Source organism: Caballeronia sp. J97 (genome assembly GCF_905220305.1).
Lineage (GTDB): Bacteria > Pseudomonadota > Gammaproteobacteria > Burkholderiales > Burkholderiaceae > Caballeronia.
The window spans coordinates 56,543-114,213 of sequence record NZ_CAJMZL010000019.1; the positions used below are offsets into that span (position 1 = coordinate 56,543).

At 62.6% G+C, this 57,671-nt stretch carries 47 protein-coding genes and 1 pseudogene (2 of these 48 running past the window's edge); 27 read left to right on the forward strand and 21 right to left on the reverse strand.

What is annotated here, in order from left to right; all coding sequences use genetic code 11:
- From U4Y90_RS22675 to U4Y90_RS22685, 3 genes are all read left to right on the forward strand, one after another.
- A protein-coding gene (locus U4Y90_RS22675; protein ID WP_321797904.1) for a hypothetical protein crosses the window boundary here: on the forward strand, positions 1-767 show its 3' portion. Its footprint begins 55 nt before the window's first position; only the last 767 of its 822 coding nucleotides appear in the window; the start codon falls outside the window, past its left edge; the stop codon is at positions 765-767.
- A gap of 216 nt (positions 768-983) precedes the next feature.
- A complete protein-coding gene (locus U4Y90_RS22680; protein ID WP_415749404.1) occupies positions 984-2,507 on the forward strand; it encodes a diguanylate cyclase in 1,524 nt (507 codons plus the stop codon).
- Between the two features lie 105 nt (positions 2,508-2,612).
- Entirely contained in the window at positions 2,613-3,257 is a 645-nt protein-coding gene (locus U4Y90_RS22685; RefSeq protein WP_321797906.1) for a LysE family translocator, read from the forward strand.
- Positions 3,258-3,399: 142 nt separating this feature from the next.
- On the opposite strand, the gene U4Y90_RS22690 is transcribed toward U4Y90_RS22685, so the two are convergent.
- Complete coding sequence (locus U4Y90_RS22690; protein WP_321797907.1) at positions 3,400-3,594, reverse strand: hypothetical protein; 195 nt, start codon at positions 3,592-3,594, stop codon at positions 3,400-3,402.
- 351 nt (positions 3,595-3,945) lie between these two features.
- Between U4Y90_RS22690 and U4Y90_RS22695 the strand changes: the two genes are divergently transcribed.
- From U4Y90_RS22695 to U4Y90_RS22725, 7 genes are all read left to right on the forward strand, one after another.
- Entirely contained in the window at positions 3,946-5,889 is a 1,944-nt protein-coding gene (locus tag U4Y90_RS22695; protein ID WP_321797987.1) for a sigma-54-dependent Fis family transcriptional regulator, read from the forward strand.
- A 209-nt stretch (positions 5,890-6,098) separates the two neighbouring features.
- Positions 6,099-6,173, forward strand: a complete 75-nt coding sequence (gene pqqA, locus U4Y90_RS22700) for a pyrroloquinoline quinone precursor peptide PqqA (protein ID WP_008347847.1) — start codon at positions 6,099-6,101, stop codon at positions 6,171-6,173.
- Between the two features lie 66 nt (positions 6,174-6,239).
- The gene (gene pqqD / locus U4Y90_RS22705; RefSeq protein WP_321797909.1) at positions 6,240-6,521 is read left to right on the forward strand and encodes a pyrroloquinoline quinone biosynthesis peptide chaperone PqqD; all 282 of its coding nucleotides are present in this window, start codon (positions 6,240-6,242) and stop codon (positions 6,519-6,521) included.
- Positions 6,522-6,761: 240 nt separating this feature from the next.
- Positions 6,762-8,501 (forward strand): methanol/ethanol family PQQ-dependent dehydrogenase, encoded by a 1,740-nt coding sequence (locus U4Y90_RS22710; protein ID WP_321797911.1) that lies wholly within the window; start codon positions 6,762-6,764, stop codon positions 8,499-8,501.
- Between the two features lie 74 nt (positions 8,502-8,575).
- Positions 8,576-9,793 carry a c-type cytochrome gene (locus U4Y90_RS22715; RefSeq protein ID WP_321797912.1) on the forward strand — a complete coding sequence of 406 codons (1,218 nt, stop codon included), beginning with the start codon at positions 8,576-8,578 and terminating at the stop codon, positions 9,791-9,793.
- 145 nt (positions 9,794-9,938) lie between these two features.
- Positions 9,939-10,124, forward strand: coding sequence for a hypothetical protein (locus tag U4Y90_RS22720; RefSeq protein WP_321797991.1), 186 nt, complete (start codon positions 9,939-9,941; stop codon positions 10,122-10,124).
- Between the two features lie 210 nt (positions 10,125-10,334).
- On the forward strand, positions 10,335-11,384 hold the full coding sequence (locus U4Y90_RS22725) for an FUSC family protein (protein WP_321797914.1): 1,050 nt from the start codon (positions 10,335-10,337) through the stop codon (positions 11,382-11,384).
- On the opposite strand, the gene U4Y90_RS22730 is transcribed toward U4Y90_RS22725, so the two are convergent.
- From U4Y90_RS22730 to U4Y90_RS22760, 7 genes are all read right to left on the reverse strand, one after another.
- Positions 11,381-12,529, reverse strand: a complete 1,149-nt coding sequence (locus U4Y90_RS22730) for a DSD1 family PLP-dependent enzyme (RefSeq protein WP_321797916.1) — start codon at positions 12,527-12,529, stop codon at positions 11,381-11,383. The genes U4Y90_RS22725 and U4Y90_RS22730 overlap by 4 nt on opposite strands.
- Before the next feature lie 93 nt (positions 12,530-12,622).
- Positions 12,623-13,861 (reverse strand): CoA transferase, encoded by a 1,239-nt coding sequence (locus U4Y90_RS22735; protein ID WP_321797917.1) that lies wholly within the window; start codon positions 13,859-13,861, stop codon positions 12,623-12,625.
- A gap of 1 nt (position 13,862) precedes the next feature.
- Positions 13,863-14,645, reverse strand: coding sequence for an enoyl-CoA hydratase/isomerase family protein (locus U4Y90_RS22740; protein ID WP_321797918.1), 783 nt, complete (start codon positions 14,643-14,645; stop codon positions 13,863-13,865).
- A gap of 85 nt (positions 14,646-14,730) precedes the next feature.
- The gene (locus U4Y90_RS22745; RefSeq protein ID WP_321797919.1) at positions 14,731-16,020 is read right to left on the reverse strand and encodes an MFS transporter; all 1,290 of its coding nucleotides are present in this window, start codon (positions 16,018-16,020) and stop codon (positions 14,731-14,733) included.
- A gap of 253 nt (positions 16,021-16,273) precedes the next feature.
- On the reverse strand, positions 16,274-19,312 hold the full coding sequence (locus U4Y90_RS22750) for an FAD-binding and (Fe-S)-binding domain-containing protein (protein ID WP_321797921.1): 3,039 nt from the start codon (positions 19,310-19,312) through the stop codon (positions 16,274-16,276).
- A gap of 54 nt (positions 19,313-19,366) precedes the next feature.
- Complete coding sequence (locus tag U4Y90_RS22755) at positions 19,367-20,131, reverse strand: 2-keto-4-pentenoate hydratase (RefSeq protein WP_321797923.1); 765 nt, start codon at positions 20,129-20,131, stop codon at positions 19,367-19,369.
- Positions 20,128-21,348 (reverse strand): pyridoxal-phosphate-dependent aminotransferase family protein, encoded by a 1,221-nt coding sequence (locus U4Y90_RS22760; RefSeq protein ID WP_321797925.1) that lies wholly within the window; start codon positions 21,346-21,348, stop codon positions 20,128-20,130. Before U4Y90_RS22760 ends, U4Y90_RS22755 begins: the two co-directional genes overlap by 4 nt.
- Before the next feature lie 164 nt (positions 21,349-21,512).
- Here U4Y90_RS22760 and U4Y90_RS22765 point away from each other — a divergent pair, with 164 nt between their 5' ends.
- Together U4Y90_RS22765 and U4Y90_RS22770 are read left to right on the forward strand one after the other, a co-directional pair.
- A complete protein-coding gene (locus tag U4Y90_RS22765) occupies positions 21,513-22,268 on the forward strand; it encodes a GntR family transcriptional regulator (RefSeq protein ID WP_321797926.1) in 756 nt (251 codons plus the stop codon).
- 83 nt (positions 22,269-22,351) lie between these two features.
- Positions 22,352-22,714 carry a hypothetical protein gene (locus U4Y90_RS22770; protein ID WP_321797928.1) on the forward strand — a complete coding sequence of 121 codons (363 nt, stop codon included), beginning with the start codon at positions 22,352-22,354 and terminating at the stop codon, positions 22,712-22,714.
- A gap of 16 nt (positions 22,715-22,730) precedes the next feature.
- Here U4Y90_RS22770 and U4Y90_RS22775 read toward each other — a convergent pair whose 3' ends face one another.
- Positions 22,731-22,898: a hypothetical protein gene (locus U4Y90_RS22775; protein WP_321797929.1), complete on the reverse strand. Its 168-nt coding sequence runs from the start codon at positions 22,896-22,898 to the stop codon at positions 22,731-22,733.
- A 162-nt stretch (positions 22,899-23,060) separates the two neighbouring features.
- On the opposite strand from U4Y90_RS22775, the gene U4Y90_RS22780 reads away from it, so the two are divergent.
- Together U4Y90_RS22780 and U4Y90_RS22785 are read left to right on the forward strand one after the other, a co-directional pair.
- Complete coding sequence (locus U4Y90_RS22780; protein WP_321797993.1) at positions 23,061-23,984, forward strand: DNA-3-methyladenine glycosylase family protein; 924 nt, start codon at positions 23,061-23,063, stop codon at positions 23,982-23,984.
- 226 nt (positions 23,985-24,210) lie between these two features.
- The gene (locus U4Y90_RS22785) at positions 24,211-26,220 is read left to right on the forward strand and encodes an MFS transporter (protein WP_321797930.1); all 2,010 of its coding nucleotides are present in this window, start codon (positions 24,211-24,213) and stop codon (positions 26,218-26,220) included.
- Between the two features lie 8 nt (positions 26,221-26,228).
- On the opposite strand, the gene U4Y90_RS22790 is transcribed toward U4Y90_RS22785, so the two are convergent.
- Positions 26,229-27,338 (reverse strand): peptidyl-alpha-hydroxyglycine alpha-amidating lyase family protein, encoded by a 1,110-nt coding sequence (locus tag U4Y90_RS22790; protein WP_415749405.1) that lies wholly within the window; start codon positions 27,336-27,338, stop codon positions 26,229-26,231.
- A 180-nt stretch (positions 27,339-27,518) separates the two neighbouring features.
- On the opposite strand from U4Y90_RS22790, the gene U4Y90_RS22795 reads away from it, so the two are divergent.
- From U4Y90_RS22795 to U4Y90_RS22815, 5 genes are all read left to right on the forward strand, one after another.
- On the forward strand, positions 27,519-27,941 hold the full coding sequence (locus tag U4Y90_RS22795) for a hypothetical protein (protein WP_321797932.1): 423 nt from the start codon (positions 27,519-27,521) through the stop codon (positions 27,939-27,941).
- 65 nt (positions 27,942-28,006) lie between these two features.
- Positions 28,007-28,561 (forward strand): TetR/AcrR family transcriptional regulator, encoded by a 555-nt coding sequence (locus U4Y90_RS22800; protein WP_321797933.1) that lies wholly within the window; start codon positions 28,007-28,009, stop codon positions 28,559-28,561.
- A gap of 286 nt (positions 28,562-28,847) precedes the next feature.
- A complete protein-coding gene (locus tag U4Y90_RS22805; protein ID WP_415749402.1) occupies positions 28,848-29,975 on the forward strand; it encodes a hypothetical protein in 1,128 nt (375 codons plus the stop codon).
- A gap of 159 nt (positions 29,976-30,134) precedes the next feature.
- A complete protein-coding gene (locus tag U4Y90_RS22810; RefSeq protein ID WP_321797934.1) occupies positions 30,135-31,490 on the forward strand; it encodes a TAXI family TRAP transporter solute-binding subunit in 1,356 nt (451 codons plus the stop codon).
- 28 nt (positions 31,491-31,518) lie between these two features.
- Positions 31,519-33,075, forward strand: a complete 1,557-nt coding sequence (locus tag U4Y90_RS22815; protein WP_321797935.1) for a phospholipase D family protein — start codon at positions 31,519-31,521, stop codon at positions 33,073-33,075.
- 6 nt (positions 33,076-33,081) lie between these two features.
- Here U4Y90_RS22815 and U4Y90_RS22820 read toward each other — a convergent pair whose 3' ends face one another.
- The 5 genes from U4Y90_RS22820 to U4Y90_RS22840 form a co-directional block, all read right to left on the reverse strand.
- Positions 33,082-34,059, reverse strand: coding sequence for an aldo/keto reductase (locus tag U4Y90_RS22820; protein WP_321797936.1), 978 nt, complete (start codon positions 34,057-34,059; stop codon positions 33,082-33,084).
- A gap of 118 nt (positions 34,060-34,177) precedes the next feature.
- On the reverse strand, positions 34,178-35,086 hold the full coding sequence (locus U4Y90_RS22825) for a hypothetical protein (protein WP_321797937.1): 909 nt from the start codon (positions 35,084-35,086) through the stop codon (positions 34,178-34,180).
- A 105-nt stretch (positions 35,087-35,191) separates the two neighbouring features.
- Positions 35,192-36,088 (reverse strand): transglutaminase family protein, encoded by an 897-nt coding sequence (locus tag U4Y90_RS22830; protein ID WP_321797938.1) that lies wholly within the window; start codon positions 36,086-36,088, stop codon positions 35,192-35,194.
- Positions 36,085-38,709: a circularly permuted type 2 ATP-grasp protein gene (locus tag U4Y90_RS22835; protein WP_321797939.1), complete on the reverse strand. Its 2,625-nt coding sequence runs from the start codon at positions 38,707-38,709 to the stop codon at positions 36,085-36,087. The genes U4Y90_RS22830 and U4Y90_RS22835 overlap by 4 nt, the downstream gene beginning before the upstream one ends.
- A 37-nt stretch (positions 38,710-38,746) precedes the next feature.
- Positions 38,747-42,211, reverse strand: coding sequence for a transglutaminase family protein (locus tag U4Y90_RS22840; RefSeq protein WP_321797940.1), 3,465 nt, complete (start codon positions 42,209-42,211; stop codon positions 38,747-38,749).
- 164 nt (positions 42,212-42,375) lie between these two features.
- Between U4Y90_RS22840 and U4Y90_RS22845 the strand changes: the two genes are divergently transcribed.
- A complete protein-coding gene (locus U4Y90_RS22845) occupies positions 42,376-43,446 on the forward strand; it encodes a putative zinc-binding metallopeptidase (protein ID WP_321797941.1) in 1,071 nt (356 codons plus the stop codon).
- 10 nt (positions 43,447-43,456) lie between these two features.
- Here U4Y90_RS22845 and U4Y90_RS22850 read toward each other — a convergent pair whose 3' ends face one another.
- Complete coding sequence (locus U4Y90_RS22850; protein ID WP_321797942.1) at positions 43,457-44,458, reverse strand: alpha-E domain-containing protein; 1,002 nt, start codon at positions 44,456-44,458, stop codon at positions 43,457-43,459.
- 61 nt (positions 44,459-44,519) lie between these two features.
- A complete protein-coding gene (locus U4Y90_RS22855; RefSeq protein WP_321797943.1) occupies positions 44,520-45,992 on the reverse strand; it encodes a circularly permuted type 2 ATP-grasp protein in 1,473 nt (490 codons plus the stop codon).
- Between the two features lie 433 nt (positions 45,993-46,425).
- Between U4Y90_RS22855 and U4Y90_RS22860 the strand changes: the two genes are divergently transcribed.
- The 6 genes and pseudogenes from U4Y90_RS22860 (at position 46,426) to U4Y90_RS22885 (ending at position 52,376) form a co-directional block, all read left to right on the forward strand.
- Positions 46,426-47,133 carry a YceH family protein gene (locus tag U4Y90_RS22860; RefSeq protein ID WP_321797944.1) on the forward strand — a complete coding sequence of 236 codons (708 nt, stop codon included), beginning with the start codon at positions 46,426-46,428 and terminating at the stop codon, positions 47,131-47,133.
- A gap of 3 nt (positions 47,134-47,136) precedes the next feature.
- Positions 47,137-47,853: pseudogene (gene mnmD, locus U4Y90_RS22865) on the forward strand (tRNA (5-methylaminomethyl-2-thiouridine)(34)-methyltransferase MnmD); the annotation flags it as partial.
- Between the two features lie 282 nt (positions 47,854-48,135).
- Positions 48,136-48,336, forward strand: a complete 201-nt coding sequence (locus U4Y90_RS22870; protein WP_321797945.1) for a DUF3311 domain-containing protein — start codon at positions 48,136-48,138, stop codon at positions 48,334-48,336.
- Positions 48,333-49,814, forward strand: a complete 1,482-nt coding sequence (gene mctP / locus U4Y90_RS22875) for a monocarboxylate uptake permease MctP (RefSeq protein ID WP_321797946.1) — start codon at positions 48,333-48,335, stop codon at positions 49,812-49,814. Before U4Y90_RS22870 ends, mctP begins: the two co-directional genes overlap by 4 nt.
- A 103-nt stretch (positions 49,815-49,917) precedes the next feature.
- On the forward strand, positions 49,918-50,877 hold the full coding sequence (locus U4Y90_RS22880) for an LLM class oxidoreductase (RefSeq protein ID WP_321797947.1): 960 nt from the start codon (positions 49,918-49,920) through the stop codon (positions 50,875-50,877).
- 26 nt (positions 50,878-50,903) lie between these two features.
- Positions 50,904-52,376 carry an amidase gene (locus U4Y90_RS22885; RefSeq protein WP_321797948.1) on the forward strand — a complete coding sequence of 491 codons (1,473 nt, stop codon included), beginning with the start codon at positions 50,904-50,906 and terminating at the stop codon, positions 52,374-52,376.
- Between the two features lie 20 nt (positions 52,377-52,396).
- Here U4Y90_RS22885 and U4Y90_RS22890 read toward each other — a convergent pair whose 3' ends face one another.
- Positions 52,397-52,882, reverse strand: a complete 486-nt coding sequence (locus U4Y90_RS22890) for an H-NS histone family protein (RefSeq protein WP_321797949.1) — start codon at positions 52,880-52,882, stop codon at positions 52,397-52,399.
- Between the two features lie 357 nt (positions 52,883-53,239).
- A complete protein-coding gene (locus U4Y90_RS22895) occupies positions 53,240-53,662 on the reverse strand; it encodes a DUF3331 domain-containing protein (RefSeq protein WP_321797950.1) in 423 nt (140 codons plus the stop codon).
- 455 nt (positions 53,663-54,117) lie between these two features.
- On the opposite strand from U4Y90_RS22895, the gene U4Y90_RS22900 reads away from it, so the two are divergent.
- Positions 54,118-54,387: a DUF1488 family protein gene (locus tag U4Y90_RS22900; protein ID WP_321797951.1), complete on the forward strand. Its 270-nt coding sequence runs from the start codon at positions 54,118-54,120 to the stop codon at positions 54,385-54,387.
- A gap of 31 nt (positions 54,388-54,418) precedes the next feature.
- Here U4Y90_RS22900 and U4Y90_RS22905 read toward each other — a convergent pair whose 3' ends face one another.
- Positions 54,419-55,687: a cytochrome c gene (locus tag U4Y90_RS22905; RefSeq protein ID WP_321797952.1), complete on the reverse strand. Its 1,269-nt coding sequence runs from the start codon at positions 55,685-55,687 to the stop codon at positions 54,419-54,421.
- Between the two features lie 10 nt (positions 55,688-55,697).
- Positions 55,698-57,671, reverse strand: partial view of a xanthine dehydrogenase family protein molybdopterin-binding subunit gene (locus U4Y90_RS22910; RefSeq protein WP_321797953.1) — the 3' portion only. Its footprint extends 261 nt past the window's final position; only the last 1,974 of its 2,235 coding nucleotides appear in the window; its start codon lies beyond the right edge, outside the window — the gene reads right to left on this strand; its stop codon occupies positions 55,698-55,700.

Here is a 57,671-nt window from a genome sequence, read left to right on the forward strand (position 1 = left end):
CGTGGGGATCGACGCCCGCTTTCGCGGCCGCACCGCAGCGTGATCATGCGGCGAGCGCTGTCGAAGTCGCGAGCGGCGCGACCGCGCAAGGCATCATGTCCGTGACTGCGCTTCCGCCGAACTTCACCGGCGACGATCCGGAACATGTCCGCGACGCGCTCGCGGGTCATCCCGCACCGGGACAACCCGCATCGATCACGAGCCGCGTGCGGGCGTTTCTTTCACGTCCGTTCGACAAGGCGCCGCGCGGCGCGAGCCAGCCGCTTGCGCAAACGGATCGTACGTTCACGTTCGTCATTCCGGTTTCGTATGGCGTGCGTTATCTGTCGAAGAAGAAGGTACTGACGGTGAATGTCTCGCTGGCGGCGCCTGGCAATCCCGACGCCATTCTGCTCAGGGAGACGGTGAAGGGACAAAGCGGCCGCAAGCTCGTCGTCGCGCCCGAAGCCAAGGAAAAGGGTTTTGTTCAGACCTTCGATATCATCCAGTTGAAGCCGCGAGACGGCATCAGGACCACCGTAACCGGACGCACGATGCTCCCGGGTTTCGGTCACGAGCATGGCAACGGCGATTTCGCGATCGTGCTCATCTGCACGCTCGCGCCGCCCTATCTGTCCGACGACATCGAACACAGCGCGCCGACCGACGAAGAACCCACGGACATCACGCGCCGAACATCGACGCTCAATGGAAATGTCGACGCCGCGTGGCTCGTCGATCGCAAGGAAGGCACGATCATCACGAAGCGGCTGCGCCTCGTGAAATAACTGGTGTTGCGGATTCGTTCGATCGATACCCGATGTCCATCAGATGCGCGCCAGATGCAAATCAACTCTTAAAATACGGAGTTTTCGACGCAAAGCGGGGTTGCGCCGCACATGTTTGTTTGCCGATCGTGCGGACATGGCGCCACGCGGAGAACCTGAATGCCCGCCAGATTGAAGGCCGTTCGCAAAACCGGACGCATGGTCAGCCGCCGGCTGATGCGACGCAACAACACCGCCGCGATGCGTTTCGCCGAAGCGTTTTCGCGGTTTCCGGCGCTCGCCGGACTCATCGGCACTGTCATTGCCCTGTCCATGGCCGTGCTGTCGTTTGCCGCGCTGTGGCAAGGGCGCGCGCAGGCCTTGCAGAACGCCCATCAGGCGGCGGCCAATCTCGTCGCCACCTTGAGCGCCGATATCGCGCGCAACGTCGAATCGAGTGACCTGTCGCTGCGCACCATCGCCAGTGGCGTCGAAAACCCCGCCGTGATGGCGCTGCCTCCCGATCTGCGCAAGCTCGTTCTCTTCGATGGCGCCACCGGCATGAACGCGGTCGGCGGCGCGTTCGTGATGAATCGCGAAGGACGCATCGTCGTGGAACGCGATCCTTCCGCGCACGTCGACCTGCTCTTCGACGATCGCGACTACTTCAGGATTCACGCCGAGCACCCCGACGCCGGCCTCTATATTTCCGGCCCCTACCTGTCGCGCTTGCGCAAGGGCTCGGCCTCGCTCGCGATGAGCCGGCGCATCAATGCACCGGATGGCTCGTTTGCAGGCGTCGCCGTGATCGCGTTGAACGTCTCCTACTTCAAGAACCTGCTTTCGCGCGTAAATGTCGGCCACTCGGGCTCGGTATTCATAGTGCAGCAGGACGGCGTGATGATCGCGCGCAAGCCCGCGCTGCCATCGGATGAAGCGGGATACGTCGCGAAGTCACCCACGTTCGCCGCGATGACAAACGCGCCCTCGGGCTCCTATATCTCACGGTCTCCGCTCGATGGCGTCCGGCGGCTCTATACCTTCCAGCACGTGCCGGGCACGCAACTGATCGCAGCGGTCGCGCCCGCCGAGGATGACGTGCTCGCTGCCTGGCGCGAGCGCAGCATCGTCATCGGCGGGCTCACGATGATGTTCGGCGCGGGCTTTGTCGTGATCTCGTGGCTACTGGCGATGTCGCTTCGATCGCGGGCGATCGCGCAGGAGAAGTTGCAGCGGCTCGCCGGCACCGATTCCCTCACCGGCCTGTGCAACCGTCGCGCACTGGACCGCCGGCTCGACGAAGAATGGCGACGCGCCCGACGCACCGATCAGCCGCTGTCGGCACTCTTCGTCGATGTCGATTACTTCAAGCTCTATAACGATACCTACGGTCATGCGATGGGCGACGATGCGCTCATCGCCGTGGCCGACTGCATACAGAATTCCGCGAAGCGGCCCGGCGATATCGTCGCGCGTTACGGCGGTGAGGAATTCGTGGTGGTGCTGCCGGGCGCCGCGGCAAGCGGCGCGCTCATGTTCGCGGAGCGTCTGCGTATGATTGTGGAACAACTCGCCATCCCCAACAGCGCAGCGCCCAGGGGCGTTCTTACGATCAGCATCGGCATCGCTACCGCCTCGCCGCGCCAAAGCGACGACGCGCTCAAGCTCCTCCACAGCGCAGACGGCGCGCTGTATCTCGCCAAACGCACGGGCCGCAATCGCGCGATACACGAAGACAGGGCCGCCGCCGGCGGCATCTGAAGCGACGCGTGCGAGGCCGGGCGTATCATGCATTGTGAATACAATCGTGCGCTTTGAATGACGCATCCGAAATGCGGATACTGCCGATACAACGGAGAAAAACCGATGACCGCCTCGACCGCCGTATTCGCGATTCTGTTCTCGCTGCTGCTGGGTGCGATGATTCCCGGTCCGAGCTTCGTGATCGTGGCTCGCAACTCGATCGGCATTTCCCGCGCCGATGGTCTCGCGACCGCCCTTGGCATGGGCGTCGGTGGCATCTTTTTCGGCGGCATCGCGCTCGCCGGGCTCTATACGCTGCTCGTCGCGGTGGAGTGGCTGTACGTCGCGCTGAAGGTCGCGGGTGGTCTGTATCTCATCTATGTCGCGTCGAAGATCTGGCGCGGCGCCGCACAGCCGATGCAGGTGCCCACCCGGACCGATGCCCCCGCGCCCGCCGCTAGCGCGCGCAAGTCCTTCTGGCTCGGCCTCTCGACGCAGCTGAGCAATCCGAAAACCGCCATCTGGTACGGCAGCATCTTCGCCGCGCTCCTGCCGCAACATCCCCCGCTGTGGTGCTACGTCGTGTTGCCGCCGATGGTCTTCGCAATCGAGACGGGCTGGTACACCATCGTCGCGCTGGGCTTTTCGAGCAGACGCCCCCGCGAGATGTATCTGCGCGCGAGGAAGTGGATCGACCGCGTCGCGGCAAGCGTGATCGCGGTGCTCGGCCTGCGACTCGTGCTCACGGCGGGCCGAACCGGCCTGTAATTCCGCATTCAAAACGCGTAACGCTAAGCGCCATCTGACATTTCGAATGCAGAAGGCAAAGGGCCGGGCGCGCAGCCCGGCGCGTCCGGCCCTTCCTGGCGGCTACACTCTACAGGCTACAGGCGGCAGCGACGCATGCGCATCAAAGCGGATGCAGATTGCCGTCGAGGTCCATCGTCCACTTCGAGCCGTCCTTGAACGTCAGAACGCCGCTCTGAGCGTCGATGTGAATGGGCCTACCGGCCGGCTCGTTATTATCGCCCCCGACGATGCGGGACATCTCGGAAGAGGACAGCTCTTGGGCATGTTGCAGATCATCGACCTTCAGGTTCGTCATGGCGCTTCTCCTTGCGATACGTGAGCGAGAGTTCGCTTGATTCGAATCGAGCGTCTGTCGGCGCTCACCCGGTCTTTTGCATTGGGTATGCCAATGCGCCGCGCGTAATGCCTCGATGCCCGCAGCGGCTTATGCCGCGGGCGTGCCGCGCGAAAACGCACGCGCTCAATCGGTATCGCGAGTCAGACGAGGCCCAACACGACATTCGCGGCCTGTCGCCGTCACGACGACACATCGCATCCTTTCGTTTCGCCAACACACGAAATCGATCGCGCCAATTGGCGCAGGACTTGCTTTTATCCGCACTCAGACATCCGGCGAGACGACCGGCACTTGCACAAGGAGGAGATGATGCAAGACGATATCCGCGAGATCGCGGCGACCCACGATGACCGAGAGTGCGGCTGGCGCATTCCGGCGATCCGCAAGGCGCACGAACGGTCGGAGACGTTCGGACTGAACGCGTCGACGCGACCCGACTACGACGTACTCACCGAAGGCGAGTTGCTGCTCAAGCTCGAGCAGAACCGCGTGCTGTGCGCGCACGCGACGCCGGTGATGGAAACGTTGCGCGAGCAGATCGTCAACACACAAAGCATGATCGTGCTGACCGATGCGCAAGGGCTCATTCTCCATTCCACGGGCGATGACGACTTCCTCGCACGCGCCGAAAAAGTGGCGCTCAGGGCCGGCGCGAACTGGGCCGAGGAACGGCAAGGGACCAATGCCATCGGCACGGCGATCGCGGAACGCTCGCCGACTGTCGTGCACGGTGATCAGCACTACCTCGCCGCGAACCGCTTTCTCACCTGCTCGAGCGTGCCGATTCTCGATCCCTATGGCGATCTGATCGGCGTGCTCGACGTCACGGGCGATCATCGCAGCTACCATCGCCATACGATGGCGCTCGCGCGCATGTCCGTGCAGATGATCGAAAACCACCTGTTTTCCAGCACTTTTCAGGGCATGCTACAGATTGCATTTCATAGCCGCCCCGAATTTCTCGGCACCTTGATGGAAGGCATCATGGCCTTCACGTGCGATGGACGCTTTCTTTCGGCCAATCGCAGTGCACAGTTTCAGTTCGGCCTGCCGCTGTCGGCGCTGCGCGCGCATACGCTGTCGTCGCTGTTCGGCCTGACGAGCGCGCAATTGATCGATCGTTCGCATGCGAGCCGCGCGCCACACATTCCGCTCGATCTGAACAACGGCGCCGTCGTGTGCGCCCGCGTGCGGCTGAACCGCGCCCCGTTCGCCGAGGTGACGTCCGCATCCGTCGCGAGCAAGCCAGCGCCGCGCGCATCCGGCGCGATGAATGCATCGTCGAAGCTCGCATCGCTCGACACAGGCGACCCGAGAGTAGCCGCGGTCATAGGCAAGGTGCGCAAGGTCATCGGCAAGGACATTCCGATACTCATCACGGGAGAGACAGGCACCGGCAAAGAGCTGCTTGCGCAAGCCATTCACAGCGATTCGCCGCGCCGCGCCGGGCCGTTCGTCGCGGTGAACTGCGCATCCATTCCCGAGAACCTGATCGAGTCGGAACTCTTCGGTTATGAGGAAGGCGCGTTCACGGGCGCGCGACGCAAAGGCGCCGCGGGCAAGCTGCTGCAGGCCAATGGCGGCACGCTCTTTCTCGATGAAATCGGCGACATGCCCTATCCGCTGCAAGTGCGCCTGCTGCGCGTCTTGCAGGAGCGCGTCGTCGATCCGCTCGGTTCCAGCAAATCGATACCCGTCGACGTGGCCATCATTTGCGCGACGCATCGAAACCTGCGCGAGATGATCGAGCAGAACCGCTTTCGCGAGGATCTGTACTATCGATTGAACGGACTCGTCGTCAAGCTGCCGCCATTGCGGGAGCGCACCGACCTCGCCACCGTGATCACGAAGATGCTGCACGCGGTGAGCGCCGACGAAGCATGCGGCATGCGCTTGTCCATCGACGACGACGTGATGGCGCTGTTCGAGCGCTACGCGTGGCCGGGCAACTTCCGGCAACTCTGCAACCTGTTGCGCACTGCCGCCGCCATGGTTGACGACGACGGCTGCATTCGCCGTGAGCATCTGCCGGAAGACTTCTTCGAGGAACCTCGCGTCCGCGCGCAAGCCATGTCTGATGCATGCGCTCCATCGGCGCTCGCTGCGGGACGCTTGCAGGAAGTCACGGCATCCGTGATCGCGGCAACGCTCGCGCGGCATCGTGGCAATGTATCCGCCGCCGCACGCGCGCTCGGGGTTTCGCGCAACACGATCTATCGCAAGATGCCCGCTTGTTCATCGATGGAGCAATGAGGTGTTCAATGCGGTGTTCCACTTCGATACACCCTTGTCTCGAAGCGCAACAGCGAAGTCACGATATCCGCATAGCATCGAAATAAAACTGAAAGGCCAAAAGCGTGCACATGCACAGTCTTTCATCGAAGGCACGGAGTTTGCATTTTCGACGTCCGATTGCGAAACGGTTCGCGATCCGACTTCGAACATCACCCAAGGAGATGAACATGCAATGGACGACGCCCGCCTTCACCGATCTGCGCTTCGGCTTCGAGATCACGATGTATATCGCGACACGCTGATGCTCCGATGATGGCAAGCCCGGGTCGAGCGAGACCCGGGCCTGCACCCTTCCCTTTCCATTCCACATGAACCCGACGACCGCGCAAGCGGGCGCATCCACGCGTCCGCGCCTGCGTGCGCCATTGAAGCTGCATTGGCATGCGGACATGAGCACATGCGAGCTCGTGCAGCCGCGCGGCAGCATCGAACTGAACCGGAGCGCGGGCGAAATACTCTCGCGCTGCGATGGCACGCGCGAACTCGACGACATCATCGGCGAACTCGAAATGCGCTTCGGCACGGCGGGTCTCGCTGCGGACGTGTATCGCTTCATCGATGAAGCACGCCGTCTCGGCTGGCTCGACTGAACTCGCGTTGTCACATCGGGCAACACGTCGAACGTCCCACTGCTCCACGATGCAACACCCCTGCATGAACAGCGCGCGCCGCTCGCATGCGTGGCTACGTGCATGAGATCCGCATGCAGCAAGGCACGCGCGTACATCGATCATCAATGGCACATGACTTGCCTTGATGACGCCGCAACTGCTTCGCAACGCTATCGAGATTCAAAAAGACGTTGCATCGATAACACTCAGGAGACGACGATGAAGATTCGCTTCAGTCCGGCCATGCGCACCGCGGCCCTTGCAGCAGGCGCCGTTGCTGCATTCAACATAGGGCAGCATCTGGCCATCGCGGCCGACGCAACGCCCGCGCAGTATCCGGACGTCAGCTATGAGCGTCTCACGAGCGCGCAAGACGATCCGGGCTGGCTCACCTACTACCGCACGTATAACGGTCACGGTCATTCGCCGCTCAAGCAGGTCGACACGAGCAACGTGAAGAATCTGAAGCAGGTATGGAGCTACAAGTTTCCCAAGGACTTGCAGCAAGGCTTCGAAGCCACGCCCATCGTCAACGGACGCTTTCTCTTCGTGACGACGCCCAAGGACAACGTCTATGCGTTCGATGCCGCAACGGGCAAGCAACTGTGGAAGTACGAGCCGAATCTCGATGCGAGATCGTTCAAGACCGCGTGTTGCGATGTGGTCAATCGCGGCGTCGCGTTATACGGCAAGAATGTCTATGTCGCGATGCTGAACGGCGAAGTCGCCGCGCTCGACGCGCAAACGGGCGCGCTCGTGTGGAAGAAGGCGATGTTCGATCCGGGCGTCGGCTACGCGTTCTCGCTCGCACCGCTCGCGCTCGATGGCGCGCTCGTCGTCGGCAGCTCGGGCGGCGAATACGGCGCGCGCGGCTTTATCGCAGCGCTCGATCCCAACGACGGCAAGGTGCTGTGGAAACGCTATACCGTGCCGGGCGCGAAGGAACCCGGCGGCAACACATGGCCCGACGGCATGCAGGAACACGGCGGTGCGCCCGCATGGCTCACCGGCACCTACGACGCAGCGAGCAAGACGCTTTATTGGGGCGTCGGCAATCCGGGACCGTGGCTCGCCGATCTCCGTCCCGGCGACAATCTCTATTCCGACTCGCTGCTCGCGCTCGATCCGAAGACCGGCGATCTCAAGTGGCACTATCAATACACGACGCATGACACGTGGGACTACGACGGCGTGAATACGCCCGTTCTCGCGAACATCAAGTATCAGGGCAAGGACTACGACGCGATCATTCACGCGGACCGCAATGGCTTTTTCCATGCTATCGACCGCAGCAACGGCAAGCTGATCTATGCGCGCCCCTTTGTGACCGCGACATCGGTCACGGGCTACTCGGACGATGGCAAGCCGATTCAGGATGCGGCCAAGTATCCGAAGACGGGCACGACCATCGAAACATGTCCGAGCTTCCTCGGCGGCAAGAACTGGTGGTCCGTGTCATACGATCCGCAGACGCATCTCGCGATCGTCCCGGCCTTGCATGCATGCATGTCCTTGTCCGGCAAGTCGGTGAACTACATGGAAGGTCTGCCCTATCTCGGCGAAGGTTTCGAGATCAAGCCCGAGCCGAACAGCAAGGGCTATGGCGAACTGCAGGCCATCGATGTCGATACCGGCAAGAAGGTCTGGAGTCACTGGAGCAAGCTGCCGTGGAACGGCGGTGTCGCGACGACAGCGGGCGGCCTCGCATTTAGCGGCTCGCTCGACGGCCATCTCTATGCGTTCGACGAAAAGACCGGCAAGGTCCTGTGGCAAAGCCCCAAGCTCGCGAGCGGCATCATCGCGCAGCCTTCGGTGTATGAGATCGACGGCAAGGAATACGTCGCCATTCTCGCGGGCTACGGCGGCGCGAACCCGATCTGGGGTGGCCCCATGGCGAAGGCCGCGGACAAGGTGCCCCGCGGCGGCACGCTCTATGTGTTCGCGCTCAATCGCGCCTGACCCATTCTGATCGAACCGCGAGCGCGCATCGTCGCACGCTCGCGGTGTTCATCGACATCACCGGACGCTTCGACATGAATCATTCCTTCGACTCCATTCGCGCGGCTGGCATGCTGGCCGCATGCATCGCGTTCGCGCCATCGGCCTCCGATGCTGCCGTGAAGATCTGCACGTTTCCCGGTAGCCCCTCGGCGGCGCTGGATCGCAGCGTCGCGCAAGCGGTATTCGCGCGCGCCAACATCGCGGCGACGTTCGTATCGCACGGCATCGGCGAAGGCGACGACGACGGCGTGTCGCTCCACGAGCTCGACAAGACGCTCGCCCGCGATTGCGATGTCATCGCGGGCTTTCCGCGCTCCACTGTCGCCGATGCATCGGGCGGCAAGATGCAATTTTCGCGTGGCTATCTTCGGGCGGGCTATGTCAGCATCGAAGCCCCCGGCGCCGAACTGAAGGATGCCGCGAAACGCACGGTCGCCGCGACCTACGCGAGTCCCGCGCAACTGATCGCCGTGCAGCAGCACGACGTGACACTCGATCTGGAAAATACATCGGCATCGACGGTCGAGGCAGTGGCGAACGGACGCGCGCAACGCGCGATCGTGTGGTATCCCGCTGTCGTCGCGTATCGCATCGCGCATCCCGAACATCGCTTCACGGTCGCAACCGCGGATTCGCCCTACGCGGAATGGCATCTGGCATTCGCGTTCGGCGATAGAACCGCGGCGTTGCGCACACGCATCGACGATGCGCTCATATCGATGACCAACGACGGTCGCCTGCAAGCACTCACGAAGCAATGGACGCTGCCCGCGCAGACCGCTTCGGTGTCGCGCTATCTCGACACGCCTTCGACGACACCGTCGACGCACCCCGGCATCATGCTAGCGGATGCGAACGCCGCGCGCGCCGGCCGCTTCATCAAGGTGGCGAATGAAGGAAGCATCGAACCGCCAACGTTCGAGCAGGCGCAAACGACGCATGGGAAGACGCTCTATTCGAGCTCCTGCGCGAAGTGTCACGGCGCACAGCTTCAAGGGGTAACGGCGCCCGCGCTGCAAGGCCCTTCGTTTGCGCCAGCGGCGAACTCGCATCTCACCGTCGGAGGCATCTTCACGTATATGACGACCAACATGCCCGCGGATCGTCCCGGCAAGATGAAAGATCAGGACTACGCCGACATCATGGCCTTCCTGCTGATGTCGAACGGCTACAAGCCAGGCGGCGCGAAAATGACAGCCGACAGCGCGCGCTCGTCGAAACTGCCGCTCAACGCCGGACCGGGCCATTGAGCCCGCCATGCGCACGCCGTTCGCGCGGCCTTGAATACGTCACAACGTGACATATAATCAAGATGTCGCGCGGGCGGATCGACATGGGCCGCAACGCGGCGCAATGCGCAATTCAGCCGGCTCGAACCGGCGGGAGGCCAGCGTCGTGCTCATCAACAACGATTTCGAAATCGGCTATCTTGTCGTGGCTTTTGCTTTGCTCGGCGTCATCCTGATCGGCGCGCTGCTCACGGCGCTGCATCTGGATCGCTGGCATCCGAAGCTCATCAGCGCGGCCATCGGAGCGCTGCTCGGGCTTGCGCTGATCGAAGCGGTGCCGATGCTTACCTGACGACACACCCTGACGTTTCGTCGAGACTTCGGTTCGTCGCGACACACCGGCGGCACACATGCCCGGCCACATCGGGCATCTGTGCCGCCTTGTTTTTCTTCCTCGTACACCTTCCTTCGTGGCGCGCCGCGTGCATTGGCATAATGCTGCACCGGACGCGCGCGCATCGCGTCTTCGCCGTCCATTCCCTTTTGTCACAGACCGAGCCGCATGACAGCCATCACCCGCACTCGACGCCGTGTGCGCGCCTTCTTTGGCGCACCGGAAGCCAGGCGCCTCCTTCGCACACTGATGAGTTGCGCGATCAGTTACGCCGCCGCCCGACTCGCCGCGTTGCCCGAAGGCTATTGGGCGCTCATCACAACCCTTGTCATCGTGACCCAACCGAGCCTCACGCAAGCCGTCGATATCGCGCGCGATCAGATCATCGGCGCATTCATCGGCGCGGTGGTGGGCGTGCTCGGCATTGTCGCGATGGAACGCGGCGCACCGCCGCTCGCGGTTTTCTCGGTCGCACTCGTGCCGCTTGCCGCGTTGAGCGCCAAACGTCCAGCGTTCAGGCTCGCGTGCGTGACGCTCGTGATCGTCGTGCTGATTCCGGCGGGACCGGGCTCGCCTTTCGAGCGGCCCATGCATCGCGTGCTGGAGATCCTGATCGGCGCGGCATCGTCGTTCGTCGTGTCGGCGCTATGGCCGAATCGCGCGCTCACGGCTGCGCATCGCAGCGTCGCCGACACGTTGAAGAGTCTCGGTCAATTGATCGCGCTTTATCTGTCGGGCGAAAAGGACGACGCCCGTGCGACGCGTCTCGAAACGCAAAGCACGGACGCGCAAAGAGCGTTCGACGATGCGTTGAAGGAAGCCGAACGTGAGCACATCATCGTGCTCGTGCAGAATCGCCGCTCGGATGCCATCGACAAGGCCGCGCCTTTTCTGCGGCGCCTGCACAGCGATGTCCTGTTTCTCGCGAAAGCCGTATCGCGCCTCGACCGCGATACCTGCGAGGCCCGGCTCGGCGCCACGGGCCGCGAATTGCAGGCATTGTTCGAGACGCTCGCGAGCGCGCTTGCATCCAACCGTCAGGATGATGCGAAGCTCGCGCGCGCACGCTCCGCGGTGAAAGCGCTCAAGAGCACGCTCGCGGCGCAGGAAGCCGCGCACGGCGCGCAAGAGGTGGCGCAGTTCGTGGTCGGCTTGATCGTCGCGGATCTCGATGCGCTGATCGTCACGATCTATCCGCCGAAAGAGCCATCGGCCTAGCGCGAGAGAACGCGTGCGTCGATCGGCCATATGTCGGTCACGCGTTCGACTCGATAGCACACGTATTCGTCGTAGAGATTCACGGTCGGATCGCAATGGCCCGGCGGCAACAGCAGACGCCTGCCGACGAGATCCGCGAAATCACCTGCGGGATTGCGTTGCGCTTGCAGCATGCCGTGCTCGTCGTTCGCGGAGATATAGGCCAACGCGGGCTCGGCGCTCGCGTCGAGCCAATGCGCGCTGCGCGGCAAGCCCGAATCCACGGCGAGTCCTTTCAGGCCGACATCGCACACGGCCATGCCGGGCCGTGTCGCGCTCATGACCGTCGAGAGCACGAACAAGCTATGACGCCAGCGCAATGCGCCGTCCCAGCCGATGCCGCCGTAATCTCCATCCATGAACAGATACGAGCCGGGCTGCAGCTCGGTGAAGACGCCGCTCGCGGCATCGAATTCGACGGTGCCGGTGCCGCCGCCCGTCACGATGCCGCAGCGCACGCCGCGTGCATCGAGGGCGCGCACGTAACGCGCGGCGATGTCGGCGGCGCGCTTCGCTTCGGCCTTGCGCGCAGCCCAGTCCGCGACGTGCTGGATGCCGCCGTGATAGGCCTGAAGGCCCGCGAAGCGCAGTGCGCTCTGCGCCGCAATGCCGTCGACAAGCGCGAGCAGCGCGTCTTCGTTCGTTACGCCGCAGCGATGTTGACCGGCATCGATCTCCGGCAGCACGTCGATCGTCACGCCCGCGCGCGCCGCCGCGTCGCCGAGCGCCTGAACTTGCGGCAACGCATCCACGCATACCGAGAGCCGCACATGCGACGCCAGTTCGACGGCCATCGCCAGTTTGTCCGCGCCGGCGAACTCGTTGCTGACATGAATGCTCGCGATGCCCGCCGCCGCGAACGGATAGGCCTCGGACAGCTTCTGACAGCACACGCCGACCGCGCCCGCGTCGATCTGACGCTTCGCGATCGCGCTCGACTTGTGCGCCTTCGCATGTGGACGCAACGCGACGCCGTGACGTGCCGCGAACGCCGACATCGCCGAGAGATTGGTGTCGAAGGCGTCGAGATCGATCGTAAGGGAAGGCGTGGCGACGGATGCGAGCGAGTCGCCCACGCGGGCGGCGGGTGGAGGTGCGAGCGTCATGGCGGGTCGGGTCGACGAAATGGGATCAGGCATCGATGATAGCGCTGCATTCTGCATGATGAATGCATAAAACCTTCGGCTCATCCATCGATGTCATGCCGGAATCTCCGTTTCCAGAATCGCGCCTTCGTCCCTGAGCGCCTGAATGCGTGTATCGTCGAAGCCATATTCCTCGAGCACTTCACCCGTGTGCTGCCCGAGCAGCGGCGCGGGACGCGAAGCCTTGGTGCATCCCTCGGAGAAGTGAATCGGCAAGCCGATGCCGCGCGTCGGGCCCGCAAGCGGATGCGTCGTTTCGACGATCATCCCGCGCGCGATCGCCTGCTCGTGCGACGACGCTTCCGGCACGCCCAGCACCGCGCCGCTCGGCAAACCGATCGCGTCGAACGAAACGAGCCACTCCTCGGTCGTGCGTTCGACGAGGCGCGCCGTCAGGATCTCGACGAGCGCTTCGCGATGCTTCAGGCGGCCCGCGTTGGTCTGGAAGCGCTCGTCTTCGGCGAGGCCCGCAATGTTCAGCACGCTGACGAGACGCTCGTAGTTGCTCTGATTCGCCGCGCCGATGTTGACCCAGCCGTCGCGCGTGCGAAACGCCTGATAGGGCGCGCTCGTCGGATTGGCCGAGCCCGCTTTCGGCAACACAGTGCCGTCGGCGAAATAGTTCGCGAACGCCCAGTACATCTGCTGCAGGCCGGCCTCGAAGAGCGACGTGTCGACCATCTGGCCGAGACCCGTCGCCTGCTTTCTCGCATAGGCCGCGCTGATGCCGAGCGCCGCCAGAATGCCGGCGTTGATGTCGGTGACGGGCGAGCCGGCCTTGATCGGCGCCTGTCCCGGCTCGCCGGTCATGCTCATCAAGCCGCTCAGGCCTTGCGCGATGAGATCGAAGCCGCCCTTGTCGGCCATCGGCCCGCTGCGGCCATAGCCTGAAATCGCGCAATAGATGAGGCCGGGGTTGAGCGCCCTGAGCGTGTCGTAACCCATGCCGAGCTTTTCCATCGTGCCGCGCCGATAGTTCTCCGTGACGACGTCCGCGCTCGCCAGCATCCTTGTCAGCACCTCCTTGCCGCCCTCCGTCTTCAGATTGAGAGCGATGCCGCGCTTGTTGCGGTTCACGATCATGAACGACGCGGATTCGCCGCTCGCGAGAATCGGCGCAAAACGGCGGCAATCGTCGCCGTTGGGGATCTTCTCCACCTTGATGACATCGGCGCCCATGTCCGCGAGCATCATGCCGCAGATCGGCCCCGACATGATGTGCGCGAGCTCGATCACGCGCATGCCCGCCAGCGGCCCCGCGCCGGGCGCTACGGCCGGTTTCGTGTCTGCCATGTCAACGTCCCTTGAATTGCGGTTTGGTCTTGTCGAGGAAGGCCCGATAGCCGGTGCGAAAATCCTCGGTGTCGAAGCACGCGAAGCCTTCGTCGCGCTCTTCGTCGGTGAGCGGCGCGGGGTCCATCACGCGGCGCACGAACTGCTTGTGCCAGCGCGCGACGAGCGGCGCGCCGTCCGCGATGCGCCGTGCGGTTTCATAAGCGTGGGCGGTGACTTCCCCGTCCGCGACGACGCGCGTGACAAGCCCTTTCGCGAACGCTTCCCGCGCATCGAAGATGCGTCCTTCGAGAAGAATTTCGAGCGCGGCGGCAGGGCCTGCCAGGCGCACGAGCCCTTCCATTTCCGCGTGCGCCATCACGAGGCCGAGGTTCTTGATGGGCACCCCGAAGCGGCTCGACTCGCCGCAAATGCGCAGGTCGCACATCGCTGCGATCTCCAGACCGCCGCCCACGCAGATGCCGTGAATCATCGCGACGATCGGATGCCGGCACTCGCGCAATGCATGCAAAGTGCGATGCATGATCGCGCCATACGCGCGCGCCTGCTCGACGTTCGAGCGATCCGTGCGAAATTCCCCGATGTCATTGCCCGGCGAGAATGCCTTCTCGCCTGCCCCGCGCAACACGATGCAACGCAACGTGTCGTCGCCGGAAAGGGTCTCGATGGTGTCCCCGAGCGAGCGCCACAACTGCCTGGTCATCGCGTTGAGCTTCTCGGGCCGGTCGATCACGACCGTCGCGATATCGCCGTCGCGCTCGATCAGGATAGATGGTTCCGACACATCGCCTCCTTGGATTGAATGCTGAATGCGTTATTCGATGCGGTCCAATGCATGCAAAATGCATTGAACCGCTGCGCCCGCGACGTCAGACGAATTTGCGCGTGTCCGCCGCGTCGTTCTTTTCCTCTTCGACTTCGAGCGCGCGGTCCGGACGCATCGTGAAAGAGAGGATGATGCCCACCGCCATCAGGATCATCGACACGGTGAACGGCAGGTTCCAGTTGCCCGTGCGGTCGATCAGCCAGCCGCCCACGACCGGGCTGATGATGGCCGCCAGCGCCGAGCCGGAATTCATGATGCCGGAGGCGGTGCCCGAATGCTTCGGCGCGATGTCCATCGGCACGGACCACATCGGACCAATCGTCATTTCGTTGAAGAAGAAGCCGGCTGAGAGACACACCGCCGCGAGCGTGATGGAGATATCGGAGATCAGCATGATCGGCGCGAGCGACAGCAGGGTCAGCAACATGCACACGCCGACCATCACGTTGCGCGCGAGGCGCACGTTGCCGCTCTTTCTCAGGATGCGGTCCGTGAGGGACCCGCCGAGCCAGTCGCCGAGCACGCCTGCGAAGAAAACGCCCGACGCGAACAGCGCCGACTTGCCGAGCTGCATGTGATAGCTGTGCAGGAAGTACTGCGGAATCCAGCCGAGAAAAAGCCACAGCACCCAGCCATAGCAGAAGTACACGGCCGTGACCGGCGCCATGCGGCCGAGCAGCGTGCGCCAGGGCACGGGAGCGCGATGCTTCACGCCCGAGTACGTCGCAAGCGTCGCGCATTCGGTTTCCGTGATGCGCGGATGATCGCGCGGGTTGTCGCGGAAATAGAAGACCCACGCCAGAGCCCACAGGAAACTGATGATCCCGGTGATGATGAACGCGCCGCGCCAGCTCGTCGCAACCATCAACCAGACGATGAGCGGCGGCGCCACGGCATTGCCGATGCGTGATGCTGCATGCGTAATGCCTTGTGCAAAACCGCGCTGATCGGCGGGCATCCAGTTGGACATCGCGCGCGTCGCGGTCGGGAAGGTCGCGCCTTCGCCGAGACCGAGCAGCACCCGCGCAACGATCAGCGACACGAAACCGCCCGCGAGGCCCGTCAGCACCGTGGCGCCCGCCCAGATGATCGCGCAGAGCGTGAGCGTGCGGCGCGGCCCGAAGCGGTCGCCCACCCATCCGCCGATGATCTGAAACACGAGATACGGATAGGCAAATGCGGAAAACACGAAACCGACTTGCGTGTGCGAAAGACCAAGCTCCGCGCCGAATTGGGCCGCCGCGGTGCTGACATTGACCCGGTCGATATAGGTGATGAAATACATCGCGCATAGCAGCAGCAGAACGCGCGTCGTGGCTCGACGGAACATCATCGTCTCCTTGTTGGCCGCGTGCGTGCATCCGACGCCTTCGGATATCGAGCGGCGCCTGATGTCACGGCATGCGGAACTTCGCTTGGGGTACGTCGAATGAGGACTGCGGCTCGATATGAGCGTGCTTATTGCGTTCTGCGGCGCAGCTTGCGAATGCGTGGTTTGCGCGGTGATGTCATGACTCGTCTCCTGATCGCGGCTCGTTGATGTCCGCTCTTTTGCTTCGGTTAATGAAACTCTCGTCTTGCTGTCGTCAATCCATTGCATCGAGCGCCATCGCGAGCACGCGGGCGACATGCAGCGCCTCGCGTTGCGCGCCATCCGCGATCTGATGACGGCAACTCGTGCCGTCCGCCACGATCAACGCGTCGCGCTCGGCGCGCACGGCCGGCAGCAGCGATAGCTCCGCCATCGCCTGCGATGCGTCGTAATGCTCGGCCTCGTAACCAAAGCTGCCCGCCATGCCGCAGCACGACGATTCGATCGTCGAGACATCGAGGCCGGGAATCCAGCCGAGCACTTTCTCGATGGGTCGAACAGCGTCGAATGCCTTCTGATGACAATGTCCATGCAGCAAAGCCTTCGTTCGATCCAGCGCTTTCAGCTTCAGCCGCAAGCGCCCGGCGGCGTCTTCGCGCACGAGAAACTCCTCGAATAGAAACGATGCTTGTGACAACTCGCGCGCGGCATCGCCATAGCCGTATCCGAGAAATTCATCGCGCAACGAAAGCAGACACGACGGTTCCAGACCGACGATCGCCACGCCGCGTTCGACGTAAGGCATGAGCGCATCGAGCGCGCGGCGCGCTTCGGCCTTCGCTTCATCGACGAGACCGGCCGAGAGAAAGGTGCGCCCGCAGCACAGCGGCCGCTCGCCCGCCTTCACGTTCAGATGAACCGTGTAGCCCGCTGCTTCGAGGACTCGCTTCGCGGCGCGCGCGTTCTCCGGCTCCATGTAGTTGTTGAACGTATCGACGAAGAGCACGACCTCGGCAGTTGCCGATGCAAGCGGCTTGGCCGAGGCATTCGCGAGAAACGGTTTCGTGAATCGCGGAAACGCTCTTTGCGGCGCGAGGCCGAGCTTCGTCTTGAGCCAGCGCGCGACGCCCGGCATGTTCGCCTCGAAGGCGTTCGATAGCGCGGGCATGCGGCTCGCATACGGCGCATAGCGCGGCAAGAACGCGATCAGCCGCTCGCGCAGGCGCACGCCATGACGCTGCGTCCAGGCGGCGCGCGCCTCGATCTTGACGCGCGCCATGTCGACGCCCGTCGGACAATCGCGTTTGCAGCCCTTGCATGACACGCACAGGTCGAGCACGTCCTTCACATCCTGACTCGCGAGGCCGTCGTCGCCGAGCTGTCCCGACAATGCGAGCCGTAACGTGTTCGCACGTCCGCGCGTGACATGCTGCTCGTCCTTCGTGATGCGATAGCTCGGACACATCGTGCCCGCATCGAACTTGCGGCAATGGCCGTTGTTGTTGCACATTTCGACCGCTTTCGCGAGTCCGCCTGACAGATCGCCGCCCGATCCCGGCGCGCCCTGCTCGCCCGTCAACGGATCGCGCGTCACATTCCATGCCGACCAGTCGAGACGCGGCGTCAACGCGCGCTCGCGATAAGCAGGCGGAAAGCGGAAGTTGCGCGCATCGTCCATCTTCGGCGGCGCCACGATCCGATCCGGGCTCAGCCGGTTCTCCGGATCGAAGAGCTGCTTGATATCGCGAAACGCCTCGTTGATGCGCGGCCCGTATTGCCACGCGACCCATTCGCCGCGGCACAAACCGTCACCGTGCTCGCCAGAGAATGCGCCCTTGTATTCGCGCACCATCGCCGCGGCCTCTTCCGCGATCGCGCGCATCTTGATGGCTCCGTCGCGACGCATGTCGAGAATCGGCCTCACATGCAACGTGCCGACGCTCGCGTGCGCGTACCACGTTCCTTCGGTTCCATGCTTCCTGAAGACGTCGGTCAAGCGGCTCGTGTACTCGGCGAGATGCTCGAGGGGCACCGCGCAATCCTCGATGAAGGAGACCGGCTTGCCATCGCCCTTCATGCTCATCATGATGTTGAGGCCGGCCTTGCGCACTTCCCACAGCGCCTTTTGCGGACCGGCATCGGGCATCTGCACGACCGAACCCGGCAAGCCGAGGTCGCTCATCAGTTCGACGAGTTGCGCGAGCCTTGCCAATTGCACGCCGCGATCCGCGCCTGCGAACTCGACGAGCAGAACAGCCTCCGGCTCGCCGACAAGGGCCTTTTCGATGACGGGGCGAAACGCGGGATTCGACATCGCGAGGTCGATCATCGTGCGGTCGACCAGTTCCACCGCAACCGGTCCGAGCTTCACGATGTGCTGCGTCATGTCCATCGCATCGTAGAAGCTCGGGAAGTTCACGACGCCGAGCGTCTTGTGCGCGGGCAGCGGCGCGAGCGTCAATGTCAGTTGACGGCTGAACGCGAGGGTCCCTTCGGAACCGACCAGCAGATTTGCGAAATTCGGCTCTCCATCGCCGCTGAAGGCGAGCGGGCTCTGGCAATCGAAGAGATCGAGGTTGTAGCCCGCCACGCGCCGCAGCACCTTCGGAATGCGTTCGCGCATTTCCTGTTGCTCGCGCATCGCGATGTCACGCACGCCATCGACGAGACCGCGGGTGCGCGCATCGTTCATCATCGACGAGAGCTTGCCGAAACGCGCTTCATGCCCATCGGCGAGGACCGCGTCGATCGCGTCGACGTTATGCACCATGATCCCGTATTCCATCGAGCGCGAGCCGCATGAGTTGTTCCCCGCCATGCCGCCTATCGTGCACTGCGCGCTCGTCGATACGTCGACCGGAAACCAGAGACCATGCGGCCTGAGCCAAGCGTTCAGATGATCGAGCACGACGCCCGGTTCGACCGTGACCGTGCGTGCTTCCTTGTCGAAGTGAACGATGTTGTTGAGCCACTTCGTCGTGTCGACGACGAGCGCCTCGCCCACCGTCTGGCCGCACTGGCTCGTGCCAGCGCCGCGTGCGAGCACGCTCGCGCGGCTGTCGCGGGCAATCTGCAACGCGAGGCGCAAATCGTCCTGGTCCTTCGGCACCACGACGCCGATCGGCATGATCTGATAGATCGATGCATCGGTGGCGTAGCGCCCGCGCGATGCGCGATCGAACAGCACGTCGCCCTTCAGTTCGCGCTGCAGACGCACCTGCAGAGGCGTCGGCGCGGACGCGAGCCGCGCGCGTGCGGAAGCGGGCATCAGATGGATCGGCTTGACGAGCCGGTCTGTGGGGGAATTGAGCATCGTCGCTGTCGGTGAGTGCCAGAGCGCCGTATGGTTTCTGGCCTTATGAATGCGTTATTCGAAATGCAATTCGACGGCCGGCAAGCCATCGACACTGCCCACCGCCGCGCCGGGTCCATCGGGAAAGGCGATGCCGGTGTACGAACCCGCCGTGAGCACGGTCCCGCGTTCGACGGCAAGCCCGCGCGATACGCTGTGATTCACTGTCCACGCGAGAAGGCGCCGCGGGTCGCCGGCCGGGTTTGCCGGAACATCCTCGAAAAGCGGTGCATCGTCGAACGTGAATGTCATTGCAGGCGATACGAATGGAAACGCCGCGTCATACGGCACGCCCTCGCCCACGATCAACGCGCCGTGATTCTGCAAGTCGGCGAGTTGCCACGGCTTCTCCACGTCAGGCCACGCGGCGAAGCGGCTCGCCACTACTTCGATCGCCGCGTGCACGGACTCGATCGCGGCGATCACGTCTTCATCGCTGTATGGCCCGCTATGCGGATCGAAACGTCGGCCGAGCCTGAACGCGACTTCGAGTTCGAGCCCGGCCTTGCCGAACGAATGCATCGAAAGGCGCGCGCCGGATCCATGCACGCCGTCAGCGGGGAGCGGTGCGCCCTGAATCGGGCCGTCGTGTGTTTTCGCGCCGACCTTCCATCCGCCGATGTCCGCATTCAACGCGCGCAGTGTCGCTTCCTGCGCGGCGTAGGCTTCGTCAGCGTCCGCCGGGCGCGTGCCTTCGGGCAACGCATCGAGCTTCGCGCGATGCGCGCGCGCCTCGATAAAAAGCCGCGCGAGCGCGTTGGCGTCGAACGCGGCGCTCATGCGGCTGCCTTCAGCGCAGGCTTCGCGACGTGGCTCGTCAGATAGTCCATCGCCGCCGCGACGCCGCTGCCCTTCAACGCGATGCCCGACAGCTTCAGTCCCATCTCGCAACCGGTGAGCGCGGCCATCAGCGTGAGATCGTTGCAGTCGCCGAGATGACCGATGCGGAACATGCGGCCCTTCACCTTGCCGAGCCCCGTGCCGAGCGACATGTCGAAATGCTCGTAGATAAGCTTGCGCACCGCATCGGCATCGACGCCTTCGGGCGTCATCACGCCCGTGAGCACCGGCGAATACACGGCGGGATCGGCGCATTGAATCTCGAGTCCCCATGCGGTGACCGCCGCGCGGCACGCGGCCGCAAGCCTTTGATGACGTGCGAACACGTTGTCGAGTCCTTCGCCGAGAATCATGTCGAGCGCTTCCGAAAGACCGTAGAGCAGGTTCGTGTTCGGCGTGTAGGGCCAGTAGCCCTGCTTGTTCATCTCGATGATGTCGGTCCAGTCCCAGAACGCGCGCGGCAGCGTGGCGTGCGTCGACGCTTCGCGCGCCTTCTCCGATACCGCGTTGAAGCTGATCCCCGGCGGCAGCATCAAGCCCTTCTGCGATCCGGAAACGGTCACGTCCACGCCCCATTCGTCGTGACGATAGTCGGCCGATGCGAGACCCGAGATCGTGTCCACCATCAGCAATGCGGGATGCTTCGCGGCGTCGATGGCGCGTCGCACGGCGGCGATATCCGAGGTCACGCCCGTCGACGTTTCGTTATGGACGACGCACACGGCCTTGATCGTGCGCTGCGCGTCCTCGCGCAGGCGCTTTTCGATCATGTCCGCCTGCACGCCGCGCCGCCAGCCTTCTATGCCCGGCAAACCGAGGAACTCCGGTTTCAACCCGAGGTTCTCGGCCATCTTCTTCCACAGCGTCGCGAAATGACCCGTCTCGAACATCAGCACCGTATCGCCCGGGCTCAGCGAGTTGCAAAGCGCTGCTTCCCATGCGCCCGTGCCCGACGCCGGATAGATCACCACCGGCTGACTCGTCTTGAAGATCTTCTTGATGCCGTCGAGCACCTTGAGACCCAGCGCGCCGAACTCCGGTCCGCGGTGATCGATCGTCGGATAGCTCATCGCACGCAAGATGCGATCTGGCACAGGGCTCGGCCCCGGGATCTGCAGGAAATGGCGGCCAGCAGGATGGAAATCGAGCTTCAACATGGGTCGGCGTCCTCTTAAATGTAATTTTGCATGCAAAATACAATAGCGCAGCGATCGAGGCAGGTAAACGACTTTATAGGCCGAACGGCCTAGGGATAACCCGCTGGCGGTTTTTTCCACTAGCGCTGGGTTAAAATTGCCGCAAACGGAATTCGAGGTATTGAATGCAAAATCCCGATTTACCAGAACTGCACGGCTCGTCCTCGTTGCCGAAGGTCGAACGCCTGCGTCTGCACGACACCGTCGTGGATCACTTGCGCGGCTTCATCGTCGAGGGCCTGCTCGCGCCCGGCGTGAAGCTCAACGAGCGCAAACTGTGCGAGACGCTCGGCATTTCGCGCACGCCGCTGCGCGAAGCGCTGAAGGTGCTCGCCGCCGAAGGGCTGATCGAGATATCGCCGAACCGGGGTGCGTCGGTATCGCAGATGAGCGAATTCGAGATCCGCGAGATGTTCGAATTGATGAGCGGACTGGAGGCGTTTTCCGGCGAACTCGCGTGCGAGCGCATCACACCGCTGGAAATCGCCGAGATCAAGGCGCTGCATTACGCGATGCTCGCCTGTCGCGCGCAGAACGATCTGTCCGGCTACTACAGCCGCAATCAGGCCATTCACGACAAGATCAACGAAGCCGCGCGCAACACGGCCTTGCGTCAGACTTACGTGTCGATCAACCGGCGGCTGATGGCGCTGCGTTTTCGCTCGAACTTCCAGACGCCTAAATGGGACAGCGCCATTCGCGATCACGAAGAAATGATCGAGGCGCTCGAAACACGCGATGGCCGGCGCATGGGCGAGATCCTGCGCAAGCATTTGCTGTCCAAGCGCGATGCGGTGCTCGCCGAGCGCACCCTGACGACGGTGAAACCCGCGACGCCGAAGAAGCGCGCGGCGGACAAGACAACGCCGGATGAGCGCTAGCGAATAGAACGGTCCCTCGATTCCTCCGAAGGTAGGGCACGGTGCCGGCCCACGGTCGCCAGAGCCTTCCATCGGAGGAAACGATGACCAAGATTCGAGGGGCATGCATTGCGATCAGCGCGGCGGTGGTCGTCACGGGATTAGCCTTCTATCACTCGCCGGACTTCGAGGCCGCGCAGGCCGAAATGGACCGACAGACCGTCGACTGCATCGCAAGCGGACTCACGCGTGACGAGAAAAGTCACCTCGCCCGGCTGAGCGCGATGCACGATCGCGAGGGACTGCGTCCCGTCTACACCGATGTTCTCGCGCGCTGCGTGGTACGTTCCGACCAATGGGAACGCAGCGCGCAACTGGTCACGAGCGCGGGCCAGTCTCTTTCTCGGGATCCCGAATTCAGGCAGATGCTGAACGCGAGCACGATGGAGCTGGCGACGCGCCGCTGAACCGGCGACGCATCGTTCAAGCCGTCAATCCGCTGCCCGCGCCGAGCTGAGTCGCGGTGCGCGTGCGCGCCGCATGCGCGCTCAGCACGGCGATTTCATGTTGCGTGTAATGCGTGACTGGCGCAATGGCCGCGAGCGCGGCAGTGATGACGATGGCGATGATGCTGATCGAGATGGCGTTCATGTTCGGCTCCTTTGACTGGCTGATGTCGATTAGCTGCTATCGATGCGAAGCATTGTGGTCGCCGAGAGTTAGCGAGGAATGAGCTTCGCCGCGCGGCGCGATGCTTCGGCCCGCCGGGGTAAGATCGGCATGCATTCCACCATCGCGCACACGGCATTCAAAATGCATTCGACCATCGATACATCGACCGCCACGCTCGAACTGCCCTTCAAGCGGCCGTTCGACTGGACACGCATGCTGAAATTCATCGGTGGCCGCGCGTCGGCGGGCGTGGAGTCAGTCGAGGACGGCGCGTACCGGCGCGCGATCGAATGGCAAGGCGACGACGGCATCGTCGAGGTCAGGCCGCACGAACGCAGGCATCGGCTCATCGTGAAGGTCGAGGGCGCGGTGGCGCGACACGCCGAGGATCTCGCCGCGCCGCTCGCGCGCATGTTCGATCTGCATGCCGATCCGCGCGAGATCGCCCGTTGTCTTGCCGGGGACCCGGTGCTGGCGCCGCTCGTCGAGGCCGCGCCCGGCCTGCGCGTGCCGGGCGCGTGGTCCGGTTTCGAGCTCGTGGTGCGGACCATCGTCGGGCAACAGGTGAGTGTCAAAGGTGCGTCGACGATCATGGGCCGAATCGTGCAGCGCGCGGGCAAGCGGATCGAAGGTCATCCGCACGAGGGCACAGCGTGGCGCTTTCCCACACCGGCCGAGCTCGCCGCCGCCGATCTGGAGAAGATCGGCATGCCGACAAAGCGCATCGAGACCGTGCAGCGTTTCGCGCACGCGGTCGCAACTGGCGCGCTGCCGCTCGATGAGCCGGGCGCCGATCCCGAACGCGTGAAACGCGACATGCTCGCGATGCCCGGCATCGGACCGTGGACCGTCGGCTATGTGGCGATGCGCGCGCTGCGCGATCCCGACGCCTGGCCCGACGCCGATCTCGTCCTCATGCAGGCGATCGCGCGCCGCGACCCATCGCTTGCGAAACCCGCGCAGCAGCGTGCGCGCACCGAGCGCTGGCGTCCGTGGCGCGCGTATGCGGCCATGCATCTGTGGAACGGTGTGGCGATGGAAACCGGACTCGCGCGCGGCGGTTGATACCGCATGCATTCTGCCGCGATCGCATCTTGCGTGCAGCATCTCGCATGCAAAATGCCGGCTGCACTATCGGCGTACGGAACATGCCGGCGATCATTCTGTTCTATCGTCTAAAAAATGGACTAATCTGCTTCGAGTGGCCGCGCGCCGCAGAGGCCGCATGTCCGCGCGCGACGCAGGATCGAAGGTCGAAGAAGCGCCAGTGAAAGGCCATCGGGAGACGCTCATGAACGCATCATCCCTCGACGCGCAAGATCTGAAGAGCGGACAGGCGGCATCGGCGGAAAAATCCACGACCGATGTGCCGATCGCGCCGCGCGTGCAGAAGATCGTCGTTGCGATACACGGGATCGGAAATCAGTTGCACAGCGACACGGTGCGCTCGGTGGCGAGTCAGTTCGGCGCGCGCTATGACCCGCCGCTGCCCGTGATGCCGCTCGGCTATTTCGACATCGCGGGTGTCGGCGAAGTGGACGTTCGCCAGCTCGATCTTCCGCCGGGCGGCCCTTATACCGCTGCGCAGCGGGACTTCTACTCGGCGCTCGGTTTCGCCGAAGTGTATTGGGCCGACATTCCGCGCGAAGTCGTGAAGCAGGACGACACGCTCGAGGAAAGCAAGGCGTGGGGACTGTCGATCGTGAGTCGCGCGCAGGCGACCTACATGCTCAACGTCGATGAACGCAAGCTCGAGCCAGCCGATTTCTCGCTGGCCTCCGGCGTCGTCGAGGAAATTGTCGAAACAGTGGCCGTCATGCAAAGCCTGCTCGCGGTGACGGAGAAAGCCGGCATCTTCAAGTTCGATCTCGCACCGATGCTGCGCGACTACGTCGGAGACGTGCAGCTCGTCGCGGATTTCAGGCAACATCGCGATACCATCGTCTTTCGCTTTCATCGTGTGATGGAGCGGCTCGTCGCGCTCGCCACCGCGCGTTGCCAGTGCGCGCCCGAGGTGTATATCGTCGCCCATAGCGAAGGGACCGTGATCAGCTTTCTCGGCATTTTGCAGGCGTTGTCGACGCCGACCGTGACCGACCCGAGGGACGGCAAGCAGATCATCGGCACCGACTGGGTACAAAGCCTGCGTGGCTTCATGACCATCGGCTCGCCGATCGACAAGCACATCCTGCTATGGCCGAAGCTCTGGGAAGGCATGACGCTGACGAGCGAAATGGCTGGCGACGCCGTGACCCAGATCGATCGTCCCGGCGGCCCGATCACGCTGCCCTCACGCATCCGATGGCGCAACTACTACGACTTCGGCGATCCCGTCGGCTTCGCGCTCGATACGGCGCGCGCCTATCTCGATCATCATGGTTGCCTTGCGTTCGAGTTCGATCCGGTGCATGACATCGGCTTCTCGCGCTACTGGCTGCCGGGCAAGGCGCATACCGACTACTGGACCGATGGCGATGTCTTCGGTCACTTCATCGAGAACGTCGTGCTCGACAGGAACACCGCGAAAGCCCCGCAAAACAGGCGGTTTCGCGGCATCGTGAGTACGGCGATCCCCTATCTGCTGAGCTTCGCGCTGCATCTTCTCGCCGTGTTTTTCATCTATAAAGCCGTCACGGCGTCGTCCGATTCGGGCGCGGGCGGCACGAGCAACGCGCCCGAGTTCATCTATCTCACGCGATCGGTGTTCGCGCTCGCCTGCCTGTTGATGGGCACGACGGTCGCGGCGCGCCTTCCGCGTCTCGTCAAGGCGCGCGGCGCGAGACGCACGGATGCGTGGCTGCGCTGGCGCATCGTCGCGCTTCTGGCGTTCGTCGCCGGTGCGCTGATCTTCTGGTTCGTGCTCCTGAGCGGCGTAGCCGCGTTTCTCGCGAGCCCGTTTGCGGATATCCTGCATCGCGACAGCGCCGATCCTGTCGTCGGCAAAGCGGTCTTCGTGCTCGCGGGACTCGTATGCGCGACAAGCGGCTGGCTCGCGCCACGCAAACCGCATTGGGGACGTCGTATTCTCGTCGCGCTCGGCACGCTGATGATGGTGCTGATCGTGGGCGTGAGACTATGGGGCGATCTCGCGGGCAAACCGTTATGGCCCGTCGTGCTCGGCGGCGCATTCTTTCTCTATGCGTGGTGGCTCGCGATCCTTATCTTCGATCTCGCCTTCGTGTGGCATCGTTATGTGCGCAATTCGGTCGCGCTCGATACACTGCGCGCGTGGCGTGAAAACCGATGCGACGCGAAGCCGAGACCGATCATGCCGATGCGATCGAAGCCCTCAGACAAGTGAGAGCGACTTCATCCATGCAAGATCAGCTTCTGCACCCGCCAATTGAGCAGCTCCGCGACGAACAACGTGTTCTCGGCCGGACATGCCATTTCATGAATCCACCCGAACTGCTTCAATTGTTTGCCCGATCGTCCGAGCACGCCGAGCAATTTTCCATCGAGGGATAACTTGTAGATTCGGCCGGGAAATGCATCGGCGGAATACAAAACCTGATTCGGTCCCGGCGAAATGCAAATAGCCCACGGCGATCCCGGCGCGAACGTGCCCGCTGCGATCGCGGCTTCATCGGGCATGTTGCCGATAGCCGGGCGCGCATCGGGCGGGACGGGCACGTCGATCGTGAATTGCCGCTGAAAGGTTCCTTCGCCATCGAAAACCTGAATGCGACGGTTGCTGCGATCGGCGACATAGACCAGTCCGTTTCTGTCGACCGCGATGCTATGCGGCGTATGAAACTGACCCGGTTCCCTGCCGCGATCGCCCCACGACTTGAGCCAGTTGCCATCCTTGTCGACCTTCGCGACACGCGAATTGATGTATCCGTCGCTGATGTAGGTATTGCCCGCGGCATCCCACGCGACATCCGTCACTTGCCGGAAGCGCCCCGGCTCCGAAGGCAGCGGCGGATTCGGATGCTTGAGCGGCGCGGTCTCTTCATCCGATGCTTCCTGCTTGCGGCCGAACACCATCGCGACGCGGCCTTCGGGCGTGAACTTGATGATCATGTCCGAGCCCTTGTCGGTGGCCCAGATGTTGTCTTGCCGGTCCACTTTCACTGTATGCGCGAAAGACCAGGCATAAAGGTTATGGCCGATCTCGCGCACGAAACGCCCGTTGCGATCGAACTCGAGCAATTGCGCCGCGGCCGCGCCGTATGCGGGACCGATACTATTGCCGCGCGATAGCACGAAGATATGTCCCGCCGAATTCAGCGCAACGCCGGAGCATTCGCCGAAGTACACATCGCGCGGCAAACGCACCGGATCAGGAACCGAATCGTAGGCAATGGACGGGACGTCGTTATCGGCGTATGCGAGATGCGGAAAGAGTGCGAGCGCGGCGACGCCTTGGCCCGCGAGCGTCAGAAAGCGGCGGCGGCTTGCAGCCTCGGGCGCCATGTCGCAACATGGGCAGTACATCGAGTGTCGAAGACTCACTGTTACCCTCCTCTTGTTCTTCGCCTGCAATGATGAACATCGATGGTCGGCTTGCTTCGCGATGCGAGAGGAAGTGTAGTGCATGAACCGCGTTGTTCACATGCGAGCCCAAAGATTGCTTTCAACGCCGAAAGGGACATCATGACCGAATCCTGGCAATACCAAGTTCGAATCCGTCTCGCGCCCGAACATGCCGCGATGGCGCGCCGAGACCCGGCGAACGAAATGCTCGCGCCGATCAACGCGCTGCTGATCAAGCACGACGCCCAATTGAAATGTCAGTACGATGCCTTCGCCGATTACGTCGCGCAAGCGGAGCGGGATGGCATCGAGCACTATCCGCTCTATCGATGGACCCGCGAAACCATCGAAAACCCCGCTAAGAAAGCGAAATATCTCGAAGCATTCACGCTCTATGTGAACGGCGAAGAAGTCTACGACAAGACACTCGCCGACGCGCTCGAAGCCGATCTTCAGTCGCTCGCGAGCGATGCGATCACCGATATCCGCAAGTTCGACACGAACCCTGCGCACAATCCACAACCACCGTCATACGACCGTTGATAAGTTGACGCCGCGCATCGCTCGCGCTAAGGTTTGGTAAATCAACCAAACAGGGATCGCGCCTCGTGCAGGATCGCCGACAAACCATACTCGAAGCCGCGCTCGCCACCTTGCGCGAAGAAGGCTATTCGGGTTTCACGCAGCCGCGCGTCGCCGCACGCGCGGGCGTGCGTCAAAGTCACCTGACCTACTATTTCCCGACGCGACTCGCATTGATCGAAGCCGTCGCGCGCACCGCGATCGACGGACAACTCGCCGCCGTCGATACCTTCGCGGGCGAAACATCGCTCAAGATAACTGCTGCATCGATCGCCAATGTCGCGATACGCCACGAGAATACGCGCGTACTGATGGCGCTCGCGCAAGCCGCCGACGAAGAGCCGACCATACGCGATCTCTTTCGCGAACTCGCGGAAGGCGTCGCCGTGCGCATCACGCGCATGCTCGAGGCAATGGGCCTCGCCGTCACCAAAGAGCATGTGTCGATGGTGCACGCGCTCGTGGTCGGGCTCGCGGTCATCGATCTCGCGGTCGGCCGCGCGGACGGCAAGCGCCGTGCGAGCACCGCTATCGAAACCCTGTTCTCGCTGTTGCCGTCCGACGAATCGAAAACGTCATGACGCGCTCGATCGCCGCGATGTGGCCATGATGGTTTCGATTGTTGTGATGATTGAATCGGGCCGCGCCGGGCGGTGCAATACAGCGCGCGAATGTATGTCGAGCGCAGAAGTCCCGGGGCTGCCCGAAAACCGGCAAACGCTCTTGCAATAAGGCTCAGCAGCGTTTCACCATCCATGACATGGCGTGAAATAAGTTACCGCGGGACTTCGCGCGCCCCCTTCTCTATAGTCACTTCCGTCGCCACACGAAGCGCAACGTGGCCTAAAGAACCGAGAAGGACATCCCGTGAATACCCGATCGACTTTCGCTTCAAACGTCCGCGTTGCCGCTGCCTCCGACGCGGGTTCCGGCAAGCGTCGTGTGCGCCAGTTGCTCGTCGTCGCGGCAGCCGCCGCACTCACGCTCGCCAGCAGCTCCGCCTTCGCCGGCTGGGCGCGCGGCGGCACCGCCTACACCGGCCGTGGCGAATACCAGAGCGCGCATGTCGGCTCCTGCGGTGGCGGCAGTTGCTCGCATGCCGGCGGCGTCGAAAATCCGTGGGGCCGCGTCGCCACCAACTCCGGCACCGTGACGCGCACCGCGCCGGGCCAGTTCTCCAACTCCGGCACCGCGTACGGCCCGAACGGACGCTCCGTGCAGCACGCGGGCGACACGAGCTGCGCCGGCGGCAGCTGCGCGCACACCGGCAGCGCGACCGGCCCGAACGGCAAGACCGCGACCGGCAGCGATACGGTGACGCGCACGGCGCCCGGCCAGTACTCGTCGTCGGGCTCGGTGACGGGCCCCAACGGCAACACGTCGACGCACTCGGCATCGACGAATTGCGCGGGCTACACCTGCAACCGCTCCGGCACGGTCAATACCGCGAACGGGGGCACCGTCACGCACTCGGGCAGCGCGACGAGCGTCGCGCCGGGCGTGGTCACCACGTCGGGCACCGCGACGGTCACGAACGGCTCGCACAGCACGACGGTCGTCGGTGGCGGCACGGTGACGACGGGCACGACGGTGGTCGCCACGACGCCGGTCGTAACCGGGACCACGGTCGTTGCCGCGCCCGTGATCGTGCCGCCGCCCCCGCCGCCTTCGACGACCGTGGTCGTTGCGCCGTCCCCGGCTCAGTCGGCGGTCGTGGTCACGCCGCCCCCTCCGCCGCCGGCCAAGACCGTGGTCGTCGCACCGCCGCCGGCCAAGACCGTGGTCGTCGCACCGCCGCCGGCCAAGACCGTGTACGTCGCGCCGCCGCCGCCGGCCAAGACCGTGTACGTCGCGCCTGCCCCGGCTCCGGTCAAGACGGTCTATGTCGCGCCGCCCCCGCCGCCCGCGAAGACGGTGTATGTGGTGCCGCACCGTGCGGTCCTGATCCCGGGGCACTGGGTCGGCCGGTTCTGGATTCCCGCGCACTGGGCATGAACGCGTATCGGATAGCATCGACGAAGGCCGGCCGCACGCGCGCCGGCCTTGTCGTTTCATCGGCGTCCCGCGTTACACTGCGAAGCAACGCCGCTTCCGACACAGACACGACATGCTCCATGTCTTTCCCGGCACGCAAGCAGTCACGGACGCACGCTCATGACGAGCCATCGCATGAAGCGTCCGCATCTGCCTCGCGATCATGCGAAGAGTGTCCTCCACGACATCACGTGGACGGCCGGCCCCGTCGTGCTGCTCATTGCGATCGTTGTCGCGCTCGTCTACTGGCTCGTCGATCCCGCGCCGCCTAAAACCATCACGATGAGCGCGGGTCAACCCGACAGCTCGTTCTATGTCATCTCGCAGGAATACGCGAAGCTGCTTGCACGTAGCGGCATCACGCTCAAGGTGCTGCCTTCGGATGGCTCCGTGCAGAACCTCGAACGCCTGCTCGATCCGAAGCAGCACGTCGATCTCGCGCTCGTGCAAGGCGGCATCGCGACGAAGGAACAAGCGTCGCAGTTGATGTCGCTCGGGAGCGTGTCGTATGTGCCGCTCGTCGTGTTCTATCGCGGCAAAGGCCTCACGCTGCTTTCGCAACTGGAGGGCAAGCGCATCGCGATCGGCCGCGAAGGCAGCGGCACGCGCATGCTGTCGCTTAAGCTCCTGGAAGCGAACGGCATCTATACCGGCGGCGACACACAACTTCTGCCCACCGACGGCCTGCAGGCCGCGACCCAACTCGTCAGCAACGAAGCGGACGCGGTCTTTCTTTCCGGCGACTCCGCGACGCGCGGCCTGATGTTGCGGCTCTTGCGCGTGCCCGGCATTTCGGTGATGGACTTCAAGGAAGCAAGCGCCTATACCCGCCTGTTTCCTTATCTCGACGATATTGAGTTGCCGCCCGGCGTGCTCGATCTCGGCCGCCGCATTCCAGCGGAGGCGGTGCATCTGATCAGCCCGACGGTCGAGCTGGTCGCGCGCCCGAGCCTGCATCCGGCGTTATCCGATCTGCTCATCGAGGCAGCGCAGGAAGTGCACGGCACGGCCGGATTGCTGCAACGCGCCGGACAGTTCCCGAGTCCCGTCGCGCATGAGTTTCCGATCAGCGAGGACGCGAGCCGCTATTACCGCTCGGGCAAGAGCTTCCTGTATCGCACGCTGCCGTTCTGGCTCGCGAACATCGCGGATCGCGCGCTCGTGTTGTTGCTGCCCGTCGCGGTGCTGATCTTTCCCGCGCTGCGGCTCGTGCCCGCGCTGTACCGCTGGCGTGTGCGCTCGCGCATCTATCGCTATTACGGCGCGCTGATCGCGGTGGAGCGCGGCGCGATGCGCGTCACCAACGAAGACGAACGGCGCGCGTTGCTCGTCGAGCTCGATTACATCGAGGAATCGCTCGATACGCTCAAGCTGCCGCTCGCCCACGCCGACGCGCTCTACGTGCTGCGCGAGCACGTCAGCTTCGTGCGCGCGCGCCTCACCGAAGCGTCGCGGCGCGAACCGCGCATGGCATAGACAGGCATCCCATGATCGAGGGCACGCAATGAAAATTCGTACCTGGTTCACCGCTACGTTGACGCTCTTGTTGACCGCGTGTGCAAGCCTTCCGCCTCAGACCGGACGCCTCGAAACTCACGCCCTGACCGACACCACGAACACGCGCCTCGGCACGACCTTCGCGGCGAGCGAGGCCGCGCATCCCGACGACAACGGGTTTCATCTGCTATCGGACGGCATGGACGCGCTCATCGCGCGGGTGATCCTCAGCGAGTCCGCGGAGCGCACGCTCGATCTCCAGTACTACATCTGGCATGCCGATCTGACCGGCCGCGAAATGGCCGCATCGGTCATGCGCGCCGCCGATCGCGGCGTGCGCGTGCGCCTTCTGCTCGACGACCTCGGCACCAATGGCGACGATCAGTTCCTGCTCGCGCTCGCCTCGCATCCGAACGTGCAGGTGAGGCTTTTCAATCCCGTGGCGAATCGCACGTTCAAGAAGCTAGGCTCCGCGGCCGAATTCTTTCGCGTGAATCGCCGCATGCATAACAAGGCGCTCATCGCCGATAACCAGGCCGCGATTCTCGGCGGGCGCAATATCGGCGACGAATACTTCGGCGCATCGAGCACGGTCGCGTTCGGCGATCTGGATGTGCTCGTGCACGGTCCCGTGGTGCGCGAGGTATCGAGCGCATTCGATATGTACTGGAATTCGGATGCGGCCTATCCGATCGAGAATCTCCTGGGACGTCACGCCGATCCCGATGCGCTCGCCGCTTATCGCCAGAAGATCGATACCTATCTGCTGTCGGAACAGAGTTCGCCTTATGTCGCGCAGGTTCGCCAACGCTATATCAGCGTGATTCAGGCGCACGACACCGCATTCTCGTGGGGCAAGGCGACGTTGCTCTATGACGATCCCGCGAAGATCACGCGCGCCCCCGGCGACACCGAAGGCCATTTGATGTCGCAATTCAAGGCGCTCGATCTCGAACCCGGCCATGAGATGCTGATCGTGTCGCCCTACTTCGTGCCGCGCAAGGAAGGGGTCCGATGGCTGCGCTCGATGACCGCGCGCGGCGTGCGCGTGACCGTGCTCACGAATTCGCTCGCGGCCACCGATGTCGCCGCAGTGCATGCGGGCTATCAGCGCTATCGCGAGGACATGCTCGAAGCGGGCGTTCGACTGTATGAGCTGAAGCCTGTTGCGTCGGCGGAAGACGACAAGAGCGCGAAGAAAACGACCTTCGGTTCGTCGAAAGCGTCGCTGCATGCGAAGACCTACGTGTTCGATCGCAAGCGCATCTTCATCGGCTCGATGAATCTCGATCCGCGCTCGGTGGAGCTGAATACCGAAATCGGCGTGTATTGCGAGAGCGAGGCGGCGGCCGTGCAAGTGGCTGATGGCATCGGCACGAACATCGATCGCATCGCGTGGCGTGTCGAGTTGCGCGATGACGGCAACGGCGGAACGCGCATGGTGTGGATCGATACCGACGGCAACGGCAACACGACCGAGCTCGATAGCGAGCCCGGCGTGTCCGCGTTCAAGCGCGCGGGAATCTGGATACTGGGGATTCTGCCGATCGAATCACAGCTATGATGCGCGTCATTTGAAGCCGGCCACGGCATGCGGCACATACGGCGCTTCGAGCTGCGCGATCTCTTCCGCCGTGAGATTCAGCGACAAGGCCGCGACCGCATCGCTCACATGATTCGGCTTCGATGCGCCGATGATCGGCGCGGTCACCGGCGCCTTCTGCGCGACCCATGCGAGCGCCACCTGCGCGCGCGGCACGCCGCGTGCCTTCGCGACCGCGGCCACCGCTTCGACCACGGCGCGATCGGCGTCGTCGGCGCGATAGAGCGTGCTGCCGAACGTATCCGATTCCTGACGCGCGCTCGTCACATCCCATTCGCGCGCGAGGCGGCCGCGTGCGAGCGGACTCCACGGCAACATGCCGATGCCTTGATCCTTGCAAAGCGGCATCATCTCGCGCTCTTCTTCTCGATACAGCAGATTCAAATGGTTCTGCATCGTCTTGAATTCGGTCCACCCGTTCGCGCGCGACGTATAAAGCGCCTTGCTGAACTGCCATGCGTACATGGACGACGCGCCGATATAACGCGCCTTGCCCGCTTTCACGACATCGTGCAGCGCTTCGAGCGTTTCTTCGATCGGCGTCGTGTAGTCCCAGCGATGGATCTGATAGAGATCGACGTAATCGGTCCCCAGACGCTTCAGGCTGTTGTCGATCTCGTTGAAGATCGCCTTGCGCGAGAGCCCCCCGCCATTCGGGCCGGGACGCATGCGATTGAAGACCTTGGTCGCGATCACGATATCGTCGCGCTTCGTGAGATCGCGCAGCGCGCGTCCGACGATTTCCTCCGAAGTGCCGTCGGAGTATGTATTGGCCGTGTCGAAGAAATTGATGCCCGCTTCCAGCGCTTCCCTGATGAGCGGGCGGCTCTTTTCCTCGTCGAGCGTCCAGGGATGCGTGCCGCGATCGGGCACGCCGTAAGTCATGCAACCGAGACAGAGCCGCGACACTTCGAGACCGGTCGAGCCCAGTTTCACGTATTCCATCGTGCGATTCTCCTTGCAAAGCGAAAGGCGTGAGCGAGCGGGCTCGCGCATGAGCGACGAAAGCTAGAACATTAACTCAGCATCGCGTGGCTTGCATTCGGAGGACTTTCGCCGGGTGTCAGTGGGGATAGCCGGCGAGGCGCTTGACTTCGTCCACGGACGAAGCGGCGAGCCAATGACAATACTGGTTGATGAAGCTCGGGTCGAGCGTGTTCGCGTCGATGCCGTCGTAGGTTCCTTTGCGATACTCGGACTTCGAGAAGTAATCGTCCGTATGCACCGCGTGAATATGAAAGACGAGGTTATCGATCTTCGCCTGACAGAAGCTTTCGACATCGAGAATGCGCTCGCGGCCTAGCCAGATGTATTCGTTGCCCGCTTCCTGCGCGGCGATTTCCGCTGCATACATGCTGGACACGCCGCGAAACCATCCGGGCCACGTGCCCCAGTTCGCCGGGTCCGGGCCGAAGTCGCGCAGCAACAGTTCGCACCAGTGGATTTGCCGACGCAGAAGGTGCACGACGAGCCGGGCTTCCGCGAGAAGCGAATGGCCGCACCCGAAATGATTGTGATGCGGCACACCGTGCCGGCGACAGAAATCGAGCATCTTCTCGCGGAAATCTTCGCTGTGGTGATAATGGCCGCGACCGTGCACCGGATAACTCGGACGAAAATCCACGAGATGCTTCGTCAGGAATACATCGGCATCGGTGCGCAGAAGATAGGGATAGCGCAGCGCAATCTCGTCGACATGCGGCCCTGACAGGCAGCCGATGGAGTTCATGAAGTGATAGCCTTCGAACACGCTCCCCGGTGCGGCGAACGGCAGACAGGGCACGCCGACGACACCTTCTTCATGCAATGGCAACGCGTGGGCGGCGTCCGGATGATGCACGACGATCAAGTCGGACGTGGTCCAGTTACCGCTGTGAATCCAGCTCTTGTAGATCCATTGAAACTCTTGAAGCATGCCCGGATGGTTGTCGATATAAACCATCACGCCCAGGGTTTTCGTGTTCTGAAACATTCGGAAGCCTCGAGTCGAAAAAGTCACGGCACATGTGCCGTGAATCGACTCATTCTACGTCCGCGTGTTTCCGGAATCCTGACTTTCTGTCACGACGCGCCGCGCTCAAAGCGCCAGCACGTTCACCGCCACATCCACGTGATGCGCGCCGCCGCCCAGTATCATTCCGCGCAATAACGACACATCGCTGTAATCGCGGCCCGTCGCGAGCGTGACATGGTCGAGATCCGCGAGAACGTCGTTGGTCGGATCGAGATCGATCCATCCGCTTTGCGGACAATGCACCGACACCCACGCATGCGATGCGTCGGCGCCGATCAACCGTGGATGCCCGGGCGGCGGATCGTTGCGCAAATAGCCGCTCACGTAACGCGCCGGCAGTCCGAGCGAGCGCAGACAACCGATCATCACCTGCGAGAAGTCCTGACACACGCCATGACGCAATTCGAACGCGCGTGACGCGGGCGTATCGAACGCGGTGGCCGACGGCTTATATTTGAAGTCCGCGTGAATGCGATGCATCAGATCGATCGCGCCCGCAACAAGCGGCGTGCCCGCATCGAAACTCGCTTGCGCATAGGCGCGCAATGCATGATCCAGCGAGATATTGGGCGACGCATAACAGAACTCGCTTTCCGGATAGAACGAACCGCTCGCGCAATAGCGCAGCCTTCGCGCGACGTCTTCCCACGGCGGCGTGTCCTGCGCATCGAGCGCACTCCAGCGCGGCGTGAGACGGACCGTGGTTTCGCTCGTCATCGAAAGGCGCTCATGCGGCGCATCGAGCGAGAAGTACAGCACGTCGTTGCCGAATGCATCGACGCGGCTATGCACATAAGACGGCACCGGCTCGATCCGCTCCGTATGCGAAATAACCTGCTGCCACGGGCAATGCAGCGGACGGATCGTCGCGAGATGCTGCGCGATCTCGACGGGCGTCGAATAGCGATAGGTCGTGCGATGCGTGACCGCGAGCACCGTGTCGTTCAGGCCGAGATTCATGACGACACCTGCGCGGCGAGCGTGTTCGCATGGCTGAAGTAGCGCGCGCTGACTTCGTTCGATGCCGCGCCGACCGATGCGACGAGCCTGTCGCATAGCGCGATCAACGCGTCATGACGGCCGTCCTTTCGCGTCTCGCACAGCGCGGCGAGATCCGGCAAAGCATCCGCGTGCACGAGCAGATCGGCGAAGCGTGTCGCCTGTGCGCGACGCGCGCCGCCCGCTGCCGCCGCGATCTCATCGAGCTTCGTGCGCAGGCGCGCATACACGCCGTAGAGTCCACGGGGATTGGTCTGATCCACGACGATCAAGTCGATCAGCGCGGGCACTTCGAGTCTTCCCGGATACAGCGAGCGATAGGTGAGCGTGCTGTCGAAGAGTTGCAACAGCAGATCGAAGCCGGCGGGCGATGCGAGCGTACGGCGCTCGGCAACGACGCGCAGAATCGTGGACATCGTCGAAACACGCTCGATATGCCGCCCGATGAAGAGCAGCCGCCATGCTTCGTCGCGCGTCATGCGATCGCCTTGCGCACCGCTTATTGCGGACAGTTGCGTCGCGAGTTGTTCCAGCGCGCTCGCCAGCATCAGCCGATCGTAATCGAGGCCGATGCGCACCGTGCTGTCGTCGACGGCATCGTCGAGCACGAGGCGCGCGAGCGCATCACGAAAGTCGTTGCGCGACGCGAGAATCGTGCGCCAATGATCCGTCGAAAGCCGGTCCCGTATCTCGCCGCATGCGCGCGCCTGATCCGCGAGATTGCCGCCGATGCTCGTCGCCCTGTTCGACTCCGGCAGCCCCGCGACGAGCACACGCTCGAACGCTTGCGGCGTGCTGCGCGCGAGCGTATCCGTCTTCGGGATCAGTCCGCATTGCGATGCAAGCTCCGCGAGCGTCGGAAAAAGTTCTTCGGCGTCGCTGCCATCGAGCATGCCGAGCAACAGACGGCACAGGCGCACGTTGTTTTCCGCGCGCTCGCCGTAACGTCCCGCCCAGAAGAGATTCTCCGCGGCGCGGCTCGACACGATGCGATGCTTGCGCAATTCGCCCGGTTTCATCGGCGTGGGGCGCAGCGATACCGCGCCACCCGGCTGACTCGACATCACCCATGTATCGACGCTGCTGCCGCCGAACTGCATCGACACCGTCGCGCGCTTGTCGGCCGCGAGCCGGGTGAAGCCACCGGGCAACACGCTCCAGCTTCCGTCGATGTTGGCGATCGCATAAACGCGCAGCACGCACGGGCGCGCGCCGAGCGCGCCATCGTGAAAGCGCGGTGTCGTAGAGAACGGCAAATTCTCCTGAATCGTGAAGACATCCGGCGCGCGTTCGATGCGTTCGCGCCATGCCGCGAGCGCCTGCACGCCCGCATCGATGCCCGGTGCACGATCGGCCTGCGGACCGGGCCAGGTCGGCGCGATGAGCGCGCTGTCGAGGCTCTCGAAGACTTCGCGACGCGCGGCTTCCTCGCCGCACCACCATGTCGGCACGGTCGGCAATTCGAGTGGCTCGTTCAGCAACGCTTGCGCGATGCCGGGCAGAAATGCGTTGAGCGCCGGTGATTCCGTGAAGCCCGCACCCGGCACGTTCGATACCATCACGTTGCCCGCGCGCATCACCTGCAACAAGCCCGGCACGCCGATGGTCGAGTCGGCGCGCAGCTCGACGGGATCGCAGAACGCATCGTCCAGACGCCGCAACACCGCATGCACGCGCGACAAGCCGGCCAGCGTCTTGAGATAGAGCTTGTCGTGGCGCACCGTGAGGTCCTTGCCTTCGACGAGCGTCACGCCGAGATAGCGCGCGAGAAACACATGCTCGAAATAAGTCTCGCTGAAAGGGCCCGGACTCAGCAACGCGATATGCGGTGCATCGCTCGATCCGTTGCTGCGGCCGTCTTCGTCATCGCGCATCGTCGCGCGCGCGGCTTGCGCGATGGTCGCGATGAGTTGCGAATAGGTCGCCGCGAGACGGCTCACACGCATCGCGCGAAACGGATCGGCGAACAGGCTCGCGACGATCAACCGGTTCTCGAGCGCATAGCCGAGTCCCGAAGGCACTTCGGTGCGATGCGCGATGACCGTCCATGCACCCGACGGCGCGCGCGCGAGATCCACTGCGACGATCTGCAGGAAGCGGCCCAACGGCGGCATGAAACCCTTCACCGCGCGCAGGTAGCCGGGATGTCCGAAGACGAGCGCGCCCGGCAGCAGCCCGCGATGCAGCAGCGTCTGCGGGCCATAGACATCGGCGACGATCGCTTCCATCAGACGTGCGCGCTGTGCGACGCCGCGCTCGATCAGCGCCCACTCTTCTTCGTCGATGATGAGCGGCAAAAGATCGAGCGACCACGCACGCGGCTTGCCGTTATCGGCGTAGACGTTGTACGTGATGTCGTTGTCGCGCACTTGCCGCGCGACTGCGGCTACGCCATCGTCGAGCCGCGCGATGCCCTGCTCGCCGAGCAGCTCGAAGAAATGCCGCCACGGTTCGCGCAACTGGCCGGCTGCATCGCGCAGTTCGTCCCAATGCCCTTCGCGCGCGGGCAGCGTGCGCAGCAGCGCGAGCGCATCGATGCGCGCGGCGGCGATATCGAACGGCAAGGTCGATTGATAAGCCAATGTCGTCTCGATTCTTTATTCGAATGATGATTTCGCTTCAACGATAGCGCAGGTCGAGCGTGAACGGAAATTCGAGGCTGCGTTCGCGGGCTTCGACGTGCATCGCGCCGGGTGTGTGCCCGGTCGCAAAGAAGCGTGCACGTCTGCGGCTTTCCGCTTCATACGCGTTGACCGGGAAGGTCTGATAGTTGCGCCCGCCCGGATGCGCGACATGGTATTGGCAACCGCCGATCGCGCGCCCCGTCCATGTATCGACGATATCGAAAGTGAGCGGCGCATGCACGCCGATGGTCGGATGCAACGCCGCCGCCTGAGACCACGCCCGAAAGCGCACGCCCGCGACATATTCGCCGACACGCCCCGTCGGTTGCAGCGGCACCGTCTCGCCGTTGACAGTCACGACATGCCGATTGCCGTTGAGGCCGAGCACGCGCACTTCGAGACGTTCGACCGACGAATCCACGAAACGCACCGTGCCGCCGATCGCGCCCTCTTCGCCCAGCACATGCCACGGTTCGAGCGCATTGCGAATCGTGAGCGCGATGCCGTTCGTATCGTATGCGCCGACGAGCGGGAAACGAAACTCGAAGTGCGGCGCGAACCAGCTTCGCTCGAATGCGAAGCCCGCATCGCGCAAATCGGCGAGCACGTCGTCGAAGTCCATTTGCACGAACGTGCCCAGCATGAAGCGGTCATGCAACTCCGTGCCCCATCGCGTGAGGCGCGTGGTATAGGGTGTGTCCCAGAATCGCGCGACGAGCGCGCGCAAGAGAAGTTGTTGCACGAGACTCATGCGCGCATGCGGCGGCATCTCGAAGCCGCGCAGTTCCAGCAGGCCGAGCCGGCCCGTCGGCCCATCGGGCGAATACAGCTTGTCGATGCAGAATTCCGCGCGATGCGTATTGCCCGTCACATCGATCAGGATGTTGCGCAGAATGCGGTCGATGAGCCACGGCGGCACGGTCGCATTGCTTCGTCCGCCGAGCAGATCGAGTTGACGCTGCAATTCGGCGAACGCGATCTCCAGTTCATAGACCTGATCGTTGCGTGCTTCATCGACGCGCGGCGCCTGGCTCGTCGGACCGATGAAGAGACCCGAGAACAATGTCGACAACGACGGATGATTGTGCCAATACGCGATCAGGCTCGCGAGCAGATCGGGGCGCCGCAGGAACGGGCTGTCGGCAGGCGTCGCACCGCCGAGCACGAAGTGATTGCCGCCGCCCGTGCCGGTGTGCCGGCCGTCGAGCATGAATTTCTCCGGGCTCAGATAGGACTCGTGCGCGGCGCCGTAGAGAAACTCGGTGTGCTCGACGAGATCGTTCCAGTTCGCGGCCGGATGAATGTTCACCTCGATGACGCCAGGGTCGGGCGTCACTTGCAGCATCTTGAGACGCGGATCGCGCGGCGGCGGATAACCCTCGACGATCACCGGAATCCTGAGATCGGCCGCGGTCGCTTCGATGGCGGCCAGAAGGTCGAGATAAGCGTCGACGTCGGTGAGCGGCGGCATGAATACATGCATCAGCTTGTTGCCGTTGCCGAGTTTCTCGAGGGCATCCGCTTCCGCTTTCGGACCGGCCGCGCGCGCGGGGTTGCGCGCTTCCACACACACGGCGGTGCGTGCAATCCAGCCGGCAGACTCGCCACGCTGGGGGACGCGCTCCCGCGCTTCACCGGTTGCGGCGCCACGCAACGCCCTGCCCGCGGCAGCATTTTGCATCGGTGGTCCGCCCGCGCCGGCATTTTGCATGCGCGATTCATTATCCAAGTCCGCATATTGCATGCGTAATTCAGTTGCGGTGCGCAATGGCGTCGACGGTGCAAACGGATCGTGCACGTGCTGCCATGGGTAATCGCTCTCCGACACCCACGGCAGCGAATCGAGCGGCATGCGGTATCCCATCGGCGAATCGCCCGGGATCAGGTACATGCGCTCGTCGCGGAAGAACCACGGCCCGCTCGTCCAGTGCCCCGGCTGCATCGCCGAGCCGTCTTCGCGCGCGATCGGCAGCGCGTAGCCCGTGATCGACGGAAGGCCCGCATCGAACACGCGACGCAGGCGCGCGCGCTCCAGTTCGTCGTCGAGGCGCGAGTCGAACGGATCGACGTTCACCGGCAAGCGGCGCTCGCGCCACAGGTAGTACCACGTGTCCTCGTACGCCGGTTGAATGTATTTTGAATCCAATGACAGCTTGCCGGCGAGATGGCGAATGAAGCGCGCAGCGTCGTCCGAGGTGTATGAAGCTGGCTGCCGCTCGTCCGCAAAGAGCGTCGGATCGTGCCAGCACGGTTCGCCATCCGCGCGCCAGTAGAGGGACAGCGCCCAGCGCGGCAATTGCTCGCCCGGATACCACTTGCCCTGCCCGATGTGCAGGAAGCCGCTCGCGCCGTATTGCGCGCGCAGCTTGTCCATCAGCGAAACGGCGTAGGCTCGCTTCGTCGGGCCGAGTGCGTCGGTGTTCCATTCGGGCTCGTCGCGGTCGCGCACCGAGACGTAGGTCGGCTCGCCGCCCATCGTGAGCCGTACGTCCGATGCGCTCAACTGCGCATCGACTCGCTCGCCCATGTTCAGCACCGCACCCCAGTCTTCCTCGCTGTAGGGCTTCGTGACGCGCGGCGTTTCCAGCACGCGCTCGATCGACATCGTATGGGCGAACTCGACTTCGCATTTGTCGATCGCGCCCGAGACCGGGGCGGCGCTGTCCGGCTCCGGCGTGCACGCGACCGGAATATGTCCTTCGCCCGCGAGCAGGCCGGAGGTCGGATCGAAGCCGATCCATCCCGCGCCCGGCAGGAATACCTCGCACCAGGCGTGCAGATCGGTGAAGTCCACTTCGGTGCCGCTCGGGCCGTCGAGCGATTTGGTGTCCGGTGCGAGTTGCAGCAGATAACCCGACACGAAGCGTGCGGCCAGCCCGAGATGGCGCAGCGTCTCGACAAGCAGCCAGCCCGAATCGCGACACGAACCCGCCGCGCTTTCGAGCGTTTCCTCCGGCGTCTGCACGCCCGGCTCCATGCGGATCAGATAGCGAATTTCTTGCGAGAGCCTTTGATTGAGTTCCACGAGAAAATCGATCGTGGCGCGCGGCGAGCGATCGATACTTTCGACGAATGCCGCGAAGCGCGGCGTCGGCTCGCGCTTGACCATGTAGGGCGCGAGGTCGTGCAGCAGTTCGGGCGCATAAGCGAACGGAAATTTCTCCGCGGCTGGCTCGAGAAAGAAATCAAACGGGTTATAAACGGCCATTTCGGCGACGAGATCGACCGTCACCTTGAATTCGCGCGTCTTCTCGGGGAAAACCAGCCGCGCCTGATAGTTCGCGAACGCGTCCTGCTGCCAGTTGATGAAATGATCCTCGGGCTCGACGCGCATCGAGTACGACACGATAGGCGTGCGGCAATGCGGTGCGGGCCGCAAGCGGACGACTTGCGGCGACAGACCGACGAGCCGGTCGTAACGATAATGCGTGACATGGTTCAACGCGACACGAATGGACACACCGGACTCCTTTGTTCAAATGACGCCGTGCACGCAACACGCGCTGCAACGCGCTTTCTGTTTGTCATGGAAAAGACGGCCGGGTTACGGCACGATGTTTGCGGCTGCACCGCCGACAGCGCGCGCACCGAACATCGCGCAAAACCACTACCGCCGATCACACGATGAAGACCTTTCACTGCAACCGCTGCAATCAGCTCGTATTTTTCGAGAACACGCATTGCGAAAACTGTGGCGCGCGACTCGGCTACGTGCCCGAGATCAATCAGATAAGCGCTTTCGAAGACGCCGATGACGGCCGCTGGCGCAGCCTTCATCCGCTCGCGAAAGAGCTCTTTTATCGACCATGCCATAACTACGCGGTCGAAAACGTCTGCAACTGGGTCGTGCCCGCGCCTGACGCCGGCCCATCCGACACGCTTTGCTGCTCGTGCCAGTTGACGAGCACGATTCCCAACCTCACGAATCCGGAGAACCGCGTTTATTGGTATCGCATCGAAGCGGCCAAGCGCCGCCTGCTTTACACGTTCGCGGAACTGGGGCTGCCCGTGAACTCGCGCAAGAACGATCCGGAGCGCGGCCTCGAATTTCAGTTTCTCGAAGCCGACGCGCAAGGCCACGGCGTCATGACGGGCCATAACAACGGCATCATCACGCTCAATATCGCCGAGGCGGACGACGCGCACCGAGAAAAAACACGCTCCGCGCTTCATGAGCCTTATCGAACCCTGCTCGGTCATTTCCGTCATGAATCCGGGCACTATTTTTTCGATCGCCTGATCGCCGACACGGCTCGCATCGCACCGTTTCGCACCGCATTCGGCGACGAACAAACCGACTACGCCGCCGCACTCGATCGCCATTACAGAGAAGGGCCGCCCGCTCGATGGGAAGACAACTTCATCAGCGCCTATGCCACGATGCATCCATGGGAAGACTGGTCGGAAACCTGGGCGCATTACCTGCATATCGTCGATACGCTCGACACCGCCGTATCGTGCGGCCTCGTGCTCGTACCCGATAGCCCGCACGAACCCACGCTCACCGACCAGACGCCGGTCGAGGAAACCACGTTCGATAACCTGATGAAACGCTGGTTTCCGCTCACTTATGTGCTGAACAGCCTGAATCGCAGCCTCGGCATGCCGGACGGTTATCCGTTCACGCTCGCGCCGGCGGTCATCGACAAGCTTCGATTCGTGCACCGCGTCGTCGCGGCCGCGGCCGGGCGCTAGAAACACGCGCTCAGCCTTTGGTTTGCGATTGCGACTGTGACTGCGATTGCGTCTCCGTCGGCGGCTCGGGTGCGATCGGCAACAGAAACTCGCGGCTCACGCGGCCCGCGAGATCGTTCACGCGCGCGAGGAAATCCACGAGATAGGCATGCAAGCCACCTCGCAGAATGTCGCGAATGCGCCCGTCTTTCAATTCCGAGCTCAATTGCGCGGCAAGCCGCGTCGCTTCTGTGTCGCGCCCTTTCGTCACCTGCCCGATCAACTGCTCCGCTTCCGCGATGCTCGCTGCCAGTGAACGCGGCCAGTCGCCATAAAGGATCAGCAGGCCCGCCACGCGCTCTGGCGTAATGACATCGCGATAGACACGTCGATACACCTCCAGACCCGACACCGAGCCGAGCACCGCCACCCAATGGTGATAATCGAACGATTGTGCGGATGTCTCGGCGCGCTGCTCCATCATTTCGAACTTGACGTCGAGGATGCGCGCCGTATTGTCCGCGCGTTCGATGAAAGTACCGAGACGCATGAAATAGAACGCATCGTCCTTGACCAGCGTGCCGAGTTGCACGCCGCGCGACAGATGCGAGCGGAACTTCACCCATTCGAAGAACGTATAGGGCTCGCGCTCCAGAATGCCGTCGGCGAGCATGCGCTGACAGTCGAGCCACGTCGTATTGAGCGACTCCCATAGCTCGCTGTTGGTCGAGCTGCGCACGGCTCGAGCGTTTTCGCGTGCGGCCCGCAAGCAACTGACGATCGACGACGGGTTCGTCAGATCACGCGCCATGAAGTCGATCACGTCGCGGCTTTTCATGCCGCGATGCGCGGCGGAATAGATGCCGCTCAACTCCGATATCGACAGCATCGCGCGCCAGCCCAGTTCCGCATATTCATCGGACTGCGGCAAGAGCGAGAGCTGATAATTCGCGTCGAGCATCCGGGCAGTGTTTTCGGCGCGTTCGGTATAGCGCGCCATCCAGAAGAGATGATCCGCGGTACGGCTCAGCATGGGTGTTCCCGGTTGTTTGTCGTTGTCTTTGGTGACTCAGTGCTTTCTTCAGGATGTTTGCTCAGCGCTCCAGTACCCACGTGTCCTTCGTGCCGCCGCCCTGCGACGAATTCACGACGAGCGAGCCTTCCCGCAACGCGACGCGCGTCAGGCCACCCGGCACCATGCGCACTTCGGTGCCCGATAACACGAAAGGACGCAAGTCGATATGACGCGGCGCGATGCCCGCTTCGACATAGGTCGGGCAGGTGGAGAGCGCGAGTGTGGGCTGCGCGATGTATTTCTCCGGATGCGCTTCGAGCACCGCGCGAAACTCCGCGATTTGCGCCGCCGTGGAAGCCGGACCGACGAGCATCCCGTAACCGCCTGCTCCGTGCGTCTCCTTCACCACGAGTTCCGGCAGATGATCCAGCACGTACTTGAGGTCGTCTGGCTTGCGACACATCCACGTAGGCACGTTGTTGAGAATCGGCTCTTCGCCGAGATAGAAGCGCACCATGTCCGGCACGTAGGGATAGATCGACTTATCGTCGGCGATGCCCGTACCGACCGCATTGCACAACGAGACGTTGCCCGCGCGATATGCGGCGATCAATCCCGGCACGCCGAGCGCGGAATCCGGCCGGAACACCAGCGGATCGAGAAAGTCGTCGTCGATGCGCCGATAGATCACATCGACACGCTGTGGCCCCTGGGTCGTGCGCATATACAGATAATCGTTCTCGACGAAGAGATCCTGCCCTTCGACGAGTTCGACGCCCATTTGCTGCGCAAGAAACGCGTGCTCAAAATAGGCCGAGTTATACATGCCCGGCGTCATCACGACGATCGTCGGATTTTCGACGGCGGCCGGCGCGGCCGCGCGCAAGGTATCGAGCAGCAAGTCCGGATAATGCGCGACCGGCGCAACGCGATTGCGCGCGAAGAGATCGGGAAAGAGCCGCATCATCATCTTGCGGTTTTCGAGCATGTACGACACGCCCGACGGAACACGCAAGTTATCCTCCAGCACATAGAACTCGCCCTGCCCGGCCCGCACGATATCGATGCCCGCGATATGCGCGTAAATATCGCGCGCGACATCGACGCCGCGCATCTCGGGACGATACTGGGCGTTGCCGAGTATCTGCGCCTCGGGAATGATGCCCGCGCGGATGATGTCCTGTTCGTGATAGATGTCGTGAATAAAGCGGTTGAGCGCATTCACGCGCTGCCGCAGGCCGCGCTCCAGTGAGCGCCACTCGTCGGCGGGGAAGATGCGCGGTATGACATCGAAGGGAATCGTGCGCTCAGGAATGATGCCGGGCAGATCGCTCGTACCATAGACCGCGAATGTTATGCCGACGCGCCGGAAGTTGAGATCCGCTTCCGCGCGCTTGATATCGATCTGTTGCTCGCTTTGCGCGGCGAGCCAGGTCATGAAGTCGCGGTAGTGCGTGCGTGGATCGCCCACGCCGCGAAATGCCTCCGCCGACAAGCCGCGCGCCTCCAGATCGCTGCGCTCGAACATCTCGTTGAAGAATGCTTGCGTCATAGCCGGTCTTCCAAATGAAGTGCATGCCGGGGTGGCGTTTCCCCTTCGCTCGTATTCCTGGTTGCACTCGCAAGACGCTTGAAGAGCCCGTAAGACGCGACGTGTCCGGCAGCATGGACACGCCGATAGGCGACCTCGAAGCGCGATACTCTTTTATGTCGGTCACACCATTTTCGTGTGGAGCATCGTTTGCGCGGGCAGCCCAGTGCCGATTGAGAAAAAGCAACTTCAATGCCAATGATCTAAGCGGTTCGCCTCCTTGTATTAGGCCCTTCGAGTCAGGCAATTTCGATATCTTGCACCAAAACGGCGCATCAAATCCGCGGGTTGCACACGCAGGGGTTGATATTCATGCTGCATGGCGGTGCGCGAATTACGGAAGTGGCATGCGGCGCCGGTATCATAGGTGCCTTACCGCACGTTACCCACGCCTATGAATACCCCATCCGAAGCCGTACCCCGTCCCGCGTTGCGCGAACTCACGCCGCTCGAAGCACGCGTGCTCGGCGTGCTCGTCGAGAAACAGCATACCGTGCCGGACACTTATCCTCTTTCGTTGAATTCCCTAACATCGGGATGCAATCAGAAGACAGCACGCTCTCCGGTGATGAACGTAAGCGAAGATGAAGTGCTGACGACGATCGATGGCCTCAAGCGCCTTAGCCTCGTCATCGAAGGCAGCAGCAGCCGCGTGCCGCGCTTCGAACACAACGTGAATCGCGTGCTCGGCGTGCCGAGCCAGTCGGTCGCCCTGCTCGCGACGCTGTTCCTGCGCGGCCCGCAAACGGCGGCGGAACTGCGCGCCAACAGTGCAAGGCTGCATTCGTTTGCGGACATATCATCGGTCGAAAGCTTTCTCGATGAACTCGCCGCAAACGATCCACCGCATGTCGTAAAACTGTCGCGCACGCCGGGCGAACGAGAAAGCCGCTGGATGCATCTGCTATGCGGTGAAGTGAGCATAAGCGATGTGCCCTCGCGCGAACCGCAAGCCGGCGAATCTTTTTCGCTTTCCGAATTCGAAGCGCTGAGGTCCGAGCAAAAGCGCCTTGCTCACGAAGTCGTTCAGTTGCGCGCGATGGTTCAGCAAATGGCCAGCGAATTGGGCATCACTTTGAATCAATCGTCGTCCGATGCCTGAACCATGGGTGAGCGTCTGATTTCGGCGCCGCTCGTGTTTCGCGACGACGGAACACCGTACTCGCCGCGCCACGACGACATCTATCACAGCGCGGCAGGCGCGCTGGCTCAGGCTCGCCACGTTTTTCTCGACGGCAACGGCCTGCCGGAGCGCTGGCGCGGCAAGCCGCGCTTCACCGTGCTCGAGACCGGCTTCGGCATGGGCGTCAATTTTCTTTCGACGTGGGCCGCATGGCTTGCCGACGCGCATCGCCCGCCGGTGCTCGAATTCGTGTCGATTGAGAAGCATCCATTCAGCGCGGACGATTTGCGCACCGCGCATGCAGCGATCATCGACGACGATGCTTACGCGCCCTTGACCGACGCGCTCGCTTCAAACTGGCCGCTGCTCGAAGCCGGCTTGCATCGGCTTGCATTCGCGGCTGGCGCAATCTCGCTGACCCTCGCTTTCGGCGATGCCGCCGACCTCCTGCCGCGCTTGGCCGACCTCGGCGTCGCGGCAGATGCGATCTATCTCGACGGCTTCGCGCCGGCCAAGAATCCCGACATGTGGACGCCACTCATCTTCGCGTCGCTCGCACGCATCGCCGAAGACGATGCGACATTCGCCACCTATACCAGCGCGGGCTCTGTCAAGCGTGCACTCATCGATAACGGCTTCGACTACCGCAAGGTTGCGGGCTTTGGCGGCAAGCGCGCGATGCTCGTCGGCAAGCGAGCCCAATCTCGCTCCGTCATCAATACGTAATCATCGATAGCGCCTTTTCGAAGGTGTGATCGGCACGAAATGGCATCAATCCGCCAGGACAGCAACGTACGGAAAGCATTGCGTAAGTGTGCTTTTGCATAAGCCTCTCTCGTCTTTTAAGCGTCCGGCAACAAAGCAAAATAAGTTGGATAATGCGCACCCGTTGGCGGCGCGAGCCTCGCTCGCATCATCAAATGAACGGGTGGACCGCGCGCCTGCAAGTTCTTTTCAGCGCTCATTCATGAGGAGAAAGCTTTGGAACCCGACAACGACGCGCCCGGCAGCCCGTGGCGCTGGATCGCGCTATTGATACCTTACGTCGCACTACTCTGGCTGCCCTTCTATAACAACACGCGCCCTTCGTTCGCGGGCTTCCCGTTCTTCTACTGGTATCAGTTTTTGTGGGTGCCGCTTACGTCGCTCCTGCTTTATGTCGTGTACAGGGGCCTGAAATGAACGAACTCACGCCAGTCGATCCGGTTGCGATGACCATATTCATCGCGTTTTTCGTGCTCGTGACCGTCGTCGGCTTCTTTGCCGCGCGCTGGAAACGCGGCGATCTCACGCAGCTTCACGAATGGGGCCTGGGCGGCCGACAGTTCGGCGTGTTGATTTCATGGTTTCTCGTCGGCGGCGATTTCTATACCGCCTATACCGTGATCGCAGTGCCCGCGCTCGTTTATTCGGTCGGCGCCTACGGCTTCTTTGCGCTGCCCTATACGATCATCGTTTATCCGTTCGTTTTCGCGGTAATGCCGAAATTGTGGAAAGTCGCGCACGCGAAGAATCACATCACGGGCGCCGACTATGTCCAAGGCGAATACGGCGGCAAATGGTTTCCTGCCGCGGTGGCGATCACGGGCATCGTCGCGACGATGCCGTATATCGCGCTGCAACTCGTCGGCATGCAAGTGGTCATCAAGGGCCTCGGCGTAACGGGCGAGTTGCCGCTCATCATCGCATTCGTGATTCTCGCGCTCTATACCTATACGAGCGGCCTGCGCGCGCCCGCGATGATCGCCTTCGTGAAGGACATCATGATCTATATCGTCGTGATTGCGGCGGTATGGCTCATTCTATTGAAGCTCGGCGGATACGCGCATGTATTCGACTCGGCCGATCAATACTTCAAGGCGAAAGGCGGCCCGACGGGCATCATCCTCCAGCCGGGTCAATTCACGGCGTATGCATCGCTTGCGCTCGGCTCGGCGCTGGCCGCATTCATGTATCCGCATACGATGACCGCGGTGCTCTCTTCATCGTCCGCGGCGACCGTGCGCAAGAACGCCATCTTCCTGCCCGCCTACACGCTGCTGCTGGGTTTGATCGCGTTATTAGGTTATATGGCGATCGCGGCGGGGGTACATGTGAAGTCGGCATCAGATGTCGTGCCGGCATTGTTTGGCACGCTGTTTCCGTCGTGGTTCGTGGGCTTCGCGGCAGCGGCGATCGCGATCAGCGCGCTCGTGCCGGCGGCGATCATGTCGATCGGCGCGGCGAATCTGTTCACGCGCAACTTGTGGCGTCCGCTCGTTTCGCCCGATATGTCGTCCGCGGCCGAAGCATCGACCGCGAAGCTCGTCTCGCTCGTCGTCAAGTTCGGCGCGTTGCTGTTCATCGTGTTCCTGCCGACGCAATATGCGATCGATCTGCAATTACTCGGCGGCGTGTGGATCCTTCAGATCTTCCCGGCTATCGTGTTCACGCTCTTTACACGCCGCCTTACCACGCCCGGCCTTTTCCTGGGCTGGCTGTTCGGTATCGTCCTGGGCACCGGTCTCGCGATTTCGCAAGGGCTCAAGCCCGTCTATGTCGTGCATATCGACGATGCTTCATGGCCGATCTATATCGGCCTGATTGCGCTCGCCGTGAATATCGTCGTCACCTATGTCGTTTCGCTCGTCACGCGGCGCGGCGTCGTGCCTGTCGCTTAAGAAACTCGATGTCGACATTGCCCGGCGCTCCGTCGCGCCAGGCAATGTCTGTAAAGGCAGTGATAACATCGGCATCAAGCCCTCTCTTGACGCAATGCGTGTCATGATCGCCAGCGAAAACACTCCGGCCTCGTCTTCCATCGCGAATGCGGTGTTTGCGCAGGACAATCTCTCTATCGGCATTACATTGCCGATCACGCGCGATAACCAGAGCGTCGTCGATTTCAACGAGCAGATAGCGCTCGCGCGACTCGCGGACCAACTCGGCTTTCGCGCACTATGGGTCCGCGACGTGCCGCTCAATAGCATCGATTACCCCGATCCGGTCGGACATCTCGACCCGTGGGTGCTGCTCGGCGCGCTCGCATCGAATACCGGACGTATTGCACTTATCAGCGGCGCAATCGTGTTGACACTGAGGCATCCGCTTCATGTCGCCAAAGCTGCGATTTCCGTCGACACGCTGTCTCGCGGACGTTTCATTCTGGGCCTCGGATCAGGCGATCGACCACCGGAATACGCCGCGTTCGGCCGCGATCCCGACGACCGGCGCGATCTATACAGGCAGCACTGGGAAACACTCGCCGCTGCTGTCGACGTGCCCTCGCGCGTGATTCCGGACCATACTCCCGAGGGCGCACCCGAGTTCTATCTCATGCCCCGCCAGCGCGCTTCCATTCCGATGCTCGCGGTCGGTTCGGGCGGACAGAGCGTCGACTGGATTGCGCGTCATTCGCTTGGCTGGATGACTTATCATCGCGAGCCGCAAACGCAGCGCGGTCGATACAGCATGTGGCGCGCCGCGGTCGATCGCGCGGCTGCCGGTGCCTTTCGCGCATTCGGCGTCGCCATGCGGCTCGATCTCGGCGACGATGCCGACGAGCCCGCAACCGATATTCCGCTCGGCTATCGAACGGGTCATCGTGCGCTCGTCAGGCTCTTGCGCGAGATGCGCGACAGCGGCACGCATCATGTGACGCTCAACATCACGTCGGAGCAAAGACCCGCGCGCGATATCATCGAAGAAGTCGCCGCCCGTGTGCTTCCCGAGTTTCATCGCTGAATTCGTTCGTCCAATCACGACAAGACATGACCGCACCCGACGCAAATTCCCCTTCCGTTCCCGGCGACGATATCGTTGCGCTCGACGCCGTCGCGCTCTCTCGTTCCATTCACGCACGCGAGTTGTCGTGCATCGAAGTGATGGATGCCTGTCTCGCGCAAATCGATCGCCTCAACCCCACGGTCAATGCGATCGTCGCGATGCAGGATCGCGAGGCGCTGCGGACGCTCGCCGGCGAACGCGATGCACAGCTATCCAGAGGCGAAAGCCTTGGCCCGCTGCACGGCTTTCCGCAAGCGCCCAAAGATATCCTGCCCGTCGCCGGCATGGTGACGACGAAAGGCTCGCCCATCTATAAAGACGAAGTCTCCAAAGTCGATGCGGTCATTTTCGAGCGCATGCGCAAATCGGGCGCGATCTTCATCGGCCGGACGAATTCTCCGGAATTCGGTCTCGGCGGACACACCTATAACCCGGTGTACGGTACTACGCGCAACGCGTTCGACTCATCGCGCTCGGCAGGCGGCAGCAGCGGTGGTGCTGCGGTTTCCGTCGCGTTGCGCATGCTGCCGTGCGCGGACGGCTCCGACATGATGGGCTCGCTGCGCACGCCCGCCGCATTCAATAACGTCTTCGGCTTTCGCACGACGCCCGGATGTGTGCCTTATGCGCCGAGCGATGATGTGTTCTTTCAGCAATTCAGCGTCGCGGGTCCGATCGCGCGAACCATTCCCGACCTTGGCTTGTTATTGTCGGTGCAGGCGGGCTTCGACGCGCGCGCGCCTCTCTCGCGTAGAAACGACAAGCCCGCCGACTTTGCGCATGCACTCGAGCGCGACATGCGCGGCACACGTATCGGCTGGCTAGGCGATCTCAATGAACATCTGGCGATGGAAGCGGGCTTGATGGACACGTATGCATCGGCGCTGCGTCACTTCGAAACAGCGGGCTGCTCCGTTGAAGCCGTGAACATCGCCTTCGATTTCGAGCGTCTCTGGAATGCCTGGATCGATTTGCGCAGCCTCACTTTCTCCGGCACGAATGCACCGCTCTATCGAAACGCCGCCACGCGCAGGCTGCTCAAACCCGAAGCGATATGGGAAATAGAACGAGGTCTGAAGTTATCGGGAGAAGATGTTTCGCGTGCGGTTCGTGACCGCGCGGCCTGGTATCAGGCAATCAACGCGCTGTTCGATCGCTTCGACTACCTGCTCATGCCTTCGGCTCAGGTCCTTCCTTTCGACGCGCAACTCGACTGGCCTCACGCGATCGCCGGCCGGGAGATGGATACCTATCATCGCTGGATGGAAACCGTTGTCCCGGCGACGATGGCTTTTCTGCCCGCACTCAGCGCGCCCGCCGGCTTCGGTCCCGGCGGCTTGCCGGCCGGATTGCAGATCATCGGCCCGACGCAAGGCGATCTGGGCGTGCTGCAGATGGGTCTCGCCTATGATCGCGCAAGCGGATATTCCAGCGCGCGCAGTCCCTTGCTTGGCTAAGGCCCAAAGGCTCTGAAGTGTCAGGCCGCGGCGCTCTGCGCGCTCTTGCGCGCAGTCTTGTTCGCACTCGCACGGCCTGCCCGCTTCGCGCCTGCCGCACGCGACGCCGATGCCGCACGTCCCCGACGCGCGCCCTTTGCTGCGCCGTTCTTGCCCGAGGCACCGCCAATGAGATACACGCTGCGGTCCGGCGCATCCTTGATCCATGCCGGTGGGCGCGCATGGCCGCTCCAGGTCGCGCCCGATACCGGGTCGCGATACTTCGGCGGCAGCTTGGACTTGCCGGCGCCCTTCCTTGGACCAGCCGATTTCGCCGGCCCCGACGAACGACCGCGCTTATTGGCCGCTCCCAATCCGGCTTTGGCGAGGTCGGCCGTGGTCAAGCCGTATTCATCCATCACCGTACGGATTTTGGCAATGACCTGCACCGACTCTCTTGCCCGCAATGCATCCGCACGGCGCTGCAATTTCTGGATCTGATTTTCCAATTGTGCCAACGTGACCATGCCGCCTCCCGGATCGTTCTGCACACGTTGACTGGATAGCGCAACGCATGCGCTTCGTGGATCACAAAGCGTTTATCTAATATGTATGTTCGACACCTCGCCGTCACATATGAATCTTATACGGATAATGTCGATGCCAAGCAGTCTTGTTAAAAAGATTGCTTTCTCGTACTTCAATTTATTCGAGGCGCATGTCATGAGCGCGCTGATCACACTGCTAAGCGATAACACGCGAGTCACGAATTGTCATCACAAGATTGCACACGCTCAGGCAAAGCGCCAGGCGTGCGTGTGACGAGACGCGTGCATTGCACACGCGTCATGCAAGCGCGAAACGAATCACTCGGAAACGAGGCTCTATTCCAGTTCAGCCGGTGTCAGTGCCAACGCCAGAATCATCGCGCCGCTATTGAGCGGCACCGAGCTGCCGACGCGCCGCGGTCTGTAGACCGGTTGCCCGCGCCTGATCGCCTGCCCGCTCAGTGCGCATGTTCCGCGCTTGCGGGCGGTGCAAAGCGCCCAGACTTGCTCCGAGTAATTGAACGACGTGGGATCGTGCCAGGAAAGCGAGAGCGTCGATTCGCTCAGTCGCTCCAGCACGCGGATATTGACGCAATGGCCTTCAATGGGTCCGACGCATGCACTCTTGCCCTGCACACTGCGCACAAGCGGCCGTGTCATCAGCGCCAGCTTGTCGTTCGCTTCGGACGGGCGGCCCGAACGGCTGTCGAGCATTGCCAGGGTACCGCTCCAGGGATCCATCAGCGATGGATGCTTCATGTTCCGCTCCTGCTGGCGACAACGTCCGCCGCAACCGAAGCCGGGTGAACGTTGCCGGTGGAGTTCCGGGGAATGCGCCGCACGACCCGCTTCCTGAGCCGGACTGCCGCGCCGCTTCGGATGATCGTTCCTAGAGTAGTACACCTGAGCATGCTTTTCTTTTCATTTTCTTGGACATATTTGAAGAAGCACGCCAGCCTTGGCGATTCGGATTCGCACGTGCGGTAGCGCCTGCCGAGTTGCAACCCGAGATAGTCAGCAGATATTTAATCTTTAATCGCCGCGAACGAACATTCGTTTAAATCGTCTGATGTTTTCGCCGCGCGTTCACTGTCGTCGCTGCGGACCGCCCGCTTCTGGCCGTTTGCGCACGTTTCACGCTCATTCGAGGATGCGCGAACTCGCCGATTTCTGACACAATTAAATCCAGCGAACCGGATTTCTCCTGTCGAATTATGACGAGCAAGCTCTCGATCCATGCCACCATTTCAGCGGACCGCGCCTCCGTCAGCTTCGTCGCGTTCTCTCGCGAGCAGGCGATTCAATGCAACATCACGCGCAAGGCATTGGAGCAGTGCTTCTGGGCGCCGACGGGAGCGAGCGACGAGCGGTTGTTGAAAGCACTGAGCGACGGCTATGAACGCATCAGCGCTCGCGTGCATCGAAAGTTCCTCGCACATCCGTCCAGTTCGATTCATCTGGATGTCATCGATTTTTCTTCCTGAGAGCCACGGTCATCGCTAAAGTGGCGTGTTCTCAGCGCGCCGCTTGCGTCGCCTTGCGCATCTTCACTACGTCTTCGGGTTGCACTGCCGGTGTGTTGTTGTTCCACGCGCCACGAATGAAAGTCAGCACATCGGCAATCTGCTGGTCGCTCAGCACGGGTGCGTAGCGCGGCATCGGATAAGGCGCGGGTATGCCGTCGAGGACCAGATCGCCGGTGCCGTTCAGCGTCACGTTTATCAACGACGACGCGTCTTTTTCCAAAACGTTGGGATTGCCCGCAAGCGGCGCTAGCATCGGCGCAAAGCCGCGGCCATCAACGCCGTGACAGTGCATGCAATATGCCGTGTACACGCGCGCGCCCGAATCCGTTGCACCCGGGCGTGTCAATGACACTTTGGTTGCTTTCGGATCATATGAATACGGAGCGCCGCCATAGCCGCCCGATGCTGGCAAAGACTTCAGATAGCGCGCCATCGCGGCGATATCGACATCGCTCAGCGACTGTGTGCTGTTGTTGATGACGCTCGTCATCGAGCCGAAAGCCGACGCATGCGCATTCGCGCCCGTCTTGAGAAAGCTCGAGATGTCCTGCTCGGACCAACGCCCCAGTCCCGTGTTGTGTTCACCCGTCAAATTGGACGCGAACCAGTTGTCGAGCAAGCCGCCCGTCAGATACGCGCTGCTGCTTTCGTCGAGTCCCTTTTCCTGAAACGCCATGCCACGCGGCGTGTGACACGATCCGCAATGCCCCAGACCCTGAATCAGATAGGCGCCGCGATTCCACGCGACATCCTTGCCGGGCTTGTTCTGATAGATGTTCTTATCGAGAAATACCACATTCCAGAGCTTGAGCGGCCAGCGCATATTGAGTGGCCATTTGATATCCGGCTCACGATTGGCTTGCTTGACCGGCGTGACGCCATGCATGAAATACGCGTAGAGCGCATGCATGTCTTCGTCGTTGATCTTTGCATAAGACGGATAAGGCATAGCCGGATAAAGATTGTGGCCGTCCTTCGCCACGCCTTCACGCAACGCGCGGGCGAACTCTTCTTCCGTATAGCGGCCGATGCCCGTGTCCGGGTCGGGCGTGATATTGGTCGTGTAGATCGCGCCCAATGGCGTCATCATCGGCAAGCCGCCGGCAAGTGGCTTGCCGCGCGGCGCCGAATGACACGCGACGCAATCGCCCGCTTTGGCGAGATATGCGCCGCGCGCGACGAGCGCATCATCGGCCGCGTAAGACGACGATGCCAAAGCCAACAACACTGCAAAGAGAGGCTTGAATGCATTCTTCATGACGGCCTCCTCAAGCGCTGCGCAATTGATCGCCGACGGGAAGTTTCCTTAGTCGCTTGCCCGTCGCGGCATAGATCGCATTGGTGATCGCCGGCGCAAGCGCCGCCGTGCCCGGCTCGCCGATACCGCCAGGCGCTTCCGTGCTTTTGACGATATGCACGTCGACAGGCGGCGTTTCGTGAATGCGCAGCATTCGATAATCGGTGAAATTGCTTTGCTCGACGCGTCCGTCCTTGATCGTGATTTCACTATAAAGCGCGGCCGTGATGCCGAAGAGAATGCCGCCCTGCACTTGCGCTTCGACCGTATTCGGGTTCACGACGATGCCGCAATCGACCGCGCATACGATACGGTTCACCTTCACCGCGCCCTCCTTGTCGACAGCGACGTCCGCGACGATCGCGAAAAAACTGCCGAATGCGTGCATCACCGAAACGCCACGCCCTTGCCCTTGCGGCGCGGATTGCTGTCCCCAGTTGGCCGCCTGCGTCGCGACGTCGAGCACGTTGCGCGCGCGCGGCGACTTGCCGAGCAGATCGCGCCGGTATTTGACGGGATCGACCTTTGCCTGAACAGCCAGTTCGTCGATAAAGCTTTCCACGACGAAGGTGCCACGCGTCGGCCCTACGCCGCGCCAGAATGCCGTGGGCACATCATGCGGTTCGAGGCGCACGTAATCGATGAGTTGATTCGGCAGATCGTAAGGAAGATCGGATGCGACTTCGACCGCATCTGGATCGACGCCGTTCTTCACCGCGGGCGGTGCGAAGCGCGCGAGCACCGACGATCCGACGATGCGATGCGTCCATGCAATCGGCTTGCCATTCGCGTCGAGTCCTGCGGATAACGTGTCGTAATAACACGGCCGATACATGTCGTGCTGGATATCTTCTTCTCGCGACCAGATCACTTTGACAGGCACACCGAGCGCCTTGCCGATCTTGAGCGCCTGCGTCGCCATGTCGAATTCGAGCCGCCTGCCAAAGCCGCCGCCAAGCAAATGGTTATGCACGAAGATCTTATCGGCGGGCAGTCCGGTCGCCTTCATGCCGGCATCGCGGATGCGCGTGGGCACTTGCGTGCCGAGCCATATATCGCAGCCATCGGGACGTACATGGACGGTGCAGTTGATCGGCTCCATTGTCGCGTGCGCGAGAAACGGCTGGACGTAGACCGCATCGATGCGCGTCTTTGCACTGGAGAACGCCTTGTCGACGTCGCCTTCCTTGCGCGCAACCGCGCCGGCCCGCTGCGATGCATTCGCCATGTCATCGACGATCTGCTTCGTCGATACATTCGCGCTCGCGCCTTCGTTCCACTGAATCTGCAACGCGGCTGCGCCGCGCTTCGCGGCCCACGTATGTTCGCCGATCACCGCGACGCCATTGTCGAACTTCACGATCTGCCGCACGCCGGGAATCTTCTTCGCATTACTATCGTCGACGGAGAGGAGCGTGCCGCCGAATACCGGACAGTTCACGATCGCCGCGTACACCATATCGGGCAAGCGCACGTCGAGCCCGAACATCGCGGTGCCGTCGATCTTTTCCGGCGAGTCGAGGCGCTTGACCGGCGTGCCGACGATCTTGAAGTGATTCGGGTCCTTGAGCTTGATATCTTGCGGCACGGGCAATTTCGCCGCAGCTTCGGCAAGATCGCCATAACTTGCGGTGCGATCGCCCGATGCGTGCATCACCTTGCCGCCCTGCGCCTGACAAGACGATGGATCGCATTGCCATTGTTGCGCGGCCGCCGCGACGAGCATCATGCGCGCGGCCGCGCCGGCCTTGCGCAACGGCTCCCATGCATAGCGCACGGAGGTCGAGCCGCCTGTCAACTGGCCGCCCAATAGCGGGTCGGTGAATAGCTTTTCGTTGGGCGGCGCGTGATCGATCGTGACGCTGTCGAGCGGCACGTCGAGTTCTTCGGCGATCAACATGGGCAGTGCGGTATATACGCCCTGACCCATTTCGACCTTCGGCAT

Coding starts and splice junctions, on each gene's coding strand:
- U4Y90_RS22905 (WP_321797952.1), bottom strand. CDS start 55,687: ATGAAGAATGCATTCAAGCCTCTCTTTGCAGTGTTGTTGGCTTTGGCA.
- U4Y90_RS22825 (WP_321797937.1), bottom strand. CDS start 35,086: ATGTTTCAGAACACGAAAACCCTGGGCGTGATGGTTTATATCGACAAC.
- U4Y90_RS22820 (WP_321797936.1), bottom strand. CDS start 34,059: ATGGAATACGTGAAACTGGGCTCGACCGGTCTCGAAGTGTCGCGGCTC.
- U4Y90_RS22830 (WP_321797938.1), bottom strand. CDS start 36,088: ATGAATCTCGGCCTGAACGACACGGTGCTCGCGGTCACGCATCGCACG.
- U4Y90_RS22710 (WP_321797911.1), top strand. CDS start 6,762: ATGAAGATTCGCTTCAGTCCGGCCATGCGCACCGCGGCCCTTGCAGCA.
- U4Y90_RS22715 (WP_321797912.1), top strand. CDS start 8,576: ATGAATCATTCCTTCGACTCCATTCGCGCGGCTGGCATGCTGGCCGCA.
- U4Y90_RS22680 (WP_415749404.1), top strand. CDS start 984: ATGCGACGCAACAACACCGCCGCGATGCGTTTCGCCGAAGCGTTTTCG.
- U4Y90_RS22860 (WP_321797944.1), top strand. CDS start 46,426: ATGAATACCCCATCCGAAGCCGTACCCCGTCCCGCGTTGCGCGAACTC.
- U4Y90_RS22745 (WP_321797919.1), bottom strand. CDS start 16,020: ATGATGTTCCGTCGAGCCACGACGCGCGTTCTGCTGCTGCTATGCGCG.
- U4Y90_RS22855 (WP_321797943.1), bottom strand. CDS start 45,992: ATGACGCAAGCATTCTTCAACGAGATGTTCGAGCGCAGCGATCTGGAG.
- U4Y90_RS22760 (WP_321797925.1), bottom strand. CDS start 21,348: ATGTTGAAGCTCGATTTCCATCCTGCTGGCCGCCATTTCCTGCAGATC.
- U4Y90_RS22755 (WP_321797923.1), bottom strand. CDS start 20,131: ATGAGCGCCGCGTTCGACGCCAACGCGCTCGCGCGGCTTTTTATCGAG.
- U4Y90_RS22735 (WP_321797917.1), bottom strand. CDS start 13,861: ATGGCAGACACGAAACCGGCCGTAGCGCCCGGCGCGGGGCCGCTGGCG.
- U4Y90_RS22880 (WP_321797947.1), top strand. CDS start 49,918: ATGATCGCCAGCGAAAACACTCCGGCCTCGTCTTCCATCGCGAATGCG.
- pqqD (WP_321797909.1), top strand. CDS start 6,240: ATGAACCCGACGACCGCGCAAGCGGGCGCATCCACGCGTCCGCGCCTG.
- U4Y90_RS22780 (WP_321797993.1), top strand. CDS start 23,061: ATGCATTCGACCATCGATACATCGACCGCCACGCTCGAACTGCCCTTC.
- U4Y90_RS22730 (WP_321797916.1), bottom strand. CDS start 12,529: ATGACGCTCGCACCTCCACCCGCCGCCCGCGTGGGCGACTCGCTCGCA.
- U4Y90_RS22725 (WP_321797914.1), top strand. CDS start 10,335: ATGACAGCCATCACCCGCACTCGACGCCGTGTGCGCGCCTTCTTTGGC.
- U4Y90_RS22850 (WP_321797942.1), bottom strand. CDS start 44,458: ATGCTGAGCCGTACCGCGGATCATCTCTTCTGGATGGCGCGCTATACC.
- U4Y90_RS22685 (WP_321797906.1), top strand. CDS start 2,613: ATGACCGCCTCGACCGCCGTATTCGCGATTCTGTTCTCGCTGCTGCTG.
- U4Y90_RS22810 (WP_321797934.1), top strand. CDS start 30,135: ATGACGAGCCATCGCATGAAGCGTCCGCATCTGCCTCGCGATCATGCG.
- U4Y90_RS22815 (WP_321797935.1), top strand. CDS start 31,519: ATGAAAATTCGTACCTGGTTCACCGCTACGTTGACGCTCTTGTTGACC.
- U4Y90_RS22885 (WP_321797948.1), top strand. CDS start 50,904: ATGACCGCACCCGACGCAAATTCCCCTTCCGTTCCCGGCGACGATATC.
- mctP (WP_321797946.1), top strand. CDS start 48,333: ATGAACGAACTCACGCCAGTCGATCCGGTTGCGATGACCATATTCATC.
- U4Y90_RS22785 (WP_321797930.1), top strand. CDS start 24,211: ATGAACGCATCATCCCTCGACGCGCAAGATCTGAAGAGCGGACAGGCG.
- U4Y90_RS22765 (WP_321797926.1), top strand. CDS start 21,513: ATGCAAAATCCCGATTTACCAGAACTGCACGGCTCGTCCTCGTTGCCG.
- U4Y90_RS22695 (WP_321797987.1), top strand. CDS start 3,946: ATGCAAGACGATATCCGCGAGATCGCGGCGACCCACGATGACCGAGAG.
- U4Y90_RS22900 (WP_321797951.1), top strand. CDS start 54,118: ATGACGAGCAAGCTCTCGATCCATGCCACCATTTCAGCGGACCGCGCC.
- U4Y90_RS22790 (WP_415749405.1), bottom strand. CDS start 27,338: ATGGCGCCCGAGGCTGCAAGCCGCCGCCGCTTTCTGACGCTCGCGGGC.
- U4Y90_RS22770 (WP_321797928.1), top strand. CDS start 22,352: ATGACCAAGATTCGAGGGGCATGCATTGCGATCAGCGCGGCGGTGGTC.
- U4Y90_RS22775 (WP_321797929.1), bottom strand. CDS start 22,898: ATGAACGCCATCTCGATCAGCATCATCGCCATCGTCATCACTGCCGCG.
- U4Y90_RS22750 (WP_321797921.1), bottom strand. CDS start 19,312: ATGCTCAATTCCCCCACAGACCGGCTCGTCAAGCCGATCCATCTGATG.
- U4Y90_RS22690 (WP_321797907.1), bottom strand. CDS start 3,594: ATGACGAACCTGAAGGTCGATGATCTGCAACATGCCCAAGAGCTGTCC.
- U4Y90_RS22845 (WP_321797941.1), top strand. CDS start 42,376: ATGAAGACCTTTCACTGCAACCGCTGCAATCAGCTCGTATTTTTCGAG.
- U4Y90_RS22795 (WP_321797932.1), top strand. CDS start 27,519: ATGACCGAATCCTGGCAATACCAAGTTCGAATCCGTCTCGCGCCCGAA.
- U4Y90_RS22895 (WP_321797950.1), bottom strand. CDS start 53,662: ATGAAGCATCCATCGCTGATGGATCCCTGGAGCGGTACCCTGGCAATG.
- U4Y90_RS22890 (WP_321797949.1), bottom strand. CDS start 52,882: ATGGTCACGTTGGCACAATTGGAAAATCAGATCCAGAAATTGCAGCGC.